The organism is Nocardia sp. NPDC059177, assembly GCF_042755165.1.
GTDB lineage: Bacteria > Actinomycetota > Actinomycetes > Mycobacteriales > Mycobacteriaceae > Nocardia.
Genome location: NZ_JBHZBX010000016.1, coordinates 114,866 through 156,639, shown reverse-complemented (window position 1 = coordinate 156,639; position 41,774 = coordinate 114,866). Strand labels below are relative to the sequence as shown.

The 41,774-nt window shown below is 68.4% G+C and carries 42 protein-coding genes and 1 tRNA gene (1 of these 43 cut by a window edge); 15 read left to right on the top strand and 28 right to left on the bottom strand.

The window, feature by feature from the left end:
- Positions 1–210 precede the first annotated feature (210 nt).
- From ACFXK0_RS20775 to ACFXK0_RS20740, 8 genes are all read right to left on the bottom strand, one after another.
- Complete coding sequence (locus ACFXK0_RS20775; RefSeq protein WP_379412163.1) at positions 211–1,203, bottom strand: ferritin-like domain-containing protein; 993 nt, start codon at positions 1,201–1,203, stop codon at positions 211–213.
- Positions 1,204–1,320: 117 nt separating this feature from the next.
- Positions 1,321–2,121 carry an ESX secretion-associated protein EspG gene (locus tag ACFXK0_RS20770; RefSeq protein WP_379412162.1) on the bottom strand — a complete coding sequence of 267 codons (801 nt, stop codon included), beginning with the start codon at positions 2,119–2,121 and terminating at the stop codon, positions 1,321–1,323.
- Positions 2,118–3,293: a hypothetical protein gene (locus ACFXK0_RS20765; RefSeq protein ID WP_379412161.1), complete on the bottom strand. Its 1,176-nt coding sequence runs from the start codon at positions 3,291–3,293 to the stop codon at positions 2,118–2,120. The genes ACFXK0_RS20770 and ACFXK0_RS20765 overlap by 4 nt, the downstream gene beginning before the upstream one ends.
- On the bottom strand, positions 3,290–3,703 hold the full coding sequence (locus ACFXK0_RS20760; protein WP_379412160.1) for a hypothetical protein: 414 nt from the start codon (positions 3,701–3,703) through the stop codon (positions 3,290–3,292). Before ACFXK0_RS20760 ends, ACFXK0_RS20765 begins: the two co-directional genes overlap by 4 nt.
- A gap of 2 nt (positions 3,704–3,705) precedes the next feature.
- The gene (locus tag ACFXK0_RS20755) at positions 3,706–4,263 is read right to left on the bottom strand and encodes a DUF3558 domain-containing protein (RefSeq protein WP_379412159.1); all 558 of its coding nucleotides are present in this window, start codon (positions 4,261–4,263) and stop codon (positions 3,706–3,708) included.
- 43 nt (positions 4,264–4,306) lie between these two features.
- A complete protein-coding gene (locus ACFXK0_RS20750; RefSeq protein ID WP_379412158.1) occupies positions 4,307–4,879 on the bottom strand; it encodes a hypothetical protein in 573 nt (190 codons plus the stop codon).
- Positions 4,880–4,929: 50 nt separating this feature from the next.
- The gene (locus ACFXK0_RS20745; protein ID WP_379412157.1) at positions 4,930–6,765 is read right to left on the bottom strand and encodes an alpha/beta hydrolase; all 1,836 of its coding nucleotides are present in this window, start codon (positions 6,763–6,765) and stop codon (positions 4,930–4,932) included.
- Positions 6,762–7,067, bottom strand: a complete 306-nt coding sequence (locus tag ACFXK0_RS20740) for a hypothetical protein (RefSeq protein WP_379412156.1) — start codon at positions 7,065–7,067, stop codon at positions 6,762–6,764. The genes ACFXK0_RS20745 and ACFXK0_RS20740 overlap by 4 nt, the downstream gene beginning before the upstream one ends.
- A 112-nt stretch (positions 7,068–7,179) precedes the next feature.
- On the opposite strand from ACFXK0_RS20740, the gene ACFXK0_RS20735 reads away from it, so the two are divergent.
- Positions 7,180–7,812 carry a hypothetical protein gene (locus tag ACFXK0_RS20735; protein ID WP_379412155.1) on the top strand — a complete coding sequence of 211 codons (633 nt, stop codon included), beginning with the start codon at positions 7,180–7,182 and terminating at the stop codon, positions 7,810–7,812.
- A 53-nt stretch (positions 7,813–7,865) separates the two neighbouring features.
- Here the strand turns inward: ACFXK0_RS20735 and ACFXK0_RS20730 are convergent, their stop codons facing one another.
- Positions 7,866–8,498 (bottom strand): TetR/AcrR family transcriptional regulator, encoded by a 633-nt coding sequence (locus ACFXK0_RS20730; RefSeq protein WP_379412154.1) that lies wholly within the window; start codon positions 8,496–8,498, stop codon positions 7,866–7,868.
- 130 nt (positions 8,499–8,628) lie between these two features.
- Here ACFXK0_RS20730 and ACFXK0_RS20725 point away from each other — a divergent pair, with 130 nt between their 5' ends.
- From ACFXK0_RS20725 to ACFXK0_RS20710, 4 genes are all read left to right on the top strand, one after another.
- A complete protein-coding gene (locus tag ACFXK0_RS20725; protein ID WP_379412153.1) occupies positions 8,629–9,075 on the top strand; it encodes a hypothetical protein in 447 nt (148 codons plus the stop codon).
- A gap of 53 nt (positions 9,076–9,128) precedes the next feature.
- On the top strand, positions 9,129–9,695 hold the full coding sequence (locus tag ACFXK0_RS20720) for a hypothetical protein (RefSeq protein WP_379412152.1): 567 nt from the start codon (positions 9,129–9,131) through the stop codon (positions 9,693–9,695).
- A gap of 238 nt (positions 9,696–9,933) precedes the next feature.
- Positions 9,934–10,131, top strand: a complete 198-nt coding sequence (locus ACFXK0_RS20715; RefSeq protein ID WP_379412151.1) for a hypothetical protein — start codon at positions 9,934–9,936, stop codon at positions 10,129–10,131.
- Positions 10,128–12,407, top strand: a complete 2,280-nt coding sequence (locus tag ACFXK0_RS20710; RefSeq protein WP_379412150.1) for an N-6 DNA methylase — start codon at positions 10,128–10,130, stop codon at positions 12,405–12,407. The genes ACFXK0_RS20715 and ACFXK0_RS20710 overlap by 4 nt, the downstream gene beginning before the upstream one ends.
- A gap of 587 nt (positions 12,408–12,994) precedes the next feature.
- Here the strand turns inward: ACFXK0_RS20710 and ACFXK0_RS20705 are convergent.
- Positions 12,995–13,390 carry a hypothetical protein gene (locus ACFXK0_RS20705; RefSeq protein ID WP_379412149.1) on the bottom strand — a complete coding sequence of 132 codons (396 nt, stop codon included), beginning with the start codon at positions 13,388–13,390 and terminating at the stop codon, positions 12,995–12,997.
- 374 nt (positions 13,391–13,764) lie between these two features.
- The gene (locus ACFXK0_RS20700) at positions 13,765–14,361 is read right to left on the bottom strand and encodes a YdeI/OmpD-associated family protein (RefSeq protein WP_379412148.1); all 597 of its coding nucleotides are present in this window, start codon (positions 14,359–14,361) and stop codon (positions 13,765–13,767) included.
- Between the two features lie 180 nt (positions 14,362–14,541).
- On the opposite strand from ACFXK0_RS20700, the gene ACFXK0_RS20695 reads away from it, so the two are divergent.
- A tRNA-Leu gene (locus ACFXK0_RS20695) sits at positions 14,542–14,626 on the top strand.
- A gap of 461 nt (positions 14,627–15,087) precedes the next feature.
- Here ACFXK0_RS20695 and ACFXK0_RS20690 read toward each other — a convergent pair.
- Entirely contained in the window at positions 15,088–16,359 is a 1,272-nt protein-coding gene (locus ACFXK0_RS20690) for a glycosyltransferase 87 family protein (protein WP_379412147.1), read from the bottom strand.
- 141 nt (positions 16,360–16,500) lie between these two features.
- Positions 16,501–16,932 (bottom strand): MarR family winged helix-turn-helix transcriptional regulator, encoded by a 432-nt coding sequence (locus ACFXK0_RS20685; protein WP_379412146.1) that lies wholly within the window; start codon positions 16,930–16,932, stop codon positions 16,501–16,503.
- Positions 16,933–16,990: 58 nt separating this feature from the next.
- On the opposite strand from ACFXK0_RS20685, the gene ACFXK0_RS20680 reads away from it, so the two are divergent.
- Positions 16,991–18,010: a hypothetical protein gene (locus ACFXK0_RS20680; RefSeq protein WP_379412145.1), complete on the top strand. Its 1,020-nt coding sequence runs from the start codon at positions 16,991–16,993 to the stop codon at positions 18,008–18,010.
- Positions 18,011–18,216: 206 nt separating this feature from the next.
- The gene (locus ACFXK0_RS20675) at positions 18,217–19,035 is read left to right on the top strand and encodes a hypothetical protein (protein WP_379412144.1); all 819 of its coding nucleotides are present in this window, start codon (positions 18,217–18,219) and stop codon (positions 19,033–19,035) included.
- Here ACFXK0_RS20675 and thpD read toward each other — a convergent pair.
- The 5 genes from thpD to ACFXK0_RS20650 form a co-directional block, all read right to left on the bottom strand.
- Positions 19,032–19,955: an ectoine hydroxylase gene (gene thpD / locus ACFXK0_RS20670; protein WP_379412143.1), complete on the bottom strand. Its 924-nt coding sequence runs from the start codon at positions 19,953–19,955 to the stop codon at positions 19,032–19,034. The genes ACFXK0_RS20675 and thpD overlap by 4 nt on opposite strands.
- Positions 19,942–20,343: an ectoine synthase gene (locus ACFXK0_RS20665; RefSeq protein WP_379412142.1), complete on the bottom strand. Its 402-nt coding sequence runs from the start codon at positions 20,341–20,343 to the stop codon at positions 19,942–19,944. Before ACFXK0_RS20665 ends, thpD begins: the two co-directional genes overlap by 14 nt.
- On the bottom strand, positions 20,340–21,611 hold the full coding sequence (ectB, locus tag ACFXK0_RS20660; RefSeq protein WP_379412141.1) for a diaminobutyrate--2-oxoglutarate transaminase: 1,272 nt from the start codon (positions 21,609–21,611) through the stop codon (positions 20,340–20,342). Before ectB ends, ACFXK0_RS20665 begins: the two co-directional genes overlap by 4 nt.
- The gene (ectA, locus tag ACFXK0_RS20655; protein WP_379412140.1) at positions 21,608–22,159 is read right to left on the bottom strand and encodes a diaminobutyrate acetyltransferase; all 552 of its coding nucleotides are present in this window, start codon (positions 22,157–22,159) and stop codon (positions 21,608–21,610) included. The genes ectB and ectA overlap by 4 nt, the downstream gene beginning before the upstream one ends.
- Before the next feature lie 71 nt (positions 22,160–22,230).
- Positions 22,231–22,941, bottom strand: coding sequence for a response regulator transcription factor (locus tag ACFXK0_RS20650; protein WP_379412139.1), 711 nt, complete (start codon positions 22,939–22,941; stop codon positions 22,231–22,233).
- A gap of 295 nt (positions 22,942–23,236) precedes the next feature.
- Here ACFXK0_RS20650 and ACFXK0_RS20645 point away from each other — a divergent pair, with 295 nt between their 5' ends.
- Positions 23,237–24,181 (top strand): threonine/serine dehydratase, encoded by a 945-nt coding sequence (locus ACFXK0_RS20645; RefSeq protein ID WP_379412138.1) that lies wholly within the window; start codon positions 23,237–23,239, stop codon positions 24,179–24,181.
- Between the two features lie 6 nt (positions 24,182–24,187).
- Here ACFXK0_RS20645 and ACFXK0_RS20640 read toward each other — a convergent pair whose 3' ends face one another.
- The 9 genes from ACFXK0_RS20640 to ACFXK0_RS20600 all read right to left on the bottom strand — a co-directional run bounded on the left by ACFXK0_RS20640 (position 24,188) and on the right by ACFXK0_RS20600 (position 35,496).
- Entirely contained in the window at positions 24,188–25,042 is an 855-nt protein-coding gene (locus tag ACFXK0_RS20640; protein WP_379412137.1) for an SDR family oxidoreductase, read from the bottom strand.
- A gap of 36 nt (positions 25,043–25,078) precedes the next feature.
- Entirely contained in the window at positions 25,079–25,726 is a 648-nt protein-coding gene (locus tag ACFXK0_RS20635; protein ID WP_379412136.1) for an FHA domain-containing protein, read from the bottom strand.
- A gap of 1 nt (position 25,727) precedes the next feature.
- Complete coding sequence (locus ACFXK0_RS20630) at positions 25,728–27,023, bottom strand: VWA domain-containing protein (RefSeq protein WP_379412135.1); 1,296 nt, start codon at positions 27,021–27,023, stop codon at positions 25,728–25,730.
- Positions 27,020–28,036: a phosphatase gene (locus ACFXK0_RS20625; RefSeq protein ID WP_379412134.1), complete on the bottom strand. Its 1,017-nt coding sequence runs from the start codon at positions 28,034–28,036 to the stop codon at positions 27,020–27,022. Before ACFXK0_RS20625 ends, ACFXK0_RS20630 begins: the two co-directional genes overlap by 4 nt.
- On the bottom strand, positions 28,033–30,435 hold the full coding sequence (locus ACFXK0_RS20620; protein ID WP_379412133.1) for a tetratricopeptide repeat protein: 2,403 nt from the start codon (positions 30,433–30,435) through the stop codon (positions 28,033–28,035). The genes ACFXK0_RS20625 and ACFXK0_RS20620 overlap by 4 nt, the downstream gene beginning before the upstream one ends.
- Complete coding sequence (locus tag ACFXK0_RS20615) at positions 30,432–31,604, bottom strand: hypothetical protein (protein WP_379412132.1); 1,173 nt, start codon at positions 31,602–31,604, stop codon at positions 30,432–30,434. The genes ACFXK0_RS20620 and ACFXK0_RS20615 overlap by 4 nt, the downstream gene beginning before the upstream one ends.
- A complete protein-coding gene (locus ACFXK0_RS20610; RefSeq protein ID WP_379412131.1) occupies positions 31,601–32,575 on the bottom strand; it encodes a glutamate ABC transporter substrate-binding protein in 975 nt (324 codons plus the stop codon). Before ACFXK0_RS20610 ends, ACFXK0_RS20615 begins: the two co-directional genes overlap by 4 nt.
- The gene (locus tag ACFXK0_RS20605; protein ID WP_379412130.1) at positions 32,572–33,843 is read right to left on the bottom strand and encodes a hypothetical protein; all 1,272 of its coding nucleotides are present in this window, start codon (positions 33,841–33,843) and stop codon (positions 32,572–32,574) included. The genes ACFXK0_RS20610 and ACFXK0_RS20605 overlap by 4 nt, the downstream gene beginning before the upstream one ends.
- A gap of 153 nt (positions 33,844–33,996) precedes the next feature.
- Positions 33,997–35,496 (bottom strand): flavin-containing monooxygenase, encoded by a 1,500-nt coding sequence (locus tag ACFXK0_RS20600; protein ID WP_379412129.1) that lies wholly within the window; start codon positions 35,494–35,496, stop codon positions 33,997–33,999.
- Between the two features lie 182 nt (positions 35,497–35,678).
- Between ACFXK0_RS20600 and ACFXK0_RS20595 the strand changes: the two genes are divergently transcribed.
- The 5 genes from ACFXK0_RS20595 (at position 35,679) to ACFXK0_RS20575 (ending at position 40,389) form a co-directional block, all read left to right on the top strand.
- Positions 35,679–36,833 carry an LLM class flavin-dependent oxidoreductase gene (locus tag ACFXK0_RS20595; protein WP_379412128.1) on the top strand — a complete coding sequence of 385 codons (1,155 nt, stop codon included), beginning with the start codon at positions 35,679–35,681 and terminating at the stop codon, positions 36,831–36,833.
- A gap of 396 nt (positions 36,834–37,229) precedes the next feature.
- Positions 37,230–37,811, top strand: coding sequence for a class I SAM-dependent methyltransferase (locus ACFXK0_RS20590; protein ID WP_379412127.1), 582 nt, complete (start codon positions 37,230–37,232; stop codon positions 37,809–37,811).
- A gap of 175 nt (positions 37,812–37,986) precedes the next feature.
- Positions 37,987–38,424: a DUF4247 domain-containing protein gene (locus ACFXK0_RS20585; protein WP_379412126.1), complete on the top strand. Its 438-nt coding sequence runs from the start codon at positions 37,987–37,989 to the stop codon at positions 38,422–38,424.
- A gap of 13 nt (positions 38,425–38,437) precedes the next feature.
- On the top strand, positions 38,438–38,863 hold the full coding sequence (locus ACFXK0_RS20580) for a DUF350 domain-containing protein (RefSeq protein WP_379412125.1): 426 nt from the start codon (positions 38,438–38,440) through the stop codon (positions 38,861–38,863).
- Positions 38,863–40,389 carry a polyamine aminopropyltransferase gene (locus tag ACFXK0_RS20575; RefSeq protein ID WP_379412124.1) on the top strand — a complete coding sequence of 509 codons (1,527 nt, stop codon included), beginning with the start codon at positions 38,863–38,865 and terminating at the stop codon, positions 40,387–40,389. Before ACFXK0_RS20580 ends, ACFXK0_RS20575 begins: the two co-directional genes overlap by 1 nt.
- Here ACFXK0_RS20575 and ACFXK0_RS20570 read toward each other — a convergent pair.
- Positions 40,343–41,452 carry an NAD-dependent epimerase/dehydratase family protein gene (locus ACFXK0_RS20570; RefSeq protein WP_379412122.1) on the bottom strand — a complete coding sequence of 370 codons (1,110 nt, stop codon included), beginning with the start codon at positions 41,450–41,452 and terminating at the stop codon, positions 40,343–40,345. The genes ACFXK0_RS20575 and ACFXK0_RS20570 overlap by 47 nt on opposite strands.
- Positions 41,453–41,567: 115 nt before the next feature.
- On the opposite strand from ACFXK0_RS20570, the gene ACFXK0_RS20565 reads away from it, so the two are divergent.
- On the top strand, positions 41,568–41,774 hold the 5' portion of the coding sequence (locus ACFXK0_RS20565; protein WP_379412120.1) for a TetR/AcrR family transcriptional regulator. The gene runs 417 nt beyond the window's last position; 207 of the gene's 624 nt are visible here — the first part of the coding sequence; the start codon lies at positions 41,568–41,570; its stop codon lies beyond the right edge, outside the window.

Here is a 41,774-nt window from a genome sequence, read left to right as displayed (position 1 = left end):
GGCCGTTAGTGCGTGAAACCGCCGCTTCACGCGACCATCACACCAGGTCAAGGCGATACAGGTCCGAAAGTTCTGGTGACCTGACCAAACTCAGGCGGCGTGCTGGACACACCCTGACTGCTCACAGCTCCGCTCGACTGCGCGTCGTTGCACACGCCGAAGACGGGACAATGCGCGCAGCCGACCCTAGATCGGACATGCTGGGTTGAATCAGGTCCATACGTAGCATTGCGGGTCCATCCGTCGCCACGCGCGATTCATTTTGGCGTAGGCGGCCCGGCGATATTCCGTCCATGTGTACCCGCCGGCGCGCAGCGCGCGGTGGTGACCGACCCATACCAGGAGCATGACCGCGAGGAAAAGGACGCGGTGGACGACCCTGGTGCAGTGGAAACGCGGGCGCGATCGGTTGCGGTACAGCACCGCGAGTCGCTCACATTGCAGCCGCACATGGGGCACCTCGTCGGCGAGGATCTGGGCGCAGACCGCGCGCAGGACCGGTGACCCGGTAGCCCGGCGAATCGCGTTGTAGTAGATCATCGCCAACACTTCGACCATGACCACGGGAGTGGTCCAGACTTCGATGTCGGTGATGCTGTACCGAAGTCGGCGAAAGAGCGTGTCGCCCCAATCAGCCTGTCGCCGCGAGATTCCCGCATCATCCAAGATGCGACCCAGCAGCGCACCGTGACGTTGCTCCTCACGGATGAACAGATCGATGACATCGCAGTACGCGGGATCGTCGGTGGCAGCGGCAAATCGGGCTGCGGACGCCGCCAAATGCCGCCCATCCGATGTTTCGCCCAGCTGCCAGGCCTGGAGCGACCGGCGAAGGGGTGCCATCTCGGCCGGCGATGCCCCGACACCGTCCGACTGCCACGGAATCTCGCGCTGCTGGAGCGCATTCTGCTGGAAGTAGGCCAGCCATTCCTCGGTGGGACGCACTCGTCGCCCACTCACCCGTTCACCGACCACTGATACGGCGTTCTGCGATTCCTGCACAGTTTCCCCCTCTGCTCGCCTCCAGTCGTACCCGAAGCGGGAGTCGGCCGCCAGGTGGACCTGCGACCAGACCGACGCCGAACCACCCGGAACCTCTCTCCCGGCAGGCAAGATCTCCGACAGATCCACCCCGATCGGCGAACTGCGCGCGGCGACCCGCACGACGTCGTCGCGAAACTCTTTCGGATACGGCTTGGGCACTGCGACGTCCTCTCAGGATTACCCCGTGGCACGCTATCTCGGTTGTCACCTACCCGTGCAGCAGCCCCGTCCGGTCTAGGACACGCTCGGGCCTTGACGGCGTTCCCGCGTGGGTCTTCACCACTGCCCTGAAGGGCGGCGCACTGGCCCGCACCCGGTAGCTGCGTCCTCACGAAGCTCCCCGTACTGCTCCAAGGCCCGACCGATCTCGACACCGACGTGGTGAGCCGATGTCGCGGCGGTCGCGCCGACGACCGTGCGAGCGCGGGTGCCGGTCTCGAGGTAGCGGCCGTCGTGGCGATCGTGCCATTGGATCGCCGCGACCCGATGCGGTGGTTTACCGCCCGTGGTACGCGGGCCTCGGAAGACCTGGATCACCCCCGCCGACGTACAGGGTTCTTCCCGCAGGCGACGGTACTGCTCGCGCGGATTCGGTCCCTCGATGATGGTGACCACGTCGGTGTCCTCGGGCCGCATATCGTGATTGTCGAACCGTTGCCGTGGCCGTTTCCCTGCTTCGGCAGCGGGAAGCACCTCGACCACGCGACGGGCGAGACTGTCCGCGGCGAGGATGCTCACCCGGACCTGCGTGCCGTCGGTGGACTGCTCGGCGATCGCCCCGTGCCGGTCGTGGCGCGCGCCGACCACCCGCAGGGGCCGGTGCCGTCGGTGACCGTGGATCTCGACCCATACCTCGGGGCCGGTCAACACGTCGAACGCCCGTCGCAGTTGCTCAGCGGCATCGAGGTCCAGGCGACCGTGTTCAGACCACTGCTCGCGCACCGCCGACCGGTACTGCTCGAGCGCGTTCAGGTGCGTGAAGCGGCTCGTGTAGTGCAGCGGGAACACCATGCGGTCGGCGGCCGGGCCGAACCACAGCGCCGCGAATTCCTCGATGTCGAAAACCCACGCCGTCATCGATCACCGATCACCGGCGGGACATGCTTGATCACGCCCAGCAGCTCGGTCGTGTTGTCCCCGTGGGTCAAACTGACCTTCTTGTCGGACTTGTCCGGCTCGTCGCCACGACCACCCCCGCGACCGGCCGCGCCGGGCATACCGTGCATCCCCGTGCCGCCCGCATGCGCGGCAGCGGGCAGCCCGCCACGGGTACCCGGTGATCCCCCGGCACCGGCCGACCCCGGTGGCTGCACGGCACCAGGAGACGGAACCGGAGAACTTCCGCCTTGGCCGCCGGGCAGACCGGCTCCGCCGCTCGGGCCGCCGTACGGTGTGCCGGCACGAAGGGAGTCACCCGGCACCGACGGTGTCGGCGTGGCGGTGGTGGGTGCCGACGTCGGTGTAGTCGACGCCGTCTGCGTCGAATCGTCTTGTCCGCCAGTATCAGTCGACCCGTCCTCGGTCGACCCGTCCGAGGACGGGCCCTCGGGTTCGGAATCTGTGTCGGTCGGCGCGTCCGAGTTGGGGTCGGTGACCGGGTCGGCGGCCGGCTCGGGCTCGGTGCCGGCGGGTTCTGTCGAGGCCGGGTTCCGCGGCACAGCGGACTCATTCGGCCCACCGGAGATACTGGAACCAGGTTGGCCGGCCTGTGGGGTCTGATCATCGCCGATCGCCATCGCGGCCGGAAATGTCGGCAATTTCGCGTCCAGGTCCTGGAAACCCACGACGTAGCGTTCGGCCATGATCCTGCGCGCCTCGGCCTGGGCGGTCTGAGCCTGGCGGGTCTGGAGGTCGAAACCTTCCGGGTCCGCGCTTTGATCAGCGGTGACTTCGACCACCGGCGGCAGAAAGGATTTCGTCATGACGGCGGTCATGGCCGTATTGCCGACGACCTGGGAAACCTCGTCGAACAGCTCGGGCAGTCGCAGCGAATCATCGCAGTACCGCGCGACTGTCGCTACCGCCGCGTCCGCGGCCGCGCCGGTCCAGGCACCGTCCACTGTGTTCCGGACCGCGGCGAGCATCTCCGTGGTCGAATCAGTGAGGTCCGCGTCGCCCTGCTTCCACGCGACGACGATCGAGCTCGTGGAATTCGCGACAGCGGCGAACGCGTCAACGATCTGCTGATGCGTCAACCCGTCGACGTTCTCCGGATCGGTGATCCCCGGCGGATCATACTGGGTCGTCATCGGTCCCCTCCGACATCCAAACCTTGTGCGACAGCGAGCTCTTTGAACTTCGCCGCGAAGTCAGCGTCAGCCTCTTCGAGGCGCTGGCGGATCGTGCGGAACAGTGTTCGCAGTTCATCGGCCGCGGTGAGATGACTTTCGAGCACCGCTACGGCGTTATTCGGCCCACCGTCGGCCTTTTCACGAAACCGACGCACCAGCGTCTGTGCGGACGTGAGGACCGCGGACGACTCACCCAAACCCCAGATTTCCTGCTCAGCGACCTTTCGAATCTTCTGCTGAATTACGCCCAGCTGCACAATCCGCGTAGACATCGCCTTCTCCAATGCGACGAACGCAGCGGGGTCCGCGTCGAGCGAAAGGTTTCCGTTTTCGGCCTGGGTGACGAGTTCTGAGATGGAGCTAGCCATGGTCACGCACCCGCCGGGATCGATGGGACAACCTTGTTGATGAGACCGGTGACGAGATCGCAGCTATCCAAGTGTCCTGTCGTCCGCCTGGTGGCAGGATTGCGAAGATCGAATTGCAGGCTCCCGGTCTTCATCTCCAGATTCACGGTACAGCTTTCCGGGCTTTCGAACAGCTCGTAGAAGGCGCCCGTTCTAGGGCCGAATTGCTGCTCGCGATAGGAGTCCGGGAATTTGGCCTTGATGTCGGCCAGGGAATTCGTCGTTCGCACGACCCGTACGTCGTACCCGTTCTCGATCACGATGTACCCACAGCCGTGGGCCTTGATACCGTTGCGTTCCCAGTCCTCCGGGCCGGTGAGCACGAGACCCTCCGACTTCAGAACGTCTTGTGGGAAGTCGGTGCAAGGGTCGAAATCAGCTGGCTTCACGGTCGTCGTAGTTGAGGCACCTTCGGCGGGTGCAGGTTGCGGGTCTGAGCACCCGGCAGTGGCGAGGGCGAACACGCCGACCGCGAGCAGCCCCGGTCGCAGCAGATTTCTCGTTCGCGGCAAGTTGCGCATTACTCGGAGTCTCCAAATCTACCTATCGGTGCGACCACAGCGGTCAACGCTGACCGGTTGGTGTCGCGGCTGCGGTTTCGGTTCGCGACGGCCGACACCCGGTGTAGCCGGAAATCGATAGATATCCATTCGGGTCATACTCGAGTCGGATTCTTCCCTGCACGTTGTTGTATATACTGATTCCGTACCGGTCACTGTCACGCGTGGGCTTGTATTCACTTATTTCGTTGAATCCGAGGCGGGCACCAGCTTCATTCATCGCCACCTTGAATTTATCCCAATTTCCCAAGACTATTTTCTCGTCGTCGATCCCGATCAGTCTCGACATCTTCATTTGATATTGTGACGAGGCGCGTCCGATGCTGAGATGAAGTGGGCTGTCGCACGCATCGTATCGCCGGGGCCATGGTTTTGTTTCCAGCACAAGTCTCTGATCGATGGCATAGGCAACGTCGGACAACTTGTGCACCTCCCGGATCACTTCTTTATCGAAGTCCTCCACAGGAGAAAGCCCGATGATCATCCGTTCCGCATTGTCACGTTCTTCCTGCGTTGTCAGATCCGGATACCCCGGACGGGGCGTACATCCCGCGACCAGCGCGAGGGCGGCTGACATCGCCACCGAAACGAGTAGCCCCCATCGTCGAACAGACCGGAATCGTCGCGTCATCGCTTCGCCACCACGTTGTCCGGCAAACCGGCGACGATAGCCGCGACATTGTAGGTGGTGACCCGGGAACCTCCGTCAGGACCGGTGCGGGGGTATTCGCTGTGACCGGACGCGCCAGGCAGTTCCCGGGTTTCACCGTCGTAGGATTTGGAATCGTGGGTTTCGAGTTGGGTGAAGTTGGGGTTCTCGGCCGGGTCCGGCCCGAAGCCTCCATTGTCGGATGAGGTCCACGCTTCGGCGATGAACGGCACCGGTCCACCCACAGGGATTCCGGCGTCGTTGAGCCTGCCGGCGATCTGCGGGCCGTCCTGGGTCCACTTGATCGGATCGTCGTCGGTGCGCATCACATATGCATGGCCGTTGTCGAGCCCGAGTTCTTGGGGCGTCGAGGCGGCGATGCCCGGCGAGCCGTAGACGACCATGTCCGAAACCGGGTGTTCACCGCTTTGGAGCGCCATGCCGGTGGTCAGCGAGCCGTATGAGTGGCCGACCGCGGTGATATGCGGTCGCTCACCGCCCTCGTGGGATGCTTCCAACCCGTTGTAGAAGCGATTGAGCGCCTGGCCGCCCTCCGCGGCCCTGTCGGTGCTGCCGACATCAGCGACACCCGCTGCGGCATCGGCGTATTCGCCCTCGCCGAACACCTTCTTGACCTGCGGTGTGTCGTAGCCGATCCAGGCCACCGTCGCCACGGATTCGCCTTCTCGCCCCGGTTCGCGAGTGAGCTGAAATTCGGCTTCCGCACGCACAGCAGCAGCCTCGTTCGTCATACTCACGATGTCGTCGCGCACTCTCGTGTCGAGTCCCGGCGTGGTCACCGACACATGTGTCGACTTGTCCGGATCGCCGACCGATACCGCCGCGCGGGTCGATCGCCCGCTGGTCGTGTCGAGCAGAATCAGCTTGCGATCGACCCAACCTTGCGGAGGATGATCCGGCTTCGCGATCGCCTTCTCGACAGCCTTCAGATCCTCGAGCTTGGCAGTAGCGGCCTTGTACTGATCGCTGTCGGTGCCGAACTGCGCGGCGACGGTTTGCAGTTCACGCTCAGCGAGCGGGATCAACCCCTCCAGCCTCGAACGATTGGCCTCATCGCGGGCTTCGATCGGAATCCCGTCCCGGTTGCCGATCAGATCCGGGTAAGTGTCGATCAGCTGCTTCTGCTGGGCTTCGGTGAGCGTGTTCCACCAGTGCCGGTTGGTTTCCACACTCGCGTCAGCCGGTGGAACCTCACCGATCGGTGTGGCCCACTTGGTCGGGTCGCTGGTCGCGAACACCTCGTTGTCGAACGCGTGCCGAATCGCTGACTCCGCACGCAGGTCCGCGGCGAGCAGGTCCGCCAACGCTTGCTGGACAGTGGCGGTGCGGTCAGCGGCATCGGCGACCAGCCTGGCCCACGCCTTGTGCGCCAACGTCACACCGACACGAGCGACCAGCGTCGTGTACATCTTCTTGCTGGCCGAGACCGTGCCGTCGTCGGCGACGTCGTAGGTGTTGGCGATCGCGTCATCGACATGCTTGACGACCGTCTGGCGATGCGCCGAGATGTCGAGCGAGCCCGTGGTCGCAGTAGTCGCGGCCGTATCCAGCGCGGTAGCAATCGTGGCCGCCTTCGTGTGGATCGCCGCCACACTGCCACGAGCCGCGTCGCCGGACCCACCCACCCAATAGCTACCGGAATCCGCTGCCGCCGTGGTGACCGGGGTCAGCTCGTGCATGATCTTCTGGGACGCGAGCTGCCAGGCGATCCCATGCAGTCCGAGGGTCTCCGGCTTCCAGCCACGCGCCTGCGAAACCGTCATCGTCGCAACCGCTTTCGGGTCAGGACTCATCGCACGCCCTGCCCGACCCGCGCGATATCGCCGGCGATGGTCTCGTCCTTGCCGGTGAACTCGCTCACCGCGTGCAGCGTGGCCGCGCTGACGGACAACAGGTCCGTCTGGACAGTCTTCAGCGCGTCGCGCGCGAGGCCGGAGACCATCTGACACATCGACGCGGTCAATGCCCCAGCGAGATCGGTCTGCAACAGGTCGCTGTTGCCGTCGATGTCAGCGGCGCACACCGTGTGAGCGGCCGTGTCGAGGCTGGTTCCGAGCGCGCGCACGCGATCGGGATCGAAATCGAGCGTGGACATAGCGGATCCCCTCCAAGGCCAACGAACCCGGCTCCCGTTCCCGGCTCACTGACAGCGATCATGCCATATATAGTTGGCATCAGAGACGGGGTCGAAACCGGGGGGCAGGACCATGACTTCAACGACTGACCCGGTAGACCTGCTCGTCTTCGCGCTGAGCGAGCAGCGAACGGTCACGACGGACCCAACCGGCTCGGTCACCGTCGAACTCACCGCGAGCGGTGCCATCACCGCGATCCGGCTCACCGAATCCGGTCACCGGATGACCCCGGCGATGGTCGCCGAACTGATCATGTCCCTTCACACAGCAGGCTTGGCCCAGGCGCAGAAGGCGATAGAGGCCGCCTTGGCCGACGCTGAGGTGCCGACCATCCCCGAACCCGACCTCGGGGACACCCCCGCTACACCGGCCACACCCGCCGCAGCAGAGCAAACCCCCACCGTGCCGACCGATGTCCCTACCGTCGAACGCTCCTCAGAACCCGCATTGCCCAATCCGCCGCCGTTGCCGGCACCCGCCGAACGCACAGTCGAGCAACCGGCCCGCGACCTGCCGTCGACCGCTCGAAATCCGGCAACGGAATGGGCAGCTCACCCACCTCACACCGCTGCCACCGCGCCGCCACAGATCCCCCGCCCAGGCCCCGGTCCCGCACCCGGCTACGCCGATGACCCCGGCGACGAGGACGAGTACTTCCGCGCCTTGAGCGTCTTCGAATACGACGATCATCGCCCGCGCGGCTGAGCGCCCGGTCATAGGCGTCGGCGGGGCTGGACAACTCTCGGTCCCGCCGTTGCCTATGCGTGCGTTGGATCGCTTGTTCGCAGGGCGTCGGGGATGGCGGCGAAGGCTTCGTGCAGGCGGGTGATGAGCGCGGATCGGCCGCCGGCGCCGTCGGTGGCGACCCAGCCACGCCCGGCGATGCTCCACGCCGTAGTGGTCAGCTCGGCGAGGATGCGCAGGCGCAGGTCGTCGGGGGGAAGGGCCAGTTTGCCCGAAAGGTGTGTTGTCACTTCGGTTTCCACACCCGAGCGGGTGTATTCGACGTAGCCGAGCAGGCTGGGGGCGGTCAGGATCAGCCTGCGGGTGGCGATGTAGCGCTCGTCCCAGTCGTCGGGAAGCGCGGTCGCGGTGTCGGTGAGAACGTCGCGTAGCGCGGTGAGGGTCGGCCCGGTGAGTTCACTCGCAGCGAGGGCGTGGAGATAGCCGGCCCAGAGCTCGGTCTCGGCCTCGACGGCCACTGCCTCTTTGGTGGGGAATGCCCGGAAGAACGTGCTGCGTGAGACCTCCGCTGCCTCGACCAGTTCCTCCACGGTGGTGGCGGCGAAACCGTTCTCGGTGAACAGTGCCAGGGCGGCGTCGGCCAGGGCGCGGCGGGTGCGGATCCGCTTGCGTTCCCGCAGCGGCAGTGCGCGGTCGTCTGAAGGCATACCGAGATCCTACTGCACAAAGAACCTCAAGCCCAAAAGGTGCTTAGTTCTAATTGTGACTTGCGCACATATGACACTTGGTATCAGAATTGTTGACGACACCGAGCATCATCCGAACCAGGAGATCGCAATGAGCACCGCTACCGCCCCGACCACCCTGACCCCCTCGATCATCGGTCAGGCCGAGAAGCACCACACCGCGGTTCTGGCCCGCGCACTGGCCGGCACCACCCTGAACGAGCGGCAGTGGATCGTGCTGAATCAAGCCGTCGCCGCCGGCGAGCCGGTCGATCCGAGCGCCCACATCACCCGGATCGCCGCGATGACTCAGTGGGCCCGCACCGAGGTCGAAACCGCGATGAACGCACTGTTCGCCAGTGCTCTGCTGGCCACCACATCCCACGGAATGCTCGAGGCCTCCGACACCGGCAAGGCCGTGGTGAGCAAGGTTCGCGCCGAATCCGGCGCGATCGTGGCCGCCGCCTACGGCGCGGTCCCAGCCGAAGATCTGGTCACTGCGGCTCGGGTCCTGGCCGTCATCACCGCTCGCATAGCCGAGGAATTGGCCCACGCCTGAACCGAATTCGCCACCGTTGCGGGTTCGTCCATCCACAGAAGAGGTTTCACGAAATGAACAGCAGAATCACCGTTGTCGGCGTAGCGGCCTCAGCCATCGGTGCGGCAGTGCTGCTCACCGGTTGCGGTGCAACGACCACCGAGGCCGGCCCGCCCGCGAGCAGCACCGCCGCCGCCGTGACCCCATCAGCCCCGGCCCCCGCCACCTTGACTCCATCGATCATCGGCCAGGCCGAGAAGCACCACACCGCAGTGCTGGCCCGCGCACTGACCGGCACCACCCTGGACGAAAAGCAGTGGATCGTGCTGAATCAAGCCACTGGCGAGCCGGTCGAGCGAGCCGCTCACATCAACCGGATCGCCGAACTGACCCAATGGCCCCCTGCCGAGGTCGAAACAGCCCTGAATGCACTACTCACCAAGGGCCTACTGGCGACCACACCTCACGGCAGACTCGAACCCACCACCGCGGGCAAGGCCGTAGTGGACAAGGTTCGCACCGAATCCGGCGCGATCGTAGCCGCCGCCTACGGCGCGATCCCAGCCGAAGATCTGGCCACCACGGCTCGAGTCCTGGCCACCATCACCACCCGCATGGCCGAGGAATTGACCCACGGCTGACCGAATCCCAGGTCGGTTAACAGTCGACACACGCGCGGAGCGCGGGAGATGCGTATAGAATCACTGTTCAGGCAGGTAGAAGCTTCATCAACACCGCGCGGCAGATCGCCTGGTGCCGTATCCTCAAGGCGCAAGTCGACTGCGCATTGCAATGCGCAGATCGATTGGGTTGCTTCCCGCTTAACGTATCGACGGTGCGAGCGAGACAGCCTCGCCCCGGATGATACGGAGGAATTCGATGTCACAGTCTGCCCGAGTCCTACTGGCGATGGTCGCCACACTGTTCGGTGCGATCGTCGGCATCGTCGCCGGAATCCTTGTTGTTGTCGATGGTGGATCGTTGGCATCCGCAGTCGTTCTCGGCGGCGCCGGGTTCGCGGGAGCGAGTGTCTTCGCCCTGACAGTGATCGCCTTCGTGTTCGGATTCCGGCAGTGAACAAGGCCGAGAACCGTTTGGTGTCGCGGCAAGAGATCGCGGACCTGGCAGGTGTCAGCAGGGCGCTGCTGTCGGTGTGGAAGAAGCGGCACCCGAGCTTCCCTCTCCCACGGTCATCGGCGGAGGGTGAGTTCTTCGTCTTCGCGGAGATGCTCGAGTGGCTCACGACCCGCCCGATCCCGGCCGGTCAACTGCTGCCAACCGAAGTCAAGGGCTGCACTTATGCCGATCGGATCCTGCAGAACACCCGTGCAGCGACGACTGAGCCATCCAGCCAATCGGTGGCCGGCAAGGGATCTGGCGAGCAACGCACCGATCAGGCCGATGCCTTCGATGAACTGTTCGGGCCGCTCGCGCAACGGGTACGCGGCGGCGGCCCGCAGATGGACTACCTCCAACTCCTCTTGTGCGCGGTCTTCGTACGCGTCTGCGCCCCCGGGCAGTGGGCGAGAGCTACCGACCTCGTCGCCGAAGCAGTTGCAGATCAAGGTGATCCGGCGAAGCTGCTCGACTCGATCGCGACCATCGCCGACGTAGTCCTGCGTGAGCACGGCGTGCTGCCAGGTATGCGTCCGGTCTTCGCGCGGTTGCAGCCGACCGCGGTCGAGGACGTGGCCCAGGTCCTGCGGACGTGTCACGGTCTGGACCGCGACTCGTTCGAGCCGATCCTCGATCGTTTCGCCGAGTGGAGCCATCGCGACAGCAACGAACTCTTCACCCCACGCGCCGTTGTTCAGCTGGTTACTGATGTTCTGCTCGGCGAGGTCACCGGGACAGTCCAGTGTCATGATCCGTATCTGCGTTCTGGTGAGTTCCTGTCAGGGGCCGCATCGATGCTGTCGGAGGCCACGTCCATGGTGCGCGGCATGGCGACATCAGGGTTCGGACGCAGCCCGGAGCAGCTTCGCATCGCGGCGATGCACACCGCTGTCCACGGTGTCGATGTCGCAGACCTACGCCAGGGTGATGCGCTGGCTTCGGGAACAGTGTCGGAGCAGCCGATGCGGTTCGACGTCGTCATGACCAACCCACCGTTCAACCAGCGGAGCTCCAACGACTGGCCCGCACCGCCCGGCGGCTGGCCATTCGATGCGCCGCCGAAGAAGAACGGCAACTTCGCCTGGCTACAGCACGTCTACGCCTCGCTCGACGACGGTGGCCGCGCGGCCGTGGTCATGCCGAACCAAGCGGGTGTGTCGGAAGACAAGGCCGAGCACGCTATTCGCGCGGCAATGGTCGAACACGGTGTCGTGGAATGCGTCGTAGCGCTACCGCCAGGACTGTTCCCGACGACACCGGTTCCGGTGAGTGTCTGGTTCCTTGCCCGCAGGAAGGAGGTCCCGGATTCCGTCCTGCTGATCGATGCTCGCGCCGCAGGTCAGAAACGAGGCGGCCGTCGGCGGTTGAGCGACCAGGACCTACGATCAATCGTGGATTGCCTACAAGAATGGCGCACGGGCGCTGCCGATTTCGACACGAAGGATCTCAGCTTCGGTGGCATCGCGGTCGCAGCCGATCTCGCCGCCATCAGACGACTCGCGCACTCCCTCAGCCCCGCCGACTACCGTCCCGTTCCCGGTGTGACCTCCACCGAGAACGCGGTGCCCCTCAGCGCCTTGTGCAAGATCCAAGCCGGCCCCTCGAACGACGTCATCAAGAAGCTGCCGTTTACCGACCACGGGGTCCCGATCGTCGCGCCCGCACAGCTACGCCATCGTGGCATCACCGATGAGCATACGAAATGGGCACGCCCGGAAGACGCCGCCCGACTCGGCAAATACCAGCTCACGGACCAAGACATCCTCTGTTCCAGAACGGGAACTCTCGGCCCCTGCGCTATCGCTGACAGCAGCGCGGAAGGCATGTTGTTCGCCACAGGGCTGATCCGTTTGCGCGTACGCGACCCCGAGGTCGTGGATCCGCGCTATCTCATAGCGTTCCTTTCGCTCCCGTCGACCGTGACATGGATCGCGAACCGGGCAGCCGGCACAACAATCCCGTCCATCAGTTCCGCGAACCTCGGCAAGCTACTTGTTCCCTTGCCGTCGCTCGACGAGCAGGGACGAATCGGCGCTGCGGTATGCGCCGCGGACGCAGGCATCATGGCGCTGCACAAGCAGATCCAGATCGCGGAAGGAGCGCGAACCGATGCCGCGATCGCACTTTTCGCCGGCCTACCGTCATCCGGCCGCACCGCCGCCAGGCCCGAGCATCGGAAAGTTATGCCCGGCTCTTACCGCGACAGCGGTAACCACCGCTGCGCCGGTCAGCCCTGACGGCCGACACCAGGGCAACGCACAGGCCGCCGAACACTATGCCTCCCGCCAGCAAGATTCCCACGCCGACAACGGCGGTAGCGAGCGCAGGAGTGCCGAAGCCGAAGTACACGGCGAACGGACTCGACAGTATTGTGCCGATCAAGCCCCCGATCGTGGCCACGATCAGGACAGGTCGGTCTTTCATGAATCCGATTCCAGTCTTCGAGTAGTCATTCGCTCCGCCCAAGACACCAGCATCACAGACTTCCGCACATGCCGCATGTCACGCGGTTCGAAACGGCCACAGTCTCTTCGAGGCCCATCGAGGTGTGCCGAACCAGGCCTGGGACTGCTGCATGGATAGGTGACATGCCCTGCCTTTCGGGTTCCAGTAGAGCAAGGTCAACGACAGATCGGCGCAGTTTCGCGAACACGACCCGAACCCAGGCATGACCGATATCGCGATCGCTACCCGCCAGGGCACTGAGATTGCTCTGACCGCGGAGCGGAGCAGGTGGTGCAAGATCATCAACGTATTGCGTGAAGTTCCGCCGCGCCCAGTGAATCCGGCCGGCCACGCTTACCGCGACCGCCCGGATCGTCGATCAGGCTGCGACGTAAAAGGTTCCGATACTCGGGGTTTGGAAACCGCCGACACCGGGCAGCGAGGCGGTAACCACGATCTGGCCCGCTCCGGTGACGATTTCCGTCCTTTCCCCGGACCAGTCGGTGATGGTTCCCGAAGCGCCGGTCGACAGGTTCTGCCAGGTGTAGACATAACGATTCCCCATCGGCACCGGATATATCGCGCCGTGCCCGTGCGACACGGTCGTCTGAACCAGCGCGGCCCCGTTCGCGGGGTTGGCCGCGATGATCAGACCTGGCACCTGCAGCTGAGTTTCCGACGGATAGGGAGTTTGCGCCGCAGCCGCGCCTGCCGATATCACCGCGATCCCGGCGAACACACCCGCAACCCCGAACAACGCTGTCGCTCCGACCACTCGATGCACCTGCACTCACCCCGTCTGTAGTTTCGGACACTCCGCGGATACATCCCAACGTTGCCGCAGACCGTTACATGCCAGGCAAACCCATGGCATTCAAATCCGGATCGACCTCCCACGCCCACTCACCACCGATCCAGGAACCGATCCGGCCCCGGCGGAGAGGGCAAGGGCGAACAATACGGTGATTGCGACTCGACGGCCGGAATTCTCGTTCACTTCCGCTACATCGCCGCTACCGTCAGCTGCGTTAGGCCGGGTGTTGTCGCATCGCCTTCAACACCGCGAGCCAGGCACCGGACACCCACGGTGCCACGACATACCGATGTCGTCCGTCGCGTGCGAGCCGACGAACACACGGGTGCCCGGGTTCAGCCGACCAGTCCCGCGATGATCCCGGCGATGCGACGCACCCTGGTTTCGGCCCGCTTCGCGGAGCGGACGGCATCGACTCGTTCACGCTGCTTGCTGTAGGAGAGTGCCTCGAACGCCGCTCTCGCTCCTGGGCTGGAGTCCAGCGCTGTCGCCAGTTCCCCGGGAACCTCGACCCGCCGCTCCGCGGTGTCACGCTCGAGCGCCACAGTGACGGTGTCACCCGCCTCCACGTCGGCGGGCCGACGATTCTCGGCGCTCAGCGGCAACATGGCCACGCCCCCGTACACAGCGACCGTGCTGCGGTAGCTGTGTCCGTTGACGGTCACCACCACCTTCGGCTTCTTCCCATCGCCCATCGCCTCGACGACGTCGGCGGGAACCCGGAAGCCGGTGGCGGTTTTACCGCCCAGCTCGATCCGTGTGCTGAACGACCAGCTTGTCGATGACATCTCGCGCTCCTCCATCCGCGACCGGAACGTGCGCGGTCGCGACAGCACTCTTACCAAACCTACCCCCACAACGGCATGCTCCTGCGCGAAGAAGCCACCACCTATCTCACCGCCATCGAATCCCGCTCCGAAGCCGACCTCCACGCCTCCGTGACACCACCCCCTGGCCGGACACTCCTTCGACACCAACGGCCGTATCGCCCTCGAATGGGGCGAACGCTTCCACCGCATGAACAAGGAATGGGCCCAGTGGGCAAAACACCAGGTCACCTAGGCGATTTGGATTCCAGCACCGCGTCGGATAATCTTTTGGCACACCAGCAAGTCCGGGTGGCGGAATGGCAGACGCGCTAGCTTGAGGTGCTAGTGCCCGTATTAGGGCGTGGGGGTTCAAGTCCCCCTCCGGACACGTTCTTTACACACACACGGATGGAATCGCTTCGGCGATCACCATCCGTGTGTTGTCGTTGTAGGCCAAGTTTCAGACCGAGTTCCCGATACACACCTGATGGTTGTCGACAGGATCGGCTCGGTGGAGGGCGTTGAGCAGTCCGCCCAGGGAATCGACGAGACATGGGACCTCCTCCCTGCCGACCGGCGTGCGCCCAGGCACACATGCTGCTCCAATGCGGTCAGACGGCTCTCGGTCGCCTGCTTCTCGCTGAGCACCTGCCTGGTCCAGGAAGCTACGAGCTGCGGATCGGTTCCGGCCCCGAGGGCGGTAGGTTCCAAGCCTTGCGGCCGCCGAGCCAGCGCGCGCACGCGACCGGCCACTCAGCTCGACGGAGCGACCGCGCCATTGTCGATGCGGCCCCGGTCGACACCGCGACGTACGGGCGCACCGAGTTCGGCGACCCCGCTATGCGCCGCTCAGGCGGCGCGGGCGGGCTCCTCGACGGTGACGGGGGTGTCGTCGGCGCGGACCGGGCGGCGGCCGGTGACCAGGAACAGGACAACCAGGGCGACGGCCAGCCAGACGTAGGTGTCGCCGACGAAGTGCTGCCACCACAGCCAGGCGGTCTCGCGGTGTTCGCCGTCGGGCAGGAGGTTGTGCGGGCCGACGAAGAAGACGGCGGCCACTGCGACCGCGGTGAGGTACCAGCCGCGGGCGCTCGCGAACGGCAGGGTGCGGGCGTGGCAGACCATGGCCAGCAGGGCGGGCGCGATCCACACCCAGTGGTGCGACCACGAGATCGGTGAGAGCAGCAGAGTGAAGACGGCGTTGAGGGCGAGCGCGATCGCGGGGGCGTCGGCGGCCTTGCGCATCGCGACCACGACCAGCGCCAGCAGCAGCGCGCCGAGGACGAGCCAGAGCGCGTCGAAGGGCAGGCCGGTGATCTGCAGGCGGGCCAGCACGGCCTGGATGGACTGGTTGGTGTGGAAGGCCGAACCGCTCAGGCCGGAGACGTTGCCGAGGCCGCCGAACCAGTAGCGGGTGGACTCGCCCGGCAGCAGCGCGAACGAGGCGATGGTGGCGATGGCGCCGGTCGCCGCGGCGGTGGCGGCGGCCTTGTAGTCCTTGCGAACCAGGAAGAACAGCACGAACGCCGCGGGGGTCAGCTTGATCGCCGCGGCCAGGCCGATGAGCATGCCGCGCGGGTAGCGGGTCTTGGGCAGCAGGCAGTCGGTGGCGACGAGCACCATCAGCAGCAGGTTGACCTGGCCGAAGTCGACGGTGGCGCGCACCGGTTCGAGCACCATCGCCACCGGCAGGGCACAGGCGGTGACGAACAGCGCGACCTGCTTGCTGTCGGAGTGATAGCGCCGCGCGACCAGGTAGAGGGTCCAGGCGACCGCGGCGACGGAGGCCACCACGTAGAGGGTTTTCGCCACGCCCCAGGGCAGCAACGCGAACGGGCTCAGGGCGATGGCCGCGAACGGCGGATAGATGAACGGCAACCCGATGCCCGCGGTGGTCTTGGGCAGCTGCCCGTACATGTCGGCGCCGTCGCGCATCGCCTCGATGCCGAGCCGGTAGACCTGCAGATCGATGAAGCCACCGGAATAGCCCTTGAACGGCCAGCCGGGGAGCTCGATGTAGACGATCGAGGCGATCGTGAGCAGCACCGGCAGCAGCCACCATGCTCGATTGATCGGGCGTGGGGATCGCTGCTGCGCGGGGTGGGTGGTGTCACTACTCATCCGCGGCGACTATACCGACTCTTGCGCCTGGTCGCGGAACCGCCCGTGGCGGGCGACCGCGGCGCGCAATAGCCAGCGGGATGCCGTATCAGGGTGTTCGTGGTGATCGGCGGGTCGAGCGCCGGATTCGCCCGATGCCGTTCAGTCGCCGTGGTTGTAGCGGATCAGGTAGGACGCGAGGGCGGCGACATCGGCGTCGGTCCAGTCGGCGAAGCGGGCGGTGAAGGCCGCGCGGCGGCGGCTTTCGGCGGCGCGGGCGGCGGTGCGACCGGCGGGGGTGGCCTGCAGGATGTGGTTGCGCCGGTTGCCGGGGTCGACCTGGCGTTCGAGGTAGCCGAGCTGCTCGAGCGCGCGCACCTGCCTGCTGACGGTCGATTTGTCGAGCAGGAATTGTTCGGCGAGGTCGGTGGCCTGGCAGCCGCCGCGTTCGAGGACCAGGTCCAGGATGCTGTAGGCGACCAGGCTCAGCTCGGGGTGGAGTTCGGCGGCGCGGCCGCGGGCGCGGCGGGCGAAGGCGGTGAGCTCCCGCTGGATGGTGTCGACGTCGTCGGCCCTTGTGTCTCGCGCGTTCATAGTTGTATCCTACAACTAATTATAGTTGCATTTACCAACCGTTTGGAGAACGTCCTCGATGACTCGCACCCAGTTCCGGCACCTCGCCGGGCACCTGCTGACGCCGCTGCTGATGTGTCTCGGCATGGCCTTCGCCTACCTCGGCGCGTTCCACCAGCCCACGCCGAACCATCTCGAACTGGCCGTCGTCGGCGATTCACCGCAGACGCTGATGCTGGCGCAGACGATGCAGGACAAGGGCGGCGCCGGGCTCGATGTCATCACGGTGCCCAGCCGGGACGCGGCGATCACCGCGCTGAACGACCGGGAGCTCATCGGCGCCTACCTGCCCGATCCGGCGCGGCCCGAGCTGCTGGTCGCCACAGCCGGCTCCGACACCAGCGCGATGGCCGCGGAGCTGGCCTTCCGGCAGGTGTCCGATCATCAGGGCGTGCCGCTGGCCGTCACCGATGTCACAGTGAAGGCCGACGGCGATCCGTCCGGACAGGGGCTGTTCTTCCTGCTGGTCGCCCTGAGCGTCGGCGCCTACGGCAGTGTGGCGGTGATCGGCGCGGCCGGGGCGACGTTGCGGATGCGGGTGCGCGCGGCGGTCGGGGTGGTGACCGCGCTGGTGGTCAGCCTGATCGGGGTCGGCGTGGCCGCCGGGGTGTTCGAGGTGATCGATCACGGGTACGCGGCGGTGTTCGGCTTCGCCTGGCTCTATACCTCCGGGATCATCCTGATCGGCATCGGGCTGCACACCTTCCTGAAGCGGTGGACCACGCTCGCGCTGATCACGCTGTTCGTGATGCTGAACTTCACCACCTCGGGCGGGGTGTACGGGCCGCAGCTGCAGAACGGCTTCTTCGGCGCGCTGCACGCGTTCTGGAACGGCGCGGACTTCGTCGAGGGGCTGCGCAACCTGCTCTACTTCGACGGCGGTGCGGGCTTCGGTGCGCGACTGTTCGGGCTGTTCGGCTGGCTGGCTGCCGGGCTGGTCCTGGTGGTGGTCGCCGGGCGGCACGAGGCACGCATCGCACCTCGGCCGGTCGCGCCCGCGGCCGTGGAGGAGGAGATCGGCGAAGCGGTCGCGGTCTGAGGCGACCGACCGGTTTCGGCTACACCTCGGCGAATCCTGTTGCCGACCCCACGGATCCACCGGTTCGGTCCTGGTCAGCAGGGTTGCCGGGGGTTGTCGCGAATCACCCCCGGCACCGCCGCGACCCTAGTACGGTATAGCGCGCAACCGCGGGACGGGGTCGGGTTCCGCGAGGGGGTCGAACGGCGGAAAGGTGGGCTGCACCGATGAATGTTCCCGGCGCGCAACACCCGCCCGATCCGCTGCCGCTCGAGCAGCGGTATACCGGTGCCGATCCGATCGACTGGTGCGGTGCGGCGGTGTATCCGATGTACGCCGAGGCGCTACCCGCTGGGACGACGGCGGTGCGGCTGCGGGCACTGGCGGCGATGCCGCCCGCGGAGGTGTCCGGACTCGGCCTGGGCCTCTCGGTCCAGGACGGGCACGTGGATCTGAACGGGAAATCCCTGGCGGGGGTCGACATCTGGTACGACGCGCTGGTCGACGGCGTGGACATCACGGTCACCGCCGATGCCCCGGAGGCCCTGTTCACCCTGACCCCGGTGTGGGTGGCCGGGGCGGGCGGGCAGCAGTCCTGGACCGGCAACTACGGGGTGGTCGTCGACCTGCTGCCCGACGGGGCGTCCACGCTGTGGTGCAGCACAGGACCGGGCACCCCGGACTTCAACGAACTGGTCGTGGAACTCAGCACCGCCCCCGCGCCCGATCCAGTCGTGCTCGATCCACCCACGCTCGAGCATCCGCCCCCGATCTCGACCGCTCCCCCTCCGCCACCGACCGAGCCCGGTTTCGGCCGCGCCCTGCACGAGCTCGGCACCGCGATGTACGAACGCGGCGAACACGATTCGGCCCGCCTGCTCTGGACCCAGGCGGCCCGGGCAGGCCACCACGGGGCCGCCTACGACCTCGGCGCGCTGGCCATGGCCGCGGGCGACCGCGCCACCGCCGAACACTGGTGGCAGGCCGCGGCCCCCGACGATCCGCGGGCCGCGGCCTCCCTCACCGAGCTGTCCCAGCTCCCCTAACGCATCTGATCGGCCAGGCCGGCGATCCGCTCCGGCGAGTACTCGCGCACCGGCGTGAAATCCCGGGCGGCGATATGGCGCGGACGACGCTGTGGTGCCGCGAACGGTTCTTCCAGGGTGTTCTCGACACTGTTGAACACCAGGAAGATGTTGGACCGCGGATAGGGCGTGATGTTGTTCGACGACCCGTGCATGACATTGGAGTCGAACAGCAGCGCCGACCCGGCCCGCCCGGTGAACTGGGTGATGCCGTAGCGGGCGGCCAGGAAGGTGATGTCGTCGGTGGTCGGCACCCCGATCCGCTGCTCCTGCAACGACTCCCGGTAGTGCCCGGCCGGCGTCTCACCCAGGCACGGCACGAAGGTGCGATGCGATCCTGGCATCACCATCAGGCTGCCGTTGAACGGGAAGTTGTCGGTCAACGCGATCGACAGGCTCACCGCCCGGGGCGCGGGCATGCCGTCTTCGGCGTGCCAGGTCTCGAAATCGGAATGCCAGCCGAAACCGTTGCCGCCGAAACCGGGCATGTAGTTCACCCGGGTCTGGTGCAGATACACCGCCGAACCCAGGACCTCCTCGGCCAGGCCGACGACCCGCGATTCGGCCAGCAGCTCGGCGATCGGCTTGCTCAGCTGATGGACCTGGAAGACCGACCGCACCTGCCCGCTGCCGGGTTCGGTGATCACCCGCTCGTCGCCGTAGAGCAGCGGATCGGCGGCCAGGTGGCCGATCTCGGCGCCGAAGGCGGCCACCTCGTCCGGGCTCAGCAGGGCGGGGATCGTGGCGAAACCGTTCGCCTCGAACTCCGCCAGCTCCGGCGAGGTGACCCGGCCCCATACCGTCGGGTCGGTGCGCTCGACGTGCGGGGCCGGCTCGGCCAGCCGGGTGGGATAGCGGTCGGGCCGCTCAGACACTGGCATCCTCCTCGACGATCAGCGGGTACACCCCGTTCTCGTCGTGTACTTCGCGGCCGGTCACCGGCGGATTGAACACACACAGCATCCGCAGCTGGGTGCGGGCTGTCACCTGGTGACGTTCGTGGCCGTCGAGCAGGTACATCGAACCGGGGCCCAACGGGTAGACCTGCTGGTTGTCGAGATCGAGCAGACTGCCCTCGCCCTCGACCAGCCAGACGGCCTCCACATGGTTCTGGTAATGGAATTCGTGGACGGTGCCTGCCTCGATGGTGGTCTCGTGGAAGGAGAAACCGACCCGGTCACCGGCCAGCACGATGCGCTTGCTGCGCCAGCCGTTGTCGGCCACATCGCGATCGGTACCGGTGATCTCGGCGGTGGTGCGCACGATCATGCGGCACCGCCGCACACGGTGTCGATCGAGGAGCTCAGCACGGTGAGTCCGCGCTCGAGTTCGTCGCTGCCCAGGGTCAACGGCGGCAGCAGTTTCACCACCTCGTCCATCGAGCCCGAGGTCTCCACCAGCAGACCCTGTTCGAACGCGGTGCGGCACACCTTGGCGGCCTGCGACGGGTCGTCGAAGACGATGCCGTGCACCATGCCGCGCCCACGGGTGGACACCCCCGTGTGCCGGTCGGCGACCGCGGACAGGGTCCGGGCCACGTATTCGCCGTTGGCGGCGGTCTTCTGGGCGAGCTTGTCGTCGGACCAGTACTCGCGCAGCGCGGCGGTGGCGGTGACGAAGGCCGGGTTGTTGCCGCGGAAGGTGCCGTTGTGCTCACCGGGCGCCCACTGGTCGAGCTCGGGCTTGAGCAGCACCAGCGCCATCGGCAGGCCGTAGCCGCCGATCGACTTGGACAGCGTGACGATATCGGGGGTGATGCCGGCGATCTCGAAGGAGAAGAACGGACCGGTCCGGCCGCAGCCCATCTGCACGTCGTCGACGATGAGCAGGATGTCGCGGGCCGCGCAGAGGCCGGCCAGGTGGCGCAGCCATTCGGCGCGGGCCAGGTTGACCCCGCCCTCACCCTGCACGGTCTCCACGATCACCGCGGCCGGGCGATCGAACCCCGAGGAGCTGTCGTCCAGGACGCGCTGCATCCAGCCGAAATCCTCGATGGTGTTGTCGAAGTAGCCGTCGAACGGCATCGGGGTGGCGTGCTCGAGCGGCACCCCGGCACCGGCCCGCTTGGCGGCGTTGCCGGTGACCGACAGCGCGCCCAGGGTCATGCCGTGGAAGGCGTTGGTGAAGCTGAGCACGGTCTTGCGGCCGGTCACCTTGCGGGCCAGCTTGAGCGCGGCCTCCACCGCGTTGGCGCCGGTCGGGCCGGGGAACTGCACCTTGTAGTCGAGCCCGCGCGGCGAGAGCAGGGTGTCGCGAATGGTCTCCAGCAGTTCGCGTTTGGCGACCGTGGACATGTCGAGGCCGTGGGTGATGCCGTTGCCCGCGATGTAGTCGATCAGCGCGCGCTTGAGGATCGGGTTGTTGTGGCCGTAGTTCAGCGCACCGGCGCCGGCGAAGAAATCGAGGTATTCGCGGCCCTGCTCATCGCGCAGCCAGGCACCTTCGGCGGTGGAGAAGATGGCCGGCCAGTCACGGCAGTATCCGCGCACATTCGATTCCATCGAATCGAAAATGCTGGTGTCGGTGGTCGTTATCATCGTCGTTCCTCCTGGCGCTGAGCGGGTGAGATGACATACAGCTGCTCGGCCTCGTGTGAATCGGGAAAATCGTTCTCTTCGAACAGGGAGACGACACGCAAATGCGCACCGCGTTCCCTTGCCACCGCGGAGAACAACGCCTGCGAGGCGGTATTTCCGGGTGAGATGGTGGTTTCCAGCGTGGTGATACCGGCATCGGCGACCGAATCCAGCAATGCGTGCAGAATGCCCGCGGCGAGGCCGCGGCCCCGGAATTCGGCGTCGACCGCGATCTGCCAGACGAACAGGGTGTCCGGCGCCTCGGGACGCACGTATCCGATGACGAATCCTACTGCGTGCCCGTCACTTTCGGCGACCAGCGAGCTGGCGGCGAAATCGCGGCACCACAGGAGATAGGCGTAGCTGGAATTGACGTCGAGCACCTGTGAATCGCGGGCGATCCGCCACAACTGCGCGCCGTCACCCAAACGCGGCGGGCGCAATCTGGTTTCCGGGCCGGGCACCGTCGGGGTGGCCGCGGGCTCGATGGGCATGGTGGACGTTGGCATACATCTAACATGTCCAACCGACTTTGCGGTCCTTGTGTCGAGCTCTTTGCGGTTCTATGACGAATCGTTTACTACGTCTGCACGTCGAGGCGATAACCCAGCCCGCGCACGGTGACGACGATGCGCGGATCCGACGGATCGCGTTCGATTTTGGTGCGCAGCCGGCGCACATGGACGTCGACGATTCGTTCGTCGCCGAAAAATCCTTGATCCCACACTCTTTCGAGCAGTACGGATCGGCTGAGCACACGCCCCGGGGTCTCGGCCAATTCGCACAGCAACCGGAATTCGGTGACGGTGAGATGGATTTCCTCGGCGCCACGCCGGACCGCGCCCGCGTCGGCGGCCAGCACCAGGGGTGCGCCGGGATCGTCGTCGAGCACGACTTCGGGGGTCAGGTCGCGATCGGCGGTGATGCGGGCACGGCGGCGCAGCGCGCGCATCCGCGCGGTGATCTCCTTGATCTCGAACGGCTTGCTGACGAAGTCGTCGGCGCCGGCCTCCAGGGCGGCCACCACATCGTGGGTGTCGTAGCGGGTGCTGATCACGATGATCGGCACGTCGTGATCGCGGCGGATCTCCCTGATGCAGTCGAAGCCGTCGGTCTCGCCGCGCATCAGGTCGACGATCATCAGATCGGGCGGCCCGTCGCTGCGGAGCCGATCGAGGGCGTCGGCGGGGATGCCTGCCTCTGCGACAGCATACCCTTCGTCTTCCATGGCGCGGCGGAGGCTGCCGCGCATCTGAACGTCGTCGTCGACGATCATGAGGTTCGCGCTCATGCCCGCACCTCGCTGTCGCTCGGCGCCGGTATTGCCGCGGTCGCGGCGGTGTTGTTCGGTCGTTCGCTTCGCTCGCTCATGTGTGCACATCCTTTGCTGACACGCCGGGGTGTGCGTCGGTCCGGTTGGGGAAGTTCGCGTCCCCAGACCGACACGTCATCCCGCCTTCGAGCTTGTTACCGATCTGTTATGTACCCAGTCGCCGGCCTCCGTAAACCACCCGCAACAATTCAGCCGGTCAGCCCGGCGGTTCGACACGCCGGGGCACGGCTCGCCACGGTGGCATAGTCGAGGCGTGACCCCCACCTATGCCGACATCGCCGACGCTGCCGCCCGGATCGACGGGCTGGTCCGCCCGGTGACCGTCGCACCGGCCGCTCCCGGGCCGGATCCGCTGTGGTTCGCCCTGGAGTTCCTGCAGTTCACCGGCTCGTTCAAGGCCCGTGGCGCGCAGAACTTCGTGCGCGCGCACGCGGCCGCCGGCACGCTGCCCGAGGCCGGTGTGACGATCGCCTCAGGGGGCAATGCGGGGCTCGCGTGCGCGTGGGCGGCCAGGGACGCGGGCGTGCCCGCGACGGTGTTCCTGCCCGAGACCGCTCCCCCGGTGAAAATCGCCCGGCTGCGCGGCTACGGCGCCGAGGTGCGCCTGATCGGGCCGGAGTACAAGCAGGCGCTGGCCGCGTGCCGGGAATTCGCCGCGAGCACCGGTGCGCTGGCCGCGCACGCCTACGATCATCCGCTGATCGCCGCGGGCGCGGGCACCCTGATGCGCGAGCTCACCACACGCATCCCCGATCTCGACACCGTGCTGGTCGCGGTCGGTGGCGGCGGCCTGTTCACCGGCACCGCGATCGCGGCCCAGCACGCGGGCGTGCGCACGGTGGCGGTCGAACCGGCCGGGTGTTCCTCGCTGCACGCGGCCTTGGCGGCGGGCAGGCCGGTGCCGGTCACCGTCGATTCGGTGGCCGCCGACGCACTGGGCGCGCCGGATGTGTCGGCGATGGCGCTGGCCGCGGCCCAGCACCCGAATGTGCGCTCGGTGCTCGTCGACGACGACACCATCCGCGCCGCCCGGCGCCTGCTCTGGGACGAGCACCGCATCGCGGTCGAGTACGGCGCCGCCACCGCGCTCGCCGCGCTGCTGGACACCGGGTCGGGCGCGGTCTACCGGCCCGAGCCCGGCGAGCGGGTCTGCGTCGTCCTGTGCGGCGCGAACACCGACCCGAGCGACCTGGTCTAGCCGAACTCAGCGCATCAGGGCGTTCTTGTTCGCGTAGTTGGTCATCACGTTGTTGAGTCCGCGCATGGCCAGGGTGTAGCCGTAGGGGACGTAACGCTGGCCCCAGTGGGCGAGCTGGATGTCGCGGGAGGTGTAGACGTGGTAGCGGTTGCGCTCCACACCCTTGATGACGGCGGTGGCGGCCTGGTCGGGGGTGACGGCGTGGCGCAGGAACAGCCGCATCGCCTTCTGCAGGGCTTCGGAGTCGCGGTCGACGCCGGCGATGTCGAGACTGTCGACCATCGGGGTCGCCATCGCGCCCGGGCAGACCAGGCTGACGCCGATCTTGTGACGGCGCAGATCGAAGCGCAGCACCTCCGAGACACCGCGCAGCCCGAACTTGGTGGCGCTGTAGGGCGCGTGCCAGGGCAGGCCGAACAGCCCGGCCGCCGAGGAGACGTTCACCAGGTGCCCGCCACGGCCCGCGGCGATCATCGGCGGCACGAACTCCTCGATGACGTGGATGGGCCCCATCAGGTTGATGTCGACGGTGCGGCGCCACTGCTGGTGGGTGAGCTTGTCGACGGTGCCCCAGGTGGCGATGCCGGCCACGTTCATGACGATGTCGACCCGGCTGACCGCCTCGAAGGTGTGCGCGGCCAGGCCGACGACCGCCGCGTGGTCGCTGACATCGGCGGCGTGCGCCAGATGCACCGTCGCGCCCTTGGCGCGCAGTTCGGCGGCGGTCTCGGTGAGCGCGTCCTCGCTGATATCGGTGAGTACGAGGTCAGCGCCCTTGGCGGCGGCCGCGAACGCGGTGGCCCGGCCGAGGCCGCTGGCCGCGCCGGTGATCAGGCAGGTCTTCCCGTCGAACTTGGTCATGGTCTCCAGACCCTACGGTTCGGTGAACATCTACGTCTACCGTTCCGTACTGATCGCGATGGTGGTCCAGCCGCCGACATGGATCCGGCTGCCGTCGCGCACCGCGACCGGCACCTGCGCGGTGATCGGCGTTTCGGCGCCGTCGAGGCTGGTGCCGTTGGTCGAGCCGAGATCGGTGACGGTGAGCGCGCCGGCCGCGTCGATCCTGATCATCGCGTGCGCGCGCGAGACCCCGATGTCGGCCGGGGCGATACCCAGATCGATCTCGGGCACGATGCCCTGGGAGGCCGAGCGTTTGCCGATCAGGATCTGGCTGCCGCGCAACACGATCCGGCGTTCGGGATACAGATCAGGGAAGGCGACGCGTTCGGCGTCGGGGCCTTTGCGGGCCTGGACGCGGGTGTAGAACTCGCGGTCGGCGAAGACCCGCGCGACCCACTGCCCGGTCGTCGGCGTCTCGGGCGCGTCAGCGCCGGCCGGGACCGGGCGGTGCTGGGCCGGGTCGTGCGGTAGCGCCGAGTCGTAGCCGCATACTTCGCAGAACCGGCCGCTGGTCGGCGTGGCGCACGACGGGCACAGCCGCAGCACGCCGGGGTCGGGTGCGGGCGGGTCGGTCAGTGCCGACCCGCACACATCGCAGTAGTCGATCGCCTGTGACTGGTGCCCGTCCGCGCACACCGGCATGTCAGCCTCCCTCCGGCCGGACCCGCGCTGTCTTGGTGGAGCGGATGTCGAGGGCGAGCTCGTCGGCCGCGGCGACCTGGCCGCGCAGCTTCACCGTGCCGTCGCGATCGTCGACCTCCACCACGCCGCGCAGCAACTTCGCGGTGGACTCGTGGCCGGAGACGGCGGCCAGTTCCACCGCGCGCCGCAGCTTGGCGGTCGCGGTGGACAGGTCACCGTTGCGGCGCGCGGCCAGGCCCTCCTGCACGGCCTGGGCGAGTTCGACCTGCCCGGTGTAGTGCGCGACGCGGGTGCTGATCCGGGTCGACAGCGTGGTGTCGGTGGTCCACACCGCCCGCACCAGACCCTGTCCGAGGACCTCGTCACCGGCCAGCACGCTGAGCCGGGCCGCGAGTTTCTCCCGGCCCGGCGCGGCCGGTTCCAGTTCGATCTGCAGGTGGTATTCGCGTTCCTCGGCGGCCCACGACGAGAGCGGGTACTCCCCCACCTGTGCCCCGGTATCGGTGCGCCGCGCGGTCAGGTCCTCCAATACGGGGGCGACCTGTTTGACCATCCGCACGCGCGCGCCCGCGGGCGTCCACACCCGCAGCGTCAGCTCCGGGATCACCCGGGCGGCCGAGGAACGCATCATGGCGGCGAAATCGCGGGCCAGGTCATTCGGGTCGGCGACCAGATCGGCCTCGCCGGAGAGCTTCGAGGAGATCTTGTGCAGGTCGGCCGCGGCCCAGTCGGCGCCCACGCCACGACAGTCGCAGACGAAAAGCCCCTCGGCACGGTCGAGTTCGGTGGCCAGCTGCTGCGGGGTCTCGTGCTCGTTCTTGCCGTCGGTCAGCAGGATCGCGTGTGCCTGGGCGCCGGGATGGGCGGCGGCGACCTGGCGGGCCAGCGCCAGCCACGAACCCATCGCGGTGCCGCCGTCGGGGCGCAGCGTGTCCAGGGCGCGACGGGCGGCGCTGCGATGGTCGAGGCCGGCCGGCGCGGACAGGCTACCGTCGGCCGGATAGATCATCCGGGCCGTGTCGGTGCCCTCGATGATCGCGAAGGCGGTGCCGTCGGGGATCTCGTCGAGGGCGGCGCGGGTGGCGGTGCGCGCGTTCTCGAACTTGTTCTTGTTGCCCATCGACCCCGAACAGTCGATGATCAGCATCTCCAGCCGCGGCGGCGGGGCGGCCACGACCGCGAGCTCGGGGCCGGTGGCCACCGTGAGCACGGCGTCCACGACACTCGCGCCCTCGGCGAGGAACTCGTTCTGATCGACGGCGATCGAGATGCCGGCGGTCGTCTCCGATGAACTCATAGCACTCCTGATTCGGGTGACACGGCGCCGGACACCGTCACCGGAGCCAGCGCGACCGTGATGTTGTCACTACCGCCACTGTTCAACGCGAAGTCCGCCAATGCGCGAGCAGCGGCCTGCGGCGAGGTCTCGACGGTGAACCCGGCCAGCGCGACAGCGTCGGGCAGGTAGTTCCACAGCCCGTCGCTGCACAGCAGCAGTGTTCCCGGTTCCGTGGCGATCATGCGTTGCAGGCAATTCGCCGACCACGGCGTCTCGGCGCCGTCGGCACCGAGCCAGCGCAGCAGGGTGTGCGCGCGGGGATCGCGCATGGCGGTCTCCTCGTCGCAGGCGCCCGCGTCGACGAGGGCCTGGGCCCAGGAGTCGTCGACACTGAGCCGGCGCGAGGCGGTCGGGACACCCGCGGCGAGCCAGAAGGCGCGGCTGTCACCGACATTGGCGACGGTGATCTCGGTGCCCGCGCGGGTCTCGCGCACGATCGCCGACACATAGGTGCACGAGGGCGCGTACTCGGGGGTGCGCGACATGCCGCGCACCGCCGCCGTCGCCGCGGCCAGTCCGGCCATCACGCTGTCGGCGTCGGAGCGCCCCTCGGCGAGGGCGGCCAGTGCCGCGTCGACGCCGGTGCGCGAGGCGGTGCCGGAGGCGGCTTGCGGGTCCTGGGAGGTGGAGACGCCGTCGCTGACCACGATCACCCGGATGCCGTCGCCCTCGCGGACCGCGGCCGCAACCGAATCCTCGTTGCGGGAGTGGCTGATCCCGCGATCCGAGAGCACATAGACCGCGCCCAGGTCGTCCTCGAACCGGTCCGGCACCGGCTTGGGGCTGCCGCACTGCACGCAGTAACCGCCCTCGTAACGCCGTTCCCCGCAGGTCGAGCACTGCGGCACGATGACCGGATCATGCACGGGGACAGCGGTTTTGCGGACCCCGAGTTCCCGGCCGCAGCCCTCGCAGAAGCGGTGCCCGGCCCTGGCCGAACCCCCGCAGTCCGGGCAGCCCGGGGCGCTCACAGAGTGGTCCTGGGCCGCACCGCGTTCGCCTGGTCCACCAGGACGAACCGGGTCCACATGTCGTCGGCGTCGCGCGCCAATGTCCGCAAGCATCGTTCCAACCCCGTCCGCACGCCCTGCTCGGTGAATTCCACGTCCAACAGCTTGCCTGCTGTGCTCGGCCGCTGTCCCGACCGGATCCAGTTCAGCGCCGCCTCCAAGACATACATGCGCACCTGCGCGGCCCGCTTGCGCGAGTCCAGCCGCAGCCGTTCGACCCGCTCACCGGCTTCGCGCAGCAGCGTCTCGTCCAGGTCGGCCGGGGCACGCCCGGCCAGCAGCGTTTCCACCGCCGACACGCGCGCCTCGGTGAACATCGAGGAACTGCGGTCCACCTGGTCGAGCACCGCGACCGCGCCGGTCCGGTCGTCGAGCGCGCGGCGCAGCCGGGCGGCGCCGAACGCGGCGGACAGATAGGTGTGGTCGGTGTGCCAGACCAGGTCGTAGAGCTCGAGCGCGCGGCGCAGTTCCGCTGTGCCGGTGGTGGCTTCGGCCGACCGCACGCCGAGCTCCAGCGCGGCGGCCAGGGCCAGTTTGGGCGCGGATTCGCCGGGCAGGGCCGCATAGACGGACTCGAAATCCTGGGCGGCGGCGGCGTGCTCGCCGGTCAGCAGAGCGGCCTGGGCGCGGTACCAGACCGGCCGCCAGTCGTACTCCAGCTCGGCGTCGAGGGCGGCCAGGCGGTGCAGCGCCGCGGTGGCGTCGCCGGCTTCCAGTTCCGCGCGGACCAGGCGCAGCGGGATCTCCGTCGACTCCGCCGCACCGCTCACGACTGCCCGCTGCCCGGCCGTGAGCGCCTGCTCGAGCTCGGCGGGGGTCGCGGCATCGGTGGTGGCCAGCAGGGCGGCGCCGCTGTCGCCCGGGTCGACGAGCGGGGCGGGCAGCGCGGTGACCAGCGCGGCGGGTTCCGGTGTGGCGCTGTCGATCCCGAAGACGGCGCGGGCCGGGCCGAAAGAGCTCGACATGCCGGGACGCGGGATACCGTCGGCGGTGGCCAGCACCTCGCGCAGCACGCCGGTGAGCTGATCGGCCATCTCGCTCATCGAGGCGAACCGGTTGAGCGGATCGGGATCGGTGGCGCGCAACAGGAACCGGTACAGCGAATCGTGTTCGGCCAGTATCGGTTCGGTGTCCGGGGTGGGCAGCGGGCCGAGGCGCCCGTCGACCGAGGGCACCCGCATCATCAGCACGGCCAGGGTGCGCCCGGCGGTGTAGACCTCGGTCGCCACGGTCGGGCCGGTCTCGGCGATCTCGGGGGCCTGGTAGCCGAGGGTGCCGTAGATCGGGCTGGTGCGGTCGTCCATCGCGATGACGGCGCCGAGGTCGATCAGCTCGAGGCGTTCCTCGGTCTGCATCACGTTGTCGGGCTTGAAATCGCAGTAGGCCCAGCCGCGGGCGTGCAGATAGCCCAGCGCGGGCAGCATCTCCAGCACGTAGGCGATGGCCTGGGCGGGCGGCAGGTAGCACTGGGTCTCGGCGCGGTGCGCGCGCAGGATCTGCTTGAGCGAGGTACCGCCGACGTAGGCCATGACGATGTAGCCGACCGGGTCGCCGTCGGCGTCAACATGCTCGGTGAAGTTGTGGATCTTGACGATATTGGGGTGGTCGACCTCGGCGAGGAACCGGCGTTCGGCCAGTGCCGCGGCGAGCGCGTCGGGGTCGCCGGTGTCGATGAGGCCCTTGAGCACGACCCACCGCCGGTTCACCCGATGGTCGGTGGCCAGGTAGATCCAGCCGAGCCCGCCGTGCGCGAGCGCCCCGGCGACCTCGTACTGACCGCCGACCAGGTCACCCGCCCGCAACCGCGGCACGAACGAGTAGCGGGTGCCGCAGTGCGGGCAGAAGCCCGCGGTGCGGCCGGTGACGCCGTCGTGGCTGCGCCCGACGGGCTTGTCGCACTTGCCGCAGTAGCGATCGGACTCCGGCACCTGCGGGTCGGCCAGCACCGCGGTCGCGGGATCGACCCGCGGGACCGGCGGCACTTCGACCAGGCCTGCGCCGAGCCTGCCGCGCGCCGCCGACCGGGCCGACCCGGAGCGGGTGCGCACCGAGCGGCTCGAGGTGCGGCCGCGTTCGCTGATGGTCGGCGCCGACGGGCTGTAGACGGTGCTGGTCGGCGCGGTGCCGCAGGTCTCGCAATAGCCGTCGACGATCGTTCCGCCGCACTCGGGTTCGCCGCAGCGGCCCGGGGCGGGTGGTGGCGGTGCGCCGTTGCGTGGCTGCGCGGTGGTGCGCGGGGACCGGCCCGACGACGACGGCGGGCTGCTCGGCGCGGACGCGGTCGCCACCGGGGCGGTACCGCAGAGCGCGCAGTACCCGTCCTCGACGGTGCCGCCGCACCCCGGCTCACTACATGTCATGCTGTCCGCCCCGCTTTCTCCCCGATGATCGAACGATAGTCGGCGACCGCTCGGGTGACCGCGGCCAGATCGCACGGTCGCCGGCCGAGCAGACCGCCTGCGATGCGATCGGCGGCGAGGACGTCCCGGTCCTCGCTCAGCCCGAGCCGTGCCGCCTTGGCGCGGTAGGCGGTGAGCCGTCCGCGTAGTTCGGCGCGCCGGTCCAGCAGGCCGCGCGCCAATTCCTGTCGCTGCGTCGCGGTGTCGACGGCGTGGCCGGTGCGCACCCGCAGCGCGAGCAGGTGCTCCACGGTCGGCCGGGCCGGTTGCGCGCCGAGCGCGTCGAGCTCGGCCAGCAGCCGGGCCGCTGGTTCGCCTGCACCGGGGAGTTCGCCGCCGGCGACCCGGTGTTCGGCCTGGGCCGCGGTCTCGTCGGCCTGCTGTTGCAGCGTCGCGAGGTCGCTCAGCCGGGTCCGCAGCGCGGCGACCGCGCCGGGCAGGTCGGCCGACACCGCGAGATGGTCGGCGTGGCGGGCGGATTCGGTATCGATCAGCGCGGTCAGCGCGGCGAGCGCGGCGGTGATCTCACCCGGCCGGAATCCCAGCGGGTCGGTGCCCGCGCGGCTGAGCAGGTTCGCGAGCGGTTCGGCGGCGGCGTCCAGCGTGCCGTGCGCCTGCTCGACGCGCTGTTGCAGCGGTGCCAGCGCGCCGATCACCTGCCGGTCGACGGCCCCGACCTCCTCGGCGAACGGCGCGACGACAGCGAACGCGGCCCGCATCCGGTCCAGCGAATCGGCGATGCCGACCGTCACCAGCGTCTCCGCGGGGCCGGTGAGTCCCCGCTGCGCCAACGGGATCGGCGTCCGGCCGATCTCGTGCGGGCGGCCACGCAACAACTCGGTGAGACGCCTGCGCGCGCGGTCGTCGACCCGGCCGCGCCCGCCACGCACCGTCTCGGCTTCCGACAGGATGGCGCGCACCCGGCCGAGGTCCTCCCAGAGTTCGCCCAGCGCCCGCTCCACCAGCCCCCACCGGCGCGCGGTCTCCCCGGTCGGCGGATAGCGGCGGACCAGGGTGAGCCCGGGATGGCGGTCCAGTTCCAGCAGCGTGGCGGTCACCTTCGCCAGTTCCGCGGTGCGCGCTGCCAGTTCACGATCGATCTCGACGAGGCCGAGCAGCGGGAAGGTCATCCGACATACCGGGGTGTGGGCGGGCCCGGCGAGGGTCCGAGCTCGTCGAGGTGCTGGGAGTAGAGCCGCTGCCAGGTGCCGTCGGTGCGGGCGCGGTCGAGCACGCCGTTGACGAAGCGGACCAGGTCGTCGCTGCCCTTGGGCACACCGACGGCGTAGGCGCCGGTGCCGATCTCGTCGTGGATCAGCTCCAGGTTCTCGTCCTGGGCGATCAGGCCGGCCAGGATCGGTGCGTCACCGCTGATCGCGTCGACGGTGCCCTGTTGCAGGGCGACCAGGCAGTCGGTCCAGTTGGTCACCCCGAACACCGTGGGCACTTCGGGCAGCGCGAACAGTGGCGCGGCCGCGGTGGTGCCCTTGGTGACACATACCCGCTTGCCCGCCAGCCCGGCGGCGTCGGTGATGCCCGACCCCTTCGGCGCCGCGATCACCTGCGCCGCACGGTAGTAGACGCTGGAGAAGTCGACCTCGAGGCGGCGTTCGCAGGTGGCGGAGAAGGTGCGCACGATCATGTCGACCTTCTCTTCCTGCAGCAGCGGGATGCGTTCGGCGGCGGTCACCGACCGCAGTTCGATCTTGGTGGGATCGCCGAAGAGGTCCCGGGCGATCTCCCTGGCCAGATCGATGTCGAAGCCCTCGAGCAGGCCGCTGGTCGGATTGCGGAAACCGAACATGTAGGTGTTCTGGTCGACACCGACGCGCAGCCTGCCGTTGGCCACGATCGCCGCCATCGACGAACCGGCAGGCATCGCACCGGGTCTCGGCTGCGCTGTCGGGGCCAGGGTCGCCTCGTCGTCGCAACCGGCATTGCCCTCGGCCGCCGGTGCCTCGGTGATCACCCCGGCGCCGGGCAGGGGCGGGTCGACGGCGGTCGCCGTGATCGCCGTCGGCGCGGGCGCGTCCCCGCAGCCGGTGGTCAGCAAGAACACCGCGGCCAGCGCCGCGGCCAGCAGGGGACGCCGGGTGCTCACAGGAACTCCTTCAGTCGGGGCCACAGCCCGGTGACCACCGCGCCCGCCGCCGCCAGGAGCAGCAGCAGCGTGCCGAACGGGCTGAGCAGGAAGGTGGTTCCGGCGGCGTCGACCCCGTCGCGCAGGTCGGTGCGGGCCTGGGCCAGCGCGGCGCGCAGTTCGTTGTCGAGGCGGGCGAAGCTGGTGGCGGAGCTGTCCGGGCCGGTGCCGATGGCCTGGGTGACGGCGCCGCGGAAGTCGGCCTTCTCGTAGGCGGTGCGCTGGGCGTTGTGACCGGCGTTCCAATTGGTCAGTGCCCGAACGGCTTCGGAGTCGCCGATACCCGCGGCGGTCAGCCGCTGTTCGAGGTCGGTGAGGTGGGTGCGGAAGGACTGTTCCGGGCCGGTGATGTCGCCGCGGGTGATCAGGGCCAGGGTCTCGTCGGTGCGGGCCTGCTGGGCCAGGATCCGCGCGCCCGCCAGGTGTTCCACCCGGGCGCCCGCGCCGCCGTCGCCGGTGTCGAGCAGTTGCGCGGCCGTCACCGTCGCCCCGGCGGTCCACAGCAGGGCCAGCAGCGTGGCCGCCGCGGCCAAGGCGATACCGGCGTTCACCAGCCGGTTGGTGCGGCGCAGCAACACCACCGAGCCGGCCGCGCAGGCGATCAGTACCAGCAGCAACAGCACCACGCTCGTCCACGGCAGCGCGCCGACGCGATGCTGGTCGGCGCGGACCGCGGCGAAGCGGGCCTCGTTGAGCTGTTCGGCCTGCGGCAGCAGCGAGGTCTGCATGAGATCGGAGGCCTGCCGCAGATAGGCCGAGCCGACCGGGAACCCCTGCCGGTTGTTGGCGCGGGCGGTCTCCACCAGGCCGGTGTAGGTGGGCAGGTCGGCGGCGATGCGGGCGACGATCGCCCGGCTGCGCGCGTCGGTGGCACCCGCGGTCGCCTCGGCCAGTGCCGCCGCGGCCTCGGCGAGCGCCTGCTCGTAGACGTCACGGACCTGCGGGGATTCGACGCCGCCGGACAGGAAGGCGGTGGCCGCGCCCGCGTCGGCCGCCGAGAGCGACACGTACAGACTCTGGGCAGCGAAGGCCAGCGGCTCGGTGCGATCCAGGACCTGTTCGGTGCGCCCGATCTTGGCGTCGAGCTGCTGGCCCACGGTCAATCCGGCGATCAGGCAGACGATCGTGGTGACCACGAGTACCGCGCCGATGACGCCCGGCGTCGTCGCGGCGAACCGCCGTATCCACGTCCCCGTGTCACGGATGGTCGCCGGTAGGCGAACTCCCACACCGTCCTCCTTCATCTCCCCGGGCGGTGTCCTCGCCCGCGATAGTACGGGAGACGCTGAAAGCTCGCCCGGGTGAACCGAACCCACCGGTCCACACCGACGGCGGGGCCCGGCACACCGTGGTGTGCCGGGCCCCGTCGCGGGTTTTCCGGGTCAGGCGTCGGCGACCTGCTCGCCGGGTTCGACGGCGGTGCCGACCTTGCTGAACCGCAGGACACCGTCTTCGATCGGCGCCTTGTGCATCAGCGTGCGGTCGCGGTAGTAGTTGTTCACCAGTTTCCAGGCGCCGCGCGCGCCCTGCCGGGGCATCGCGGCGTTGCCGCGCTGGATGTAACCGGAGGTCAGCGCGCCGCCCATCAGCGATTCGTCGGCGATGTCCTCGGGGTTGGCGTGCACCTCGAAGGTGGTGTAGCCACGGTCGCGCATGATGTTGAGGACGCGGCACAGGTACGCGGCGGCGAGGTCGGCCTTGAGCGTCCAGGAGGCGTTGGTGTAGCCGATGATCATCAGGAAGTTCGGGATGTCGGAGTACAGCACGCTCTTGTAGGCGACCGTCTCGTTGAACTTCACCGGCTCGCCGTCGATGCTCATCGCGATGCCGCCGAGCATCTGCACGTTGAGGCCGGTGGCGGTGACGATGATGTCGGCCTCGAGCTCCTGGCCGGACTCGGTCCGGATGCCCTGCTCGGTGAAGGTCGCGATGCGGTCGGTGACGATATCGGCCTTGCCGCTCTTGAGCACCTTGAACAGGTCGCCGTTGGGTACCACGCACAGGCGCTGGTCCCACGGGTTGTAGCTGGGGGTGAAGTGGCGCAGGTCCACGTTCTTGCCGACCTGCAGCCGCACCTGGGCCAGCATCAGTTTCTTGGCCAGCTCCGGGTTGGTGCGCGAGAGCTGGAAGCTGGCGCGCTGCAACGCGATATTGCGGGCACGGCCGATCTTGTAGGCGATCTGATCGGGCACCCGCGACTTCTTCAGGCCGATGGCGACCGGGTCGTCCGACGGCAGCGCCTGGATCCAGGTGGGCGAACGCTGCAGCATGGTGACGTGGGCGGCCTTGTCGGCCATCGACGGGATCAGCGTGATCGCGGTGGCGCCGGAGCCGATCACCACGACCTTCTTGCCGGCGTAGTCCAGGTCCTCGGGCCAGTGCTGCGGGTGCACGATGGTGCCTCGGAAGTCGTCCTGACCGGGGAAGGTGGGCTGGTAGCCCGCGTCGTAGTCGTAGTAGCCGCTGGCGCCGACGAGGAAGTCCGCTGTCCAGGTCTCGGTCTCGCCGGTCGCCTCGATCAGGGCGGTGACGGTCCACCGGGCGGCGGCGCGGTCGAAGTCGACGGTGACGACCTTGCGGCCGAAGCTGATGTGGTCGGTGACGCCGTATTCCTTCGCGGTGTCCTCGACGTACTGACGGATGGCGGCGCCGTCGGCGAGGACCTTGGTGCCGATCCACGGACGGAAGCCGAAACCGAAGGTGAGCATGTCCGAGTCGGAGCGGATGCCCGGGTACTTGAACAGGTCCCAGGTGCCACCGATGTTCGCGCGGCGCTCCAGGATCGCGTAGCTGCGTCCGGTCTGCTCGCGGGTGAGGTGACAAGCCGTGCCGATTCCGGACAGGCCAGCGCCGATGATCAGTACGTCGACATGCCGCGTCATGGAGGAAACTCGTTTCGTAGGGTCGTCGCCGCCCGGGCATCGTCGCCCGAGCCTCCCCCGAGGTTACGTGTTTCGCGTAGTTACGTCTAGTTCCGGTGGTCCTGAGCGGGGGCGGCGGCCTATTCCGCGCACGGTGATCGCAATCGGTGACGGGGCAGGCCGGGGCCGACAGCATCGACGGCATGACCGAACAGCGACTGTCGTTCCACTGGTTCCTGCCCACCTACGGCGACTCGCGCGGGCTGGTCGCGGGCGGACACGGCAGCTTCATGTCCGGTGACCGGCCCGCGACCCTGCGCTATCTCAACCAGCTCACCGCCGCCGCCGAGGACAACGGCTTCGAAGGCGTGCTCACCCCCACGGGCGCATGGTGCGAGGATGCCTGGCTGACCACCGCCATGCTGATCCAGACCAGCGAGACGCTGAAGTTCCTGGTCGCGCTACGACCCGGCCTGACCAGCCCCACCCTGGCCGCCCAGATGGCGGCGACCTTCCAGCGCCATTCCGCCGGGCGCCTGCTGCTCAATGTGGTGACCGGCGGTGAGCAGCGCGAGCAGGAGGCCTACGGCGATTTCCTGGACAAGACCGAGCGTTATGCCCGCACCGGCGAGTTCCTGCACATCGTCCGGAGCCTGTGGGAGTCGGCCGAGCCGTTCAGTTTCGCCGGGCAGCACCTCCGGGTGCAGGACGCGGTCCTGAGCGCGCGTCCGGATCCGATCCCGCCGGTGTTCTTCGGCGGGTCATCGGCGCCGGCCGGCCCGATCGCGGCCCGCTACGCCGACACCTATCTGACCTGGGGCGAGCCGGTCGAGGCGGTGGCGAAGAAGCTGGACTGGATCCGCGGGCTGGCCGCGATCGAGGGCCGCACCGTCGACTTCGGGCTGCGGATCCATGTGATCAGCCGCGACACCGCCGCCGAGGCGTGGGCCGAGGCCGACCGGCTGCTCGCGGGCATCGCGCCCGGTGAGATCGAGCGGGTGCAGGCCAACCTGGCCAGGAGCGATTCCGAGGGGCAGCGCCGGATGGCGCGGCTGCACAACGGGCGCACCGACCAGCTCGAGATCGCGCCGAATCTGTGGGCGGGTGTCGGCCTGGTGCGGGGCGGAGCGGGGACCGCGCTGGTCGGTTCGCACGCCGAGGTCGCCGAACGGCTGCTCGAATACGCGGCCATCGGCATCGACCAGTTCGTGCTCTCGGGGTACCCGCACCTCGAGGAGGCGTACTGGTTCGGCGAGGGTGTCCTGCCGATTCTCGAGCGCGAGGGTGTGTGGCGGCATCCGTCGCGGCCGGTGGCGGTGCCGTCGGTGGCGCCGTTCACCGCGGCGGCCAGTAGCTGATCGCCGGGGTAACCAGGGCGTCGTCCTCGATCGGGCGGTGCCCTGTTTGCCGTGTTGGTCCGGAAGTTCAGCAGTCGGTGCACCATTGCAGTCGACGCGGAGTCCGAGCGGCGGTTCGACGCAACAGCTTTCGATGCGCGCCCGGTGAGGTGCTGACCTGCTGATCTGCGGTCGATGCACGCTGCGCAACGGGCATCCGCTCCCCCCACCGGTTTTCGGCAGCGAGTGCATCGGGGGTTCCACGTGAATCACGATCCGGCTACGGTGCCGTCCTGGACGATCGCCCCGGGTTCGCCGGCCCGCTGCCCGGTCACGCGGCGGGCAGATCCCGAAACCGTCAACGCGCACAAGACTTTCCGCCCGGAACCCCGCGCGGCTCCGGCCCGTTGACCAGACATGTCGACGGACCCCTATTGGAACCACAACACCCACTACCACCCCTGGATCCTCGAACAGGTGCCCGCCCACGCCCGCACGGCACTCGACATCGGCTGCGGCGACGGACTCCTCGCCAGCAAGCTCGCGACCCGCTGCGACGCGGTCCTCGGCGTCGACCTCGACGGCGCCGCGCTCGCCACGGCCGCCCCGGCCCCGAACGTGCACTTCGAGAAGGCCGACTTCCGCGACCTGGACGACACCTTCGACATGGTCACCGCCGTCGCGACCCTGCACCACGTCCCACTCCGCGAGGGCCTCACCGCCCTGCGCCACCTGGTCGCCCCCGGCGGCACCCTCGCTGTTGTCGGCCTCTGGAAACTCCATCCGCTCACCGACTTCGCCTACCTGCCGCTTCTCCTCGGGAGCTGGGCCACCAACCGACGCCATCGCGACCACCACCCCGGTCCCACCGTCACCGTCCGCGACCCCGAGGACCCCTTCCCCGACATCCGGGCCGCGACCAGAGAATTCCTTCCCGGCGCCCAGCTACACCGGCGGCTCCTCTGGCGCTACACCCTCCTCTGGCACCGCCCCCGCTGACCAGCGATCACGCCCGGACACCGGGCCGCCGGAGGCTCGGCAGGCCCGTGCGTGAGGGACCGGAATGTCCGGATCGAGGTCGATAGGTGATAGAGTCCGTCGAGTTTTCGACGGGGAGGGTTCTTATCAATACATCGCCGACAGTCGTGCGGCGCACCGGGTTCGGGGTGCTGTGGTGAACCGGACACGATGGATCGTGGCGGGGGTGCTCGCCGTGGTGGCGCTGATCGTCACCGTGCTGGTCATCGTCTGGGTGACCAGGGACGCGGATCCGCGCGAGTTCGTGGCCGAGCGATATCTGCGGGCCAAGTCGCTCGATCAGGTGAACGACGGGCTCGCGTTCACCGCGACGGCCGCGCCCGCGGCAGTGGCGGCGGCGATCGCCAAGGCCACCGATCCGCGCGACAAACGCAACACCGGCGACAACCACTATCTGCGTTTCGACCGTGACCTCATCGCGGTGTCCCCGCACGCGGGTGGCTCGCTGATCCTGGTCGACAGTTTCGCCAACGGCACCCGCCGCCATCACTCGCACGTCAACAGTTACGGCTGGAACAGCGGTTCCGCGGCGGGCGACTACCGCGGCGGCGGCAGCGATTCCGGCGGCAAGTAGAAGGAGAACACTCATGCTCGCCGACCTGGCGGCGGACGCGGGCGCCGCGCTCGCCTATTCCGCGGTGGGAATCGTGTTGATGGCCGTCGGTTTCGGTCTTGTCGACCTGCTCACCCCCGGTGACCTGCGCGCCCAGATCTGGCTCGAACGCAATCGCAACGCCGCGATCCTGCTGGCCTCGAACCTGTTCGGTGTCGGCATCATCGTCGCCGCCGCCATCTGGACCTCGGAGGGCAAGATCGTGCAGGCCCTGCTGGCCAGCGCGGTCTACGGCGTGATCGGCCTGGCCGCGATGGCGCTGGCGTTCGTACTGCTCGACGCGCTCACCCCGGGCGATTTCCGCGCCGTGGTCGCCGATCCGGAACCGCATCCCGCGGTGTGGGTGACCGCGTCGGCGCATGTCGCGGTCGGCCTGGTGGTGGCCGCGGGCCTGACCTGATGCCCCGGCACCGCCTGGCCAGGGCGGCGCTGCTGGCGACGGTGTTCGTCTGCGCCGCCTGCGGTCTGGTGTACGAGCTGTCCCTGGTCACCCTGGGCAGCTACCTGATCGGTGACACCGCCGCACAGGCCTCGATCACGCTGAGCGTGATGGTGTGCGCGATGGGTGTGGGTGCGCTGGCGGCCAAGCCGTTGCGCCGGTACGCGGCGGCGGCGTTCGTCGCGGTGGAACTGGCACTGGCGGTGATCGGCGGCCTGTCGGTCGCGGCGCTGTACGCGAGTTTCGCCTGGCTCAATATCTATACCGGCACGTTGATCGTGGCCGCGGCGGTGATCGGCATGCTGGTCGGCGCCGAGATCCCGCTGCTGATGGAGTTGCTGCAGCAGATCCGTAAACAGGAGGCCAGCAGCGCGGTCGCCGATCTGTTCGCCGCGGACTATGTCGGCGCGCTGCTCGGCGGGCTGGCGTTTCCGTTCCTGTTGCTGCCGGTCTTCGGGCAGATCCGCGGCAGCCTGGTGGTCGGGGTGGTCAATGCGATCGCCGGTCTCGCGTTGGCGTTCTTCTTCTTTCGTGACCGGATGCCGCGCCCGGCCCGGCACAGCCTGATCGCCGCGACATTGGTGGTGGCGTCGGGCCTCACCGGCGCCTACCTCTACGCCGACCGGTTCGAGGCGACGGCGCGGCAGGCGCTGTTCGCGCATCCGATCGTGTGGCAGTCACGCACGCAGTATCAGCAGATCGTGCTCACCGAGTCGTTCTCCCCGTTCGGCACCACCGACACCCGGCTGTTCCTCAACGGCGGGCTGCAGTTCTCCTCGGTGGACGAGTACCGCTATCACGAAGCGCTGGTCCACCCCGTGCTCGCGGGCACGCACCGTTCGGTGCTGGTCCTCGGCGGTGGCGACGGGCTCGCGCTGCGCGAGATCCTGCGCTATCCCGATGTCGAGGCGGTGACCCTGGTCGAGCTCGACCCGGCGATGATCGAGCTCGCCCGCACCGACGAGCGGCTCACCGCATTGAATCAGCATTCCTTCGACGACCCGCGGGTCCGGGTGGTCAACGCCGACGCCTTCGCCTGGTTACGCGGCGCACCAGGGCTTTTCGACGCGATCGTGGTCGATCTGCCCGACCCGGACCAGACTTCCGTCGCCAAGCTGTACTCCCAGGAGTTCTACGCGATGACGGCGAACGTGCTGGCTCCCGGTGGGCGCATGGTGGTGCAGGCCGGTTCCCCGTTCTTCGCGCCGCGCTCGTTCTGGACCATCGACGCGACCGTGCGAGCCGCCGGGTTGCGGACCGCGCCGTACCACGTGGACGTGCCCAGCTTCGGCGACTGGGGCTTCGTCCTGGCCGCCACCGACACCCCGACACCCGCCCTGCACCCGCCGGGCCCGCTGCGTTCCCTCGACGACCGGACCCTGGCCGCGGCCACCGTCTTCGCCCCCGACCGCCGCGCCACCGACCCCGAGGTCTCCACCCTCATGCGCCCGGTGATCCTGGACCTGCAACGCCAGGAGTGGCGCTGACGGCCCGCGCGGCGGCGACCGGCTGCGCGCGCCGTGGACCCGGTGCGGTGACGATGCCGGCGGCGATCAGGCTGTCGGCGGTGTCGCGGACGGTCTCCTCGATCGGGCGCATCGTCCAGCCGAGTTCCCGGCGGGCCTTGTCGGCACTGACGTATTCGGTGCGGCCGAGCACCGGCAGCGTCAGCCGGATCGTCTTGTCGAACACCGCGGCCAGCCGGACCACCCAGTTGGGCAACACCCTGGTCGGTACCCGGAACCCCTGCGGGTTGTAGTCGCGGGCCAGCATGGCGGCAAGGTCCGGCATCCACAGCGGCTCGCCCGCGCAGATGTATCTGTTGCCCGCGGCTTCGGGCACTTCCATCGCCAGCCGGTGTGCCACGGCCAGGTCGCGCACGTCCACCGGCGTCCAGCCGGTGCGCACCGAGCCGGGGTCCGCCCGGGTCAGCAGCCGGCGCACCGGCTCGTGCGAGGTGCTGGTCCTGGCGGCCAGCAGCGGCCCGAGGATCATGCCGGGGTTGACCACGACGAGTTCGGGAACGGTTGTGCCGGTGAGTGATCCGATGTATTCCCAGGCGGCGCGCTCGGCGAGGGTCTTGCTCTTCTGGTAGGCGGGTACCCGGTCGACCACCGACCAGTCCGCTTCGGTCCGCCGCGCGTCGACGTCGTGGCCGTAGGCGACGGCGGCGACCGAGGAGGTCAGCACCACCCGGCGCACGCCTGCCGCGGCGGCGGCCCGCAGGACCCGCAGCGTGCCGTCGACGGCGGGTTCGATCAGGTCGCGCTCGTGCCTGGGCGGACCGGACGGGAAAGGCGATGCCACGTGCAGCACGGTGTCGCAGCCCGTCACCGCCTCGGCCCAGCCCGTGTCGTCGTCGAGCGAGGCGGCGACGAATTCCAGTTCGCCGCCGGCGCGGCGGGCCGCCTCGGTCAGGTGGGCGCGGTCGGCCTCCGCGCCGAGGTCGCGCACGGTGCCGCGCACGGCATAGCCGTGGTCGAGGAGTTCGGCGATGCAGTGGCCGGCGACGAATCCTGTCGCGCCGGTGACGAGTACCCGAGTGGTCATGGTGTTCACCCTTCGTGGGAACCATTGATCTGAGCGGTGCTCAAATAATCTAAACACCGCATAGATTCTCTGTCCAGTGCCGATGTAACGGTGCCGCTCGCATAGGCTCGCCAGGGTGAAGCGCACCAGTTATCACCATGGCGACCTGCGGGCCACGCTGATGGACGCCTGCCTGCGCCTGATCGAGACCGAGGGGCTGGCCGCGGTGAGCCTGCGCCGGGTGGCCAGGGAGGCCGGGGTCAGCAGCGGCGCGCCCTACCACCACTTCGCCGACCGCGCCGCCCTGCTCTCGGCCCTGTCGGTCGACGGCTTCCAGCAGCTG

Bases quoted from the DNA above. Each gene is read 5' to 3' on its own strand.
- ACFXK0_RS20770 (WP_379412162.1), bottom strand. From the start codon at position 2,121: ATGACGGCGTGGGTTTTCGACATCGAGGAATTCGCGGCGCTGTGGTTC.
- ACFXK0_RS20765 (WP_379412161.1), bottom strand. From the start codon at position 3,293: ATGACGACCCAGTATGATCCGCCGGGGATCACCGATCCGGAGAACGTC.
- ACFXK0_RS20760 (WP_379412160.1), bottom strand. From the start codon at position 3,703: ATGGCTAGCTCCATCTCAGAACTCGTCACCCAGGCCGAAAACGGAAAC.
- ACFXK0_RS20755 (WP_379412159.1), bottom strand. From the start codon at position 4,263: ATGCGCAACTTGCCGCGAACGAGAAATCTGCTGCGACCGGGGCTGCTC.
- ACFXK0_RS20750 (WP_379412158.1), bottom strand. From the start codon at position 4,879: ATGTCAGCCGCCCTCGCGCTGGTCGCGGGATGTACGCCCCGTCCGGGG.
- ACFXK0_RS20745 (WP_379412157.1), bottom strand. From the start codon at position 6,765: ATGAGTCCTGACCCGAAAGCGGTTGCGACGATGACGGTTTCGCAGGCG.
- ACFXK0_RS20740 (WP_379412156.1), bottom strand. From the start codon at position 7,067: ATGTCCACGCTCGATTTCGATCCCGATCGCGTGCGCGCGCTCGGAACC.
- ACFXK0_RS20735 (WP_379412155.1), top strand. From the start codon at position 7,180: ATGACTTCAACGACTGACCCGGTAGACCTGCTCGTCTTCGCGCTGAGC.
- ACFXK0_RS20730 (WP_379412154.1), bottom strand. From the start codon at position 8,498: ATGCCTTCAGACGACCGCGCACTGCCGCTGCGGGAACGCAAGCGGATC.
- ACFXK0_RS20725 (WP_379412153.1), top strand. From the start codon at position 8,629: ATGAGCACCGCTACCGCCCCGACCACCCTGACCCCCTCGATCATCGGT.
- ACFXK0_RS20720 (WP_379412152.1), top strand. From the start codon at position 9,129: ATGAACAGCAGAATCACCGTTGTCGGCGTAGCGGCCTCAGCCATCGGT.
- ACFXK0_RS20715 (WP_379412151.1), top strand. From the start codon at position 9,934: ATGTCACAGTCTGCCCGAGTCCTACTGGCGATGGTCGCCACACTGTTC.
- ACFXK0_RS20690 (WP_379412147.1), bottom strand. From the start codon at position 16,359: ATGAGTAGTGACACCACCCACCCCGCGCAGCAGCGATCCCCACGCCCG.
- ACFXK0_RS20685 (WP_379412146.1), bottom strand. From the start codon at position 16,932: ATGAACGCGCGAGACACAAGGGCCGACGACGTCGACACCATCCAGCGG.
- ACFXK0_RS20680 (WP_379412145.1), top strand. From the start codon at position 16,991: ATGACTCGCACCCAGTTCCGGCACCTCGCCGGGCACCTGCTGACGCCG.
- ACFXK0_RS20675 (WP_379412144.1), top strand. From the start codon at position 18,217: ATGAATGTTCCCGGCGCGCAACACCCGCCCGATCCGCTGCCGCTCGAG.
- thpD (WP_379412143.1), bottom strand. From the start codon at position 19,955: ATGCCAGTGTCTGAGCGGCCCGACCGCTATCCCACCCGGCTGGCCGAG.
- ACFXK0_RS20665 (WP_379412142.1), bottom strand. From the start codon at position 20,343: ATGATCGTGCGCACCACCGCCGAGATCACCGGTACCGATCGCGATGTG.
- ectB (WP_379412141.1), bottom strand. From the start codon at position 21,611: ATGATAACGACCACCGACACCAGCATTTTCGATTCGATGGAATCGAAT.
- ectA (WP_379412140.1), bottom strand. From the start codon at position 22,159: ATGCCAACGTCCACCATGCCCATCGAGCCCGCGGCCACCCCGACGGTG.
- ACFXK0_RS20650 (WP_379412139.1), bottom strand. From the start codon at position 22,941: ATGAGCGCGAACCTCATGATCGTCGACGACGACGTTCAGATGCGCGGC.
- ACFXK0_RS20640 (WP_379412137.1), bottom strand. From the start codon at position 25,042: ATGACCAAGTTCGACGGGAAGACCTGCCTGATCACCGGCGCGGCCAGC.
- ACFXK0_RS20635 (WP_379412136.1), bottom strand. From the start codon at position 25,726: ATGCCGGTGTGCGCGGACGGGCACCAGTCACAGGCGATCGACTACTGC.
- ACFXK0_RS20630 (WP_379412135.1), bottom strand. From the start codon at position 27,023: ATGAGTTCATCGGAGACGACCGCCGGCATCTCGATCGCCGTCGATCAG.
- ACFXK0_RS20620 (WP_379412133.1), bottom strand. From the start codon at position 30,435: ATGACATGTAGTGAGCCGGGGTGCGGCGGCACCGTCGAGGACGGGTAC.
- ACFXK0_RS20615 (WP_379412132.1), bottom strand. From the start codon at position 31,604: ATGACCTTCCCGCTGCTCGGCCTCGTCGAGATCGATCGTGAACTGGCA.
- ACFXK0_RS20600 (WP_379412129.1), bottom strand. From the start codon at position 35,496: ATGACGCGGCATGTCGACGTACTGATCATCGGCGCTGGCCTGTCCGGA.
- ACFXK0_RS20595 (WP_379412128.1), top strand. From the start codon at position 35,679: ATGACCGAACAGCGACTGTCGTTCCACTGGTTCCTGCCCACCTACGGC.
- ACFXK0_RS20590 (WP_379412127.1), top strand. From the start codon at position 37,230: ATGTCGACGGACCCCTATTGGAACCACAACACCCACTACCACCCCTGG.
- ACFXK0_RS20580 (WP_379412125.1), top strand. From the start codon at position 38,438: ATGCTCGCCGACCTGGCGGCGGACGCGGGCGCCGCGCTCGCCTATTCC.
- ACFXK0_RS20575 (WP_379412124.1), top strand. From the start codon at position 38,863: ATGCCCCGGCACCGCCTGGCCAGGGCGGCGCTGCTGGCGACGGTGTTC.
- ACFXK0_RS20570 (WP_379412122.1), bottom strand. From the start codon at position 41,452: ATGACCACTCGGGTACTCGTCACCGGCGCGACAGGATTCGTCGCCGGC.